The 51364-nt window shown below is 72.5% G+C and carries 37 protein-coding genes and 2 pseudogenes; 32 read left to right on the top strand and 7 right to left on the bottom strand.

All coding sequences use genetic code 11. The features are described 5' to 3' along the window. Positions 1 to 129: 129 nt before the first annotated feature. The 7 genes from ABZ714_RS11900 (at position 130) to gatB (ending at position 9990) form a co-directional block, all read left to right on the top strand. Positions 130 to 1128 (top strand): methionine synthase, encoded by a 999-nt coding sequence (locus ABZ714_RS11900; protein WP_358825051.1) that lies wholly within the window; start codon positions 130 to 132, stop codon positions 1126 to 1128. Positions 1129 to 1300: 172 nt separating this feature from the next. Then, a complete protein-coding gene (ligA, locus tag ABZ714_RS11905; RefSeq protein ID WP_358825176.1) occupies positions 1301 to 3484 on the top strand; it encodes an NAD-dependent DNA ligase LigA in 2184 nt (727 codons plus the stop codon). Positions 3485 to 3827: 343 nt separating this feature from the next. Continuing rightward, on the top strand, positions 3828 to 6074 hold the full coding sequence (locus ABZ714_RS11910) for an EAL domain-containing protein (RefSeq protein WP_358825052.1): 2247 nt from the start codon (positions 3828 to 3830) through the stop codon (positions 6072 to 6074). A 353-nt stretch (positions 6075 to 6427) separates the two neighbouring features. After that, on the top strand, positions 6428 to 6724 hold the full coding sequence (gene gatC, locus ABZ714_RS11915; RefSeq protein ID WP_358825053.1) for an Asp-tRNA(Asn)/Glu-tRNA(Gln) amidotransferase subunit GatC: 297 nt from the start codon (positions 6428 to 6430) through the stop codon (positions 6722 to 6724). A gap of 8 nt (positions 6725 to 6732) precedes the next feature. Beyond that, complete coding sequence (gene gatA, locus ABZ714_RS11920; protein ID WP_358825054.1) at positions 6733 to 8226, top strand: Asp-tRNA(Asn)/Glu-tRNA(Gln) amidotransferase subunit GatA; 1494 nt, start codon at positions 6733 to 6735, stop codon at positions 8224 to 8226. Beyond that, positions 8223 to 8462: a hypothetical protein gene (locus ABZ714_RS11925; RefSeq protein ID WP_358825055.1), complete on the top strand. Its 240-nt coding sequence runs from the start codon at positions 8223 to 8225 to the stop codon at positions 8460 to 8462. The genes gatA and ABZ714_RS11925 overlap by 4 nt, the downstream gene beginning before the upstream one ends. A gap of 16 nt (positions 8463 to 8478) precedes the next feature. Then, on the top strand, positions 8479 to 9990 hold the full coding sequence (gatB, locus tag ABZ714_RS11930; RefSeq protein ID WP_358825056.1) for an Asp-tRNA(Asn)/Glu-tRNA(Gln) amidotransferase subunit GatB: 1512 nt from the start codon (positions 8479 to 8481) through the stop codon (positions 9988 to 9990). A 248-nt stretch (positions 9991 to 10238) separates the two neighbouring features. Here the strand turns inward: gatB and ABZ714_RS11935 are convergent, their stop codons facing one another. Further along, entirely contained in the window at positions 10239 to 11138 is a 900-nt protein-coding gene (locus tag ABZ714_RS11935) for a hypothetical protein (protein ID WP_358825057.1), read from the bottom strand. A gap of 387 nt (positions 11139 to 11525) precedes the next feature. Here ABZ714_RS11935 and ABZ714_RS11940 point away from each other — a divergent pair, with 387 nt between their 5' ends. The 5 genes from ABZ714_RS11940 (at position 11526) to ABZ714_RS11960 (ending at position 19333) form a co-directional block, all read left to right on the top strand. Beyond that, the gene (locus ABZ714_RS11940) at positions 11526 to 13841 is read left to right on the top strand and encodes an MMPL family transporter (RefSeq protein WP_358825058.1); all 2316 of its coding nucleotides are present in this window, start codon (positions 11526 to 11528) and stop codon (positions 13839 to 13841) included. A 2-nt stretch (positions 13842 to 13843) separates the two neighbouring features. Beyond that, positions 13844 to 14446, top strand: coding sequence for a GNAT family protein (locus tag ABZ714_RS11945; protein WP_358825059.1), 603 nt, complete (start codon positions 13844 to 13846; stop codon positions 14444 to 14446). Positions 14447 to 14524: 78 nt separating this feature from the next. Then, on the top strand, positions 14525 to 15316 hold the full coding sequence (locus ABZ714_RS11950) for a GNAT family N-acetyltransferase (protein WP_358825060.1): 792 nt from the start codon (positions 14525 to 14527) through the stop codon (positions 15314 to 15316). 679 nt (positions 15317 to 15995) lie between these two features. After that, a complete protein-coding gene (locus tag ABZ714_RS11955; RefSeq protein WP_358825061.1) occupies positions 15996 to 16178 on the top strand; it encodes a hypothetical protein in 183 nt (60 codons plus the stop codon). A 92-nt stretch (positions 16179 to 16270) separates the two neighbouring features. Then, a complete protein-coding gene (locus tag ABZ714_RS11960) occupies positions 16271 to 19333 on the top strand; it encodes an AAA family ATPase (RefSeq protein ID WP_358825062.1) in 3063 nt (1020 codons plus the stop codon). A gap of 574 nt (positions 19334 to 19907) precedes the next feature. Here ABZ714_RS11960 and ABZ714_RS11965 read toward each other — a convergent pair. Together ABZ714_RS11965 and ABZ714_RS11970 are read right to left on the bottom strand one after the other, a co-directional pair. Next, positions 19908 to 21077 (bottom strand): PQQ-dependent sugar dehydrogenase, encoded by a 1170-nt coding sequence (locus tag ABZ714_RS11965; protein ID WP_358825063.1) that lies wholly within the window; start codon positions 21075 to 21077, stop codon positions 19908 to 19910. A 200-nt stretch (positions 21078 to 21277) separates the two neighbouring features. Further along, positions 21278 to 22306, bottom strand: coding sequence for an aldo/keto reductase (locus ABZ714_RS11970; RefSeq protein ID WP_358825064.1), 1029 nt, complete (start codon positions 22304 to 22306; stop codon positions 21278 to 21280). Positions 22307 to 22438: 132 nt separating this feature from the next. Here ABZ714_RS11970 and ABZ714_RS11975 point away from each other — a divergent pair. The 6 genes and pseudogenes from ABZ714_RS11975 to serA all read left to right on the top strand — a co-directional run bounded on the left by ABZ714_RS11975 (position 22439) and on the right by serA (position 32365). Then, positions 22439 to 23384: pseudogene (locus tag ABZ714_RS11975) on the top strand (2-hydroxyacid dehydrogenase). 429 nt (positions 23385 to 23813) lie between these two features. Continuing rightward, positions 23814 to 26636 carry an EAL domain-containing protein gene (locus tag ABZ714_RS11980; RefSeq protein WP_358825065.1) on the top strand — a complete coding sequence of 941 codons (2823 nt, stop codon included), beginning with the start codon at positions 23814 to 23816 and terminating at the stop codon, positions 26634 to 26636. Between the two features lie 288 nt (positions 26637 to 26924). Then, the gene (locus tag ABZ714_RS11985; RefSeq protein WP_358825066.1) at positions 26925 to 28784 is read left to right on the top strand and encodes an acetolactate synthase large subunit; all 1860 of its coding nucleotides are present in this window, start codon (positions 26925 to 26927) and stop codon (positions 28782 to 28784) included. A 29-nt stretch (positions 28785 to 28813) separates the two neighbouring features. Continuing rightward, positions 28814 to 29341 (top strand): acetolactate synthase small subunit, encoded by a 528-nt coding sequence (gene ilvN, locus ABZ714_RS11990; RefSeq protein ID WP_358825067.1) that lies wholly within the window; start codon positions 28814 to 28816, stop codon positions 29339 to 29341. Positions 29342 to 29471: 130 nt separating this feature from the next. Then, positions 29472 to 30473, top strand: coding sequence for a ketol-acid reductoisomerase (gene ilvC / locus ABZ714_RS11995; protein WP_358825068.1), 1002 nt, complete (start codon positions 29472 to 29474; stop codon positions 30471 to 30473). Between the two features lie 287 nt (positions 30474 to 30760). Continuing rightward, positions 30761 to 32365, top strand: coding sequence for a phosphoglycerate dehydrogenase (gene serA / locus ABZ714_RS12000; protein ID WP_358825069.1), 1605 nt, complete (start codon positions 30761 to 30763; stop codon positions 32363 to 32365). A 76-nt stretch (positions 32366 to 32441) separates the two neighbouring features. Here the strand turns inward: serA and ABZ714_RS12005 are convergent, their stop codons facing one another. After that, a complete protein-coding gene (locus tag ABZ714_RS12005) occupies positions 32442 to 34019 on the bottom strand; it encodes an MFS transporter (RefSeq protein WP_358825070.1) in 1578 nt (525 codons plus the stop codon). 138 nt (positions 34020 to 34157) lie between these two features. Here ABZ714_RS12005 and ABZ714_RS12010 point away from each other — a divergent pair, with 138 nt between their 5' ends. Further along, complete coding sequence (locus ABZ714_RS12010; RefSeq protein ID WP_358825071.1) at positions 34158 to 34730, top strand: TetR/AcrR family transcriptional regulator; 573 nt, start codon at positions 34158 to 34160, stop codon at positions 34728 to 34730. A 65-nt stretch (positions 34731 to 34795) separates the two neighbouring features. On the opposite strand, the gene ABZ714_RS12015 is transcribed toward ABZ714_RS12010, so the two are convergent. Next, positions 34796 to 36133: a helix-turn-helix domain-containing protein gene (locus ABZ714_RS12015; RefSeq protein WP_358825072.1), complete on the bottom strand. Its 1338-nt coding sequence runs from the start codon at positions 36131 to 36133 to the stop codon at positions 34796 to 34798. 190 nt (positions 36134 to 36323) lie between these two features. Between ABZ714_RS12015 and ABZ714_RS12020 the strand changes: the two genes are divergently transcribed. Both ABZ714_RS12020 and pruA read left to right on the top strand, forming a co-directional pair. Beyond that, complete coding sequence (locus tag ABZ714_RS12020) at positions 36324 to 37250, top strand: proline dehydrogenase family protein (RefSeq protein WP_358825073.1); 927 nt, start codon at positions 36324 to 36326, stop codon at positions 37248 to 37250. Positions 37251 to 37299: 49 nt separating this feature from the next. After that, entirely contained in the window at positions 37300 to 38940 is a 1641-nt protein-coding gene (pruA, locus tag ABZ714_RS12025) for an L-glutamate gamma-semialdehyde dehydrogenase (protein WP_358825074.1), read from the top strand. Positions 38941 to 39079: 139 nt separating this feature from the next. Here pruA and ABZ714_RS12030 read toward each other — a convergent pair whose 3' ends face one another. Both ABZ714_RS12030 and ABZ714_RS12035 read right to left on the bottom strand, forming a co-directional pair. Next, entirely contained in the window at positions 39080 to 39397 is a 318-nt protein-coding gene (locus ABZ714_RS12030; RefSeq protein WP_358825177.1) for a metalloregulator ArsR/SmtB family transcription factor, read from the bottom strand. 67 nt (positions 39398 to 39464) lie between these two features. After that, the gene (locus tag ABZ714_RS12035) at positions 39465 to 39989 is read right to left on the bottom strand and encodes an SRPBCC family protein (protein ID WP_358825075.1); all 525 of its coding nucleotides are present in this window, start codon (positions 39987 to 39989) and stop codon (positions 39465 to 39467) included. A gap of 184 nt (positions 39990 to 40173) precedes the next feature. Between ABZ714_RS12035 and ABZ714_RS12040 the strand changes: the two genes are divergently transcribed. The 11 genes and pseudogenes from ABZ714_RS12040 to cimA all read left to right on the top strand — a co-directional run bounded on the left by ABZ714_RS12040 (position 40174) and on the right by cimA (position 51063). Beyond that, complete coding sequence (locus tag ABZ714_RS12040) at positions 40174 to 40623, top strand: hypothetical protein (RefSeq protein WP_358825076.1); 450 nt, start codon at positions 40174 to 40176, stop codon at positions 40621 to 40623. Between the two features lie 211 nt (positions 40624 to 40834). After that, positions 40835 to 41419 (top strand): GNAT family N-acetyltransferase, encoded by a 585-nt coding sequence (locus ABZ714_RS12045; protein ID WP_358825077.1) that lies wholly within the window; start codon positions 40835 to 40837, stop codon positions 41417 to 41419. Between the two features lie 424 nt (positions 41420 to 41843). Further along, positions 41844 to 41993: a hypothetical protein gene (locus ABZ714_RS12050; RefSeq protein WP_358825078.1), complete on the top strand. Its 150-nt coding sequence runs from the start codon at positions 41844 to 41846 to the stop codon at positions 41991 to 41993. 112 nt (positions 41994 to 42105) lie between these two features. Further along, positions 42106 to 43149: a 3-isopropylmalate dehydrogenase gene (locus tag ABZ714_RS12055; protein ID WP_358825079.1), complete on the top strand. Its 1044-nt coding sequence runs from the start codon at positions 42106 to 42108 to the stop codon at positions 43147 to 43149. Positions 43150 to 43419: 270 nt separating this feature from the next. Further along, positions 43420 to 44508 carry a branched-chain amino acid aminotransferase gene (locus ABZ714_RS12060; protein ID WP_358825080.1) on the top strand — a complete coding sequence of 363 codons (1089 nt, stop codon included), beginning with the start codon at positions 43420 to 43422 and terminating at the stop codon, positions 44506 to 44508. 171 nt (positions 44509 to 44679) lie between these two features. Next, positions 44680 to 45339 carry a tetratricopeptide repeat protein gene (locus tag ABZ714_RS12065; RefSeq protein WP_358825081.1) on the top strand — a complete coding sequence of 220 codons (660 nt, stop codon included), beginning with the start codon at positions 44680 to 44682 and terminating at the stop codon, positions 45337 to 45339. A 187-nt stretch (positions 45340 to 45526) separates the two neighbouring features. Beyond that, positions 45527 to 45790: pseudogene (locus ABZ714_RS12070) on the top strand (agmatine deiminase family protein); the annotation flags it as partial. A gap of 58 nt (positions 45791 to 45848) precedes the next feature. Beyond that, positions 45849 to 46859: a hypothetical protein gene (locus tag ABZ714_RS12075; RefSeq protein WP_358825082.1), complete on the top strand. Its 1011-nt coding sequence runs from the start codon at positions 45849 to 45851 to the stop codon at positions 46857 to 46859. A 143-nt stretch (positions 46860 to 47002) separates the two neighbouring features. Then, on the top strand, positions 47003 to 47635 hold the full coding sequence (locus tag ABZ714_RS12080; protein ID WP_358825083.1) for a TetR/AcrR family transcriptional regulator: 633 nt from the start codon (positions 47003 to 47005) through the stop codon (positions 47633 to 47635). Positions 47636 to 47759: 124 nt separating this feature from the next. After that, the gene (locus tag ABZ714_RS12085; RefSeq protein ID WP_358825084.1) at positions 47760 to 49112 is read left to right on the top strand and encodes an MFS transporter; all 1353 of its coding nucleotides are present in this window, start codon (positions 47760 to 47762) and stop codon (positions 49110 to 49112) included. A 346-nt stretch (positions 49113 to 49458) separates the two neighbouring features. Beyond that, positions 49459 to 51063 (top strand): citramalate synthase, encoded by a 1605-nt coding sequence (cimA, locus tag ABZ714_RS12090; RefSeq protein WP_358825085.1) that lies wholly within the window; start codon positions 49459 to 49461, stop codon positions 51061 to 51063. The last annotated feature ends 301 nt before the right edge of the window (positions 51064 to 51364 follow it).

The raw sequence follows: 51364 nt of genomic DNA on the forward strand, positions 1-51364 counted from the left end.
AGCCGCTCGGTCACGAGATCGCTCATGTCTATGACGTAGCACGGCCGAGGCCGGGGGCGCGGCCGGGACCGGGGCGGCCGGGTACCCGCCCGGTCGGGGCCGGGGCGGCCGGGCACGTACCCTGCCGGGGTGACTGAGAAGACCAAGTTCAGCTGGGGTGCCGCCACCGGAGTGGGCTCCCTGCCCGGCGGCGACGCCCGTGAGGCGGCCAAGACCGTCACGGGGTCCTTCGAGGACTTCCCCCACCTGTTCGAGCTGCCCGCGCGCGGCCCCGGCGCCGACATGATCGGACGCGGCCTCGGTCTGCTCGTCGAGATGTACGCCCATGTCGAACCCAGCGGCTGGCGGATCAGCGACCGGCCCGGCCGCGACACCCGGCGGGCCCGGTCCCTCCTCCGCGAGGACCTCGACGCCCTGGAGGAGTTCACCCAGGACTACCGGGGACCGCTCAAGGTGCAGGCCGTCGGCCCCTGGACGCTCGCCGCGGCCCTGGAACTGCGCAACGGCGAGTCGGCGCTCCGCGACCCCGGCGCCTGCCGGGATCTCGCCGAGTCCCTAGCGGAAGGACTCCGTACGCATCTGGCGGACGTACGCCGCCGGATCCCCGGCGCCCGGATCGCGCTCCAGCTCGACGAGCCCTCCCTCACCGCCGTCCTGCGCGGCCGGGTCCGTACCGCCAGCGGCTACCGCACCTACCGCGCCGTGGACCGGCAGCTGGTCGAGGCCGCCCTGCGCGAGGTGATCGGCGACGAGACCGCCGTCGTCCACTCCTGCGCCCCCGACGTCCCGGTGGCCCTGCTCCGCCGGGCCGGGGCGGCGGCCGTCTCCCTGGACTTCGGCCTGCTCACCGAGCGTGACGAGGAGGCGATCGGGGAGGCCGTAGAAGGCGGTACGACACTCTTCGCGGGCGTCGTGCCGTCCACCGACACGGAATTGTCAGACCCGGCGGGTAGCGTCATGGGTGTCAGGACGCTGTGGCGCAGGCTGGGGCTGGATCCGGGGACGCTGAGCCGTTCCGTGGTCGTGACCCCGACCTGTGGTCTGGCGGGCGCCTCACCGGCGTACGCCCGGGCCGCGCTCGCCCACTGCGTCCGGGCCGCGCGATCGCTCGCGGAACACCCTGAGTGACTTTTCGGGGTGCCGGGCGGGCGATGAGCAGTGACGGGTGCCGGGAACGCTCCGGCGACGACGGGAGGACACGACGGTGACGGGCGAAGAGCGGACGGAACAGCCCGCGGACGGCGGCGAGGAGACCGCCCCGCGGGACGGTACGGCCCCGACGGCCGTGCGGGGCGAGGGCCTGCCCGCGCAGGACGACCCCGACCTGCCCCCGGAGGCCCGGGAGGAGCACGCCCGGCTGGCGGGGGACATCGACGAACACCGCTTCCGGTATTACGTGAAGGACCAGCCGGTCATCAGCGACGGCCAGTTCGACGCGCTGATGCGGTCCCTGGAGGCGCTGGAGGAGAAGTATCCGGCGCTGCGAACCCCCGACTCGCCGACCCAGAAGCCGTCCGGGGACTACGAGACGGACCTCGCGAAGGTCGAGCACCGGCAGAGAATGCTCTCCCTCGACAACGCCTTCGACGAGGAGGAGCTGGCGGCCTGGGCCGAGCGCATCGCCCGGGACGTCGGCACACCCGACTTCCACTTCCTGTGCGAACTGAAGGTCGACGGCCTCGCGGTCAATCTGACCTACGAGAAGGGGCGGCTGGTCCGCGCCGCCACCCGGGGCGACGGCCGGGTCGGCGAGGACATCACCCCGAACATCCGCACCATCGGCGACATCCCCGACCGGCTGAGCGGCGACCGGATCCCCGACCTCGTGGAGATCCGCGGCGAGGTCTACTTCCCCATGGAGGCGTTCCAGGAGCTGAACGCGCGCCGGGTCGCCGCCGGGGAGCAGCCGTACGCCAACCCCCGTAACTCCGCCTCCGGATCCCTGCGCCAGAAGGACCCCAGGGTCACGGCCACCCTCCCGCTGCACATGGTGGTCCACGGCATCGGCGCCCGCGACGGCTTCGACATCGACTGTCTCTCCCACGCCTACGAGCTGCTGCGCGAGTGGGGTCTGCCCACCGCCCGGTACAACCGCGTGGTCGACTCCCTCGACGGTGTGCGGGAGTTCATCGCCTACTACGGCAAGAACCGGCACTCGGTCGAGCACGAGATCGACGGCGTCGTCGTCAAGCTCGACGAGATCCCGCTCCAGGGGCGGCTCGGCTCCACCTCCCGCGCGCCCCGCTGGGCCATCGCCTGGAAGTACCCCCCGGAGGAGGTCAACACCAAGCTGGTCAATATCCGGGTCGGGGTCGGACGGACCGGCCGGGTCACGCCCTACGCCCAGGTCGAGCCGGTGAAGGTGGCCGGGTCCGAGGTCGAGTTCGCCACCCTGCACAACCAGGACGTGGTGAAGGCCAAGGGCGTTCTGATCGGCGACACCGTGGTCCTCCGCAAGGCCGGTGACGTCATTCCGGAGATCCTCGGGCCGGTGGTCGATCTGCGGGACGGCACGGAGCGGGAGTTCGTGATGCCCGCCGAATGCCCCGAGTGCGGCACCGCGCTGCGCCCGATGAAGGAGGGCGATATCGACCTCCGCTGTCCCAACGCCCGGTCCTGCCCCGCCCAGTTGCGGGAGCGGCTGTTCTATCTCGCGGGCCGCAAGGCGTTCGACATCGACCACTTCGGCTATGTGACCGCCGCCGCGCTCACCAGACCGCTGGAGCCGTCGGAGCCGCCGCTGAAGGACGAGGGCGACCTCTTCGGGCTCACCGTGGAGCAGTTGCTGCCGATCGTGGCGTACGTCCTGGACCAGGACAGCGGACTGCCGAAGCGGGACCCGGAGACCGGTGAGGAGAAGAAGGCCACCGTCTTCGCCAACAAGCAGGGCGAGGCGAGGAAGAACACCCTGGCCCTGCTGGAGAGCATCGAGGCGGTGAAGAGCCGTCCGCTGGCCCGGATCCTGACCGGGCTCTCCATCCGGCACGTGGGTCCGGTCGCGGCCGAGGCGCTCGCCCGGGAGTTCCGGTCGGTGGAGCGGATCGAGCAGGCCACCGAGGAGGAGCTGGCCGCCACCGAGGGCGTCGGGGCGATCATCGCCGCGTCCCTGAAGCAGTGGTTCGCCGAGGAGTGGCACCAGGAGATCCTGCGCAAGTGGCGGGCCGCGGGGGTACGGATGGAGGAGGAGGGCGGAGCCGAGGAGAGCGGTCCGAGACCGCTGGAGGGCCTGACCGTCGTCGTCACCGGGACCCTGGCCACCCACACCAGGGATGGCGCAAAAGAAGCCCTGCAGAGCCTCGGTGCGAAAGTGACCGGATCCGTATCGAAGAAAACCGGCTTCGTCGTGGTCGGGGAGAACCCCGGTTCCAAGTACGACAAGGCGATGCAGCTGAAGGTGCCGGTTCTGAACGAGGAGGGCTTCGCCGTCCTGCTGGAGCAGGGACCTGACGCGGCTCGTGAGGCGGCTGTGCCCGCAGAGGCGTGAAACGGGGGCGCGTCCGGGGCGCGGGACCGGCGCCCGCCCCCGGACGAACAGGCCGCGCAGGGTGGGAACAAGACGTCCGGCGCGGGGCGGGAACGGCCGGTAACAGTCACCCGTTCAGCGCATAGCAGATGGATAAGGGTGGCCGGGTCGCATTCGGGCAAGAGCTGTAGAGCGCTGCCCGTCGGAGCCCGTCCCGGCCTACTGTTGAGACGTGCGCCTGTCGTGCACGGCTGCGTGATGGGATTTCAGTCGTGATGGCATGACTGGGATGACCATGGGGATCGCGGGAATCACCGGAACCATCGCGAGACGATCGGCACCGCCGGCTGTGAGAGGGACGGGAATGGAACCGACCGAGAGCGCCGCCCCGGTCCCGAGGGTGCGGGGGATCGCCGCCCTGACCGGTGGAGTCGCGGGTGTGCCGGCCGCACTGCCCGTCGCCGCGGTGGCGGGTGCCGGACTCGTCGTCGTCACCGGAGTCGCCGCCGCCGTCCACGACGGCCGGGCCCTCTTCCCCGGCTCCACCACCGGCTGGTCCCTGGCCGTGCTCACCGGGGTCGTCGTCGGCCATCTCGTCGCCCTGGGCCGGGACCGCTGGTCGGGCGGCACGGGTTCTGGCGCGGCGCTGACCCTCGCGGTCCTGCTGCTGTACGGCTGGATCCCCGCGGTCCTGGTCAGCCTGGCCGTCGTCACCCTGGTCGGCTCGGCCCGCCGCCAGCGCAGGCGGCACGGCCTGCTGCACGGCGCCGTCGACGTCCTCGGTATCGGTGCCGCCGCCCTCGTCCTCATCCTCTTCGACCGGACACCCAGCGTCGAGGACCCCTGGTCGCCACTCGACTGGGGGATCGGGGCCGCGATGGAAGTCCTCATCGCGGCCTCCGCCTATCTCGCGGTCAGCCGACTGCTGTTGTGGTACATCCAGGCGCCCCAGGGCGGCGGACTGCCCACGGTCGCCCGGACGGCGCTGCTCCGGCAGGGCCTCGTCGCCGTCGCCCTGCTCGGGATCGCCCCCCTGATCTGCGTGGTCGCCGTCGCCCGGCCGCTGCTGCTGCCGCTGTTCGCGGTGCCGCTGATCGCCCTCGACTCCACCCTGTGGATCGCCCGGGCCCGCGCCGAGGAGCAGTTGCGGGACCCGCTGACCGGGCTGCCGAACCGCCAATGGCTGCTGGAGCGCACCTGGACGGCCCTGGAGGACGCCGAGGGCAGCGGCTCCCGGGCCGCCCTCGTCCTGATCGACCTCGACCGGTTCCGCTCCGTCAACGACACCCTCGGCCATCTCGCCGGTGACCGGCTGCTGCTCCAGATAGCGCAGCGACTGCGGCACGCCCTGCCGCGCGGCGCCGAGGCCGCCCGGCTCGGCGGCGACGAGTTCGCGGTCCTGCTGCCGGCCACGGACTCCATCACCAGCGCCCAGCGGGTCGCCCGCCGCCTCGCCGCCGAACTCTCCTCACCACTCGACCTCGACGGGCTGACCCTCGTCCTGGAGGCCAGCGCCGGAGTCGCCGTCTTCCCGGAGCACGCCCGGGACGCCGAAGGGCTGCTGCGCCGCGCCGACGTCGCCATGTACCAGGCGAAACGGGACCGTACGGGGGTCGAGGTCTACGAGTCCAAACGCGACAGCAACACCCCCGACCGGCTGGGACTCCTCGGCGACCTGCGCCGCGCCCTGGACGCCCGCGAGGTCGAGCTGCACTACCAGCCCAAGGTCCGCTTCGACGGCCATGTCGCCGGTCTCGAAGCGCTGGTCCGCTGGGTCCATCCGGACCGGGGCCGGGTCCCGCCGGACGAGTTCATCGCGATCGCCGAGTCCTCCGGGCTGATGCCGCTGCTCACCGAGTACGTCCTCGACACCGCCCTCGGCCAGGTCGCCAAATGGCGCGCCCAGGGGCTGAACGTGCCGGTGGCCGTCAATGTCTCGCCGCGCGATGTCCACACCCCCGGGTTCGCGGGTTCCGTCGCCGCCCGGCTCGCCCGGTACGGGGTGCCCGCCGGGGCGCTCCAACTGGAGATAACGGAGCACGTACTGCTGGAGGACCCGCAGCGCGCGGCGGACACCCTGGCCGGGCTCACCGACCACGGGGTCCGGATGTCCCTCGACGACTTCGGCACCGGCTACTCGTCCCTGGTCCATCTGCGCCGCCTGCCGGTGAGCGAGCTGAAGATCGACCGCTCCTTCGTGGCCCGGCTGGCCGTGGACACCCAGGACGCGGAGATCGTCCGCTGCACCGTCGACCTCGCCCACTCCCTCGGGCTGCTGGTCGTCGCGGAGGGCGTCGAGGACGACGAGACCTGGGAGCGGCTGCGCGATCTGGGGTGCGACGCCGTCCAGGGCTGGCTGGTGGCCGCCGCGATGCCGCCGCAGGAGACCACGGCCTGGCTGCGGGCCCGGGGCGAGCGCGGCTGGCACCGCCAGATCGACACCCCGGCCGCCCCCGCGCCGGTGACACCTCCCGCCCCCGCCCCCGCCCCCGATCCGGCCGCCGCCGTGCCGTCGGCCCCGACCGTCCAGCCGCCCGCCGCCGAGCCCGCCGCACCCCCGGCCGCCGCCGCGAACGCGGGCTCGGCCGGTCCCGGCGAACTGGGTACGTAACACCGCGCCGCGCCCGCCGCCGGACCCGGCGCACACCGTGCCCGCGGCCGGTTCCGGAGCCGTGGCGGACCAGGCCGTCTCTGATGGATCTTGCCGGGCTCGCGTGCCCCGGCACGCACTCCCCCTGGGCCTGGCGGCCCGGGGGACCCCATCCTCCGCCTTGCGATCCACGGCACCGGACTCCGCTCGCTCATCCGGCCCGGGCCACAGGAAACTCCCCGGCCGGACCGGTCCCGGAACCGGGCCGCGCGACGCCCCGGGGAGCGCTCCCCGGGAAACCGTTGCGTCACCACCTGCCGCCGCCCCATAGGATTGGGCCAAACACCCACACTCACCCTGATGAGGATCTCCGCATGCCTGGCATCACGCGCGAGGAGGTCGCCCACCTCGCCCGGCTGGCACGTCTGGAGTTGTCCGGCGAAGAACTCGATCACTTCGCAGGTCAGCTCGACGACATCATCGGCGCGGTAGCCCGTGTCGCCGAGGTCGCCGACCAGGACGTACCCCCGACCTCCCATCCGCTGCCGCTGACCAACGTCATGCGCGCGGACGAGGTCCGTCCGTCTCTCACGTCCGCGCAGGCGCTCTCCGGAGCCCCGGCCCAGGAGCAGCAGCGTTTCAAGGTCCCGCAGATCCTGGGGGAGGACTGAAAGTCGTCATGACGGACATCATCAAGCTCACAGCAGCCGAGATCGCGGCGAAGATCGCCACCGGCGAACTGACCGCCGTCGAGGTCACCGAGGCCCATCTGGCCCGGATCGACGCCATCGACGAGAAGGTCCATGCCTTCCTCCACGTGGACCGGGAGGGCGCGCTCGCCCAGGCCCGCGCGGTCGACGCCAAGCGGGCGGCGGGCGAGAAGCTCGGCCCCCTCGCGGGCGTCCCGCTGGCGCTCAAGGACATCTTCACCACCGAGGGCATCCCGACCACCGTCGGCTCCAAGATCCTCGAAGGCTGGATCCCGCCGTACGACGCCACCCTCACGCGCAAGCTGAAGGAGGCGGACGTCGTCATCCTCGGCAAGACGAACATGGACGAGTTCGCCATGGGCTCGTCCACCGAGAACAGCGCCTACGGCCCCACCGGCAACCCCTGGGACCTGACCCGGATCCCCGGCGGCTCCGGCGGCGGCTCCAGCGCCGCGCTCGCCGCCTACCAGGCGCCGCTGGCCATCGGTACGGACACCGGCGGTTCGATCCGCCAGCCCGCCGCCGTCACCGGCACCGTCGGCGTCAAGCCCACCTACGGCGGGGTCTCCCGCTACGGCATGGTCGCCTTCTCCTCCTCGCTCGACCAGGGCGGCCCCTGCGCCCGTACGGTGCTGGACGCGGCCCTGCTGCACGAGGTCATCGCCGGGCACGACCCGCTGGACTCCACCTCCATCGACGCCCCGGTCCCGCCGGTCGTCGAGGCAGCCCGCAACGGCAGCGTGGCGGGGATGCGGGTCGGTGTCGTCGCGCAGTTCCGCGGCGACGGCTACCAGGCCGGGGTCCTCCAGCGCTTCGACGAGTCCGTCGCCCTGCTCAAGGAGCTGGGTGCCGAGATCGTCGAGCTGGACTGCCCCTCCTTCGACCTGGCGCTCTCCGCGTACTACCTGATCGCGCCGTCCGAGTGCTCGTCCAACCTGGCCCGCTTCGACGCCATGCGCTACGGGCTGCGGGTCGGCGACGACGGCACCAAGTCGGCCGAGGAGGTCACCGCCCTCACCCGTGAGGCGGGCTTCGGCGACGAGGTCAAGCGCCGGATCATGCTCGGTACGTACGCCCTCAGCTCGGGCTACTACGACGCCTACTACGGCAGCGCGCAGAAGGTCCGGACCCTGATCACCCGGGACTTCGAGAAGGCGTTCGAGCAGGTCGACGTGATCGTCTCGCCGACCACGCCGACGACCGCGTTCCCGATCGGGGAGCGCGCGGACGACCCGATGGCCATGTACCTGGCGGACCTCTGCACCATTCCCACCAACCTGGCCGGGAACGCCGCGATGTCCCTGCCCTGCGGACTGGCCCCCGAGGACAACCTGCCGGTCGGACTCCAGATCATCGCCCCGGCGATGAAGGACGAGCGACTTTACAAGGTCGGCGCCGCCGTCGAGGCCGCGTTCGTGGAAAGGTGGGGACACCCACTGCTGGAGGAGGCACCGTCGCTGTGAGCGCATTCAGTAAGGCCAAGGGCTTCAAGAAGTCGAAGGCGGGCACGTACCTGTCGATCGGTACGACCGCGTTCGGCGCGCTCGCCGTCGCCAAGCAGGTACGGGCGGCCCGTGACGAGCACGACACGCTGCGGCTGGTCGACGCCGTCGTCACCGGTGCCGCCATCGTCACCGGCATCGCCCTGCTGCTGCGCGAACTGAAGCGCCTCGGCGACGACGACGTCCTGCTGGGCTGAGAGGGAAAGTTCTGCTGTGACCATCACTGAACTGGTGTCGTACGAGGCGGCGCTCGCCGCGTTCGACCCCGTCATGGGCCTGGAGGTCCATGTCGAACTCGGTACGAAGACCAAGATGTTCTGCGGCTGCTCCACCGAGCTGGGCGCCGAGCCCAATACGCAGACCTGCCCGACCTGTCTCGGTATGCCCGGCTCCCTCCCGGTCGTCAACGCGATCGGTATCGAGTCCGCCGTCAAGATCGGCCTCGCGCTCAACTGCGAGATCGCCGAATGGTGCCGCTTCGCCCGGAAGAACTACTTCTATCCGGACATGCCGAAGAACTTCCAGACCTCCCAGTACGACGAGCCGATCGCCTTCAACGGCTACCTGGACGTCCAGCTGGAGGACGGCGAGATCTTCCGCGTGGAGATCGAGCGCGCCCATATGGAGGAGGACACCGGCAAGTCGACGCACGTCGGCGGTGCCACCGGCCGTATCCACGGCGCCTCGCACTCCCTGCTCGACTACAACCGCGCCGGGATCCCGCTGATCGAGATCGTCACCAAGCCGATCACCGGAGCGGGCGAGCGGGCCCCCGAGGTCGCCCGGGCGTACGTCGCCGAGCTGCGCGAGCTGATCCGGGCCCTCGGGGTCTCCGAGGCCCGGATGGAGATGGGCCAGATGCGCTGCGACGTCAATCTGTCCCTGATGCCCAAGGACGCGACGGTCTTCGGTACCCGTTCGGAGACCAAGAACGTCAACTCCCTGCGCTCCGTCGAGCGGGCCGCGCGGTTCGAGATCCAGCGGCACGCCGCCGTACTGGAATCGGGCGGGAAGATCATCCAGGAGACCCGGCACTTCCACGAGGACGACGGCTCCACCACGTCCGGCCGGGTCAAGGAGGAGGCCGAGGACTACCGGTACTTCCCGGAGCCCGACCTCGTGCCCGTCGCCCCGGCCCGGGAGTGGGTCGAGGAGCTGCGGGCGGGCCTGCCCGAGCTGCCGAGGGTGCGGCGCAACCGGCTCCGTGAGGAGTGGGGTGTCTCCGAGCACGACATGCAGTCCATCCTGAACGCGGGCGCGGTCGATCTGATCGTGGCCACGACGGACGCGGGCGCCCCGGCCGACCAGGCACGCAAGTGGTGGATGGGCGAGCTGGCCCGTAACGCCAACGAGTCCGGCCGGTCCCTGGACGAGCTGCCGATCACCCCGGCGCAGGTCGCCCGGGTGGCCGCGCTGGTCGCCGCGGGCGACCTCAACGACAAGCTGGCCCGCCAGGTCATCGAGGGCGTGCTCGCGGGCGAGGGCGACCCGGACACCGTCGTCGAGAAGCGCGGCCTGAAGGTCGTCTCCGACGAGGGCGCGCTCGGCACCGCCGTGGACGACGCGATCGCCGGGAACGCGGCGATCGCGGAGAAGATCCGCGGCGGCAAGGTGGCGGCGGTGGGCGCGCTGGTCGGCGCGGTCATGAAGGCCACCCGAGGCCAGGCCGACGCGGCCCGGGTCAAGGAGCTGATCCTGGAGCGCCTCGGCGTCTCCGAGGGCTGACGGGGCGCCGTACGGCGCTGACGGAGGAGGGCGGTCACCCGATGACCGCCCTTCTCCTCTTTTCGCGGGGAAGGCCTGGTGCTTCCGGGGCTCCCGGCTCCCCGGGGCCTGGTGCCTGAGCCCGTGCCGCCGGCGCGTTCGGCCGCGGGCCGTCTGTGGTTTCTCGCGCAGTTCCTCGCGCCCCTGATCGGTCCCCTGCGCCTCGCGGCGTGAGGACCCCGGCTCCCCGGCGGGCCCGGGGGCTTGCGTCAGGCGCGGATGCCGAGGCCCGGGAGGAGGAGTTCGCCGCGGTCGCGGCAGGTGATGTCGCGGGCCCGCAGCTGGTCGGGGGAGACCGTGCCCCGGGCGCGCAGCTCGGTGAGGACCACCCGGGCGCCCTCGGCGGCGTCCGCCCGGTCCGGGTCCGGGAACTCCGCCTGCCACCAGCCCCGGTCGTGGCTGTGCCAGCCCCGGGAGCGCATCAGCAGCTCGCGCTCCGGGGAGCACGGCCCGTCGCGGTCGTCCACGGAGACGAGCAGGCCGTCCCCGATCCCGTACGACACCTGGAGGCGGCGGCCCCGGTCGGCCGCGCTGGTCAGGGTGAAATGCGCCCAGTCGTCGCCGACCTGCACCGGAAGCTGCTCTATCCAGGCGCTGAGCAGCAGGCCCAGGGCGCTCTCGAAATGGTCCAGGCCGGGCATCGGGCGGGCCGAGGGGTGTTCGGCGGGGCGCTCGCCGGGGCCGCCCCGGTCCAGCCGCCAGAGGTAGGGCAGCAGATCGACGTCGTGCGGCTCGGTGATGGTCCAGGCGCCGCCCCAGCTGAAAGAGCGCCGCTCGGCGGCCTCCAGCAGCGCCGTGTCGTGGACGGACAGCAGGGCCCATTGGCCCGTGCCGTTGAGCAGGACCGTACGCCCGCCGTCCCGCCAGCGGACATCGGGCCCGCAGGCCGAGCCCCCGTAGAGCGTCGGCTCGCCGAGTCTGGCCACGATCGCCCCGTAGACCTCGCCGAAGTACTCCCGCCGCTGTCTCAGCGGGGAACCCGGCTCGAAGGAGAGCACGGGCACCGGGGCGCGGCCGATGAACTCGCCGGGTGTGTCGAAAAGCGCCCGGGCGAGGTCGGCTGCGGCGTCCGGATCGAGGATCGGCCGGTTGGTCCCCGTGGTCTCCATGTCACCCATCGTGCCAGCCGCCACTGACAATCGGGCGGTCGCCCGATTCCGCCCCGGCAACCGGAACGGCCCGTACCGGAAAGGGAGTTGAGCGGCCGGGGCAGGACGAACACCTCGGAAGGGTGCGCTCCGGAGCAAAGCCACCGGCCGTGATCGCCCGAGTGCCCCCGGCACCCGCCCGGTGGTCCGGGCCGTCCGGGCCCTCCTGTCGGCTGTGAGGAAGCCCACGAAATGCCTCCAAAGGGGCAAACGATCACGATTGGCTGGCAGAGTGCCCCCAGAGGCAGGGGCTCTCCCCGCCTCCGACTTCTGTGAGTCTCCTCGCGTTCTTTGCGGGCTGTCCCGACTCCCCGGCCAAAGATCCACGAACCACCAGGGAGCACGTCGTTGGCAGCCATCGCCCGGTGGTGCATCGCGCACCGACTCGCCACCGTCCTCATCTGGCTGGCCGCCCTGGTGGGCACGGGCACGGCGGCGATGGTCGCCGGAACCGCCTACTCCACGGACTACGACGTCCCGGGCACCGAGTCGAGCCGGGCCGCCGCCCTCGTCGCCGAAGGCTTCCCCGAACTCGCCGGTGAGGGCGACACCGTCGTCTGGCACACCGAACGCGGCACCGTACGCGCCCCGGCCGTCCAGGAGCGGATGACCGCCGCCCTGGACGAGATCGCGGCCGTACCCGGAGTGGCCGCCGTCGCCGGCCCGTACGGTCCCGACGGGGCCGGGCGGATCAGCCCGGACAGCCGTACCGCCTATGCCGAACTCGTCTTCGACCGGCCCGTCGCGGAGCTGCCGGAATCCCGGATCGCCGAGATCACGGCCGTGGCCGAGGGCGCGCGCGACGACGGGCTCGGGGTGGAGCTGGGCGGACCGGCCGCCGGAGCCGCCGAGTCGTCGCCGGGGCATACGGCGGAGGCCGTCGGGGTCGCCGTCGCGGCCGTGGTGCTCTTCCTCGCCTTCGGCTCCCTCGCCGCCAGTCTGCTGCCGATCGCCACGGCCCTGGTCTCGGTCGGTACCGCCTACGCGGGCATCGTGCTCCTCGGCCGGGTGATGACGGTGGCCGACTTCGCCCCCATGCTGGGCATGCTGATCGGCCTCGGGGTCGGGATCGACTACGCCCTCTTCATCGTCACCCGCCACCGCAAGGGGCTACGGGCCGGTCTGCCGGTCGCCGAGGCCGCGCGGAACGCCGTCGCCACCACCGGCCGGGCCGTCGTCTTCGCCGGGGCCACCGTCTGTATCGCCCTCCTCGGCATGCTGATCCTGCGGCTGGACTTCCTCAACGGCGTCGCCGTGGCCGCCGCCCTGACCGTCGTACTGACGGTGGCCGCGTCCGTGACCCTGCTGCCCGCCCTGCTGTCGTACATCGGCCCCCGGGCGCTGGGCGGCCGGGAACGCAGACGGCTGGCCGAGCACGGGCCCCGGCCCGAGGTGCCGACCGGGTTCGCGGCCCGCTGGGCGGCCCTGGTGGAGCGCCGCCCGGTCCTGCTGGGGGCGATCGCCGTGGTCGTGATGGCGGTCCTGGCGCTGCCCGCGTTCTCCCTCCACCTCGGTACCTCCGACCAGGGCAACAACCCGGCGTCCTCGACCACCCGCAAGGCGTACGACCTGCTGGCGCACGGCGGCCCCGGGCAGGGGGAGGGTTCCGGCGGCGGATTCGGGCCGGGGGTCAACGGGCCGCTGACCCTGGTCGCCCGGATCGACGGCGCCGCCGACCGGGTCGCCGCCGACCGGCTCCCGGAGGCGCTGCGGGACGCGCGCGGGGTGGCCTCGGCGGGCCCGGTGACGTACAGCGGAAACGGCGATACGGCGCTGGTCGTCGTCGTCCCCGATTCGGCGCCGCAGTCGAAGGCGACCAGCGAGCTGGTCGACCGGCTCCGAGGCGAGCTGCTGCCCCGGGCGACCGCGGGTACGTCCCTGACCGTGCTGGTCGGCGGAGTGACCGCGGGGTACGACGACTTCGCCGAGGTGATAGTCGGCAAGCTGCCGCTCTTCGTCGGCGCGGTCGTCGCCTTCGGCTGCGTACTGCTGCTGCTCGCCTTCCGCTCCGTAGGCATTCCGCTGAAGGCCGCGGTGATGAACGTCGCCGCCGTCGCCTCGTCCTTCGGGGTGGTCGTGGCGATCTTCCAGTGGGGCTGGGGGAGCGAGCTGCTGGGGCTCGGCCGGGCGGGCCCGATCGAGCCCTTCCTGCCGGTGATCATGGTCTCGGTGCTCTTCGGGCTCTCCATGGACTACCAGGTCTTCCTGGTCAGCCGGATGTACGAGGAGTGGCTGGAGACCGGCGACAACCGCCGGGCGGTCCGGGTCGGCCTGGCCGAGACCAGCCGGGTGATCAACTCCGCCGCGGTGATCATGATCGCGGTCTTCCTCGCCTTCGTCCTCAGCGGCGACCGGGTGATCGCCATGTTCGGGATCGCGCTGGCGGCGGCCGTCGCCCTCGACGCCTTCGTCCTGCGGACCCTGCTGGTGCCGGCCCTGATGCATCTGCTCGGCGGGGCGAACTGGTGGCTGCCCGGCTGGCTGGAGCGGATCCTGCCCCGGATCTCCGTGGAGCGTCCCGACTGCCGCCGTGCGAAGATCCCCGAACAGCGGTACGCGCACGTCGGAGCCGGTGGCGGTGGCGGACCGGCCATCCCGGTGCCCGGACCGGATCGTGACGCCCCGCGCGACAGCCGGCGCTCCGGTACGACGAAGGACGGATGACGATGTTTGCGATACCCCTGCGGACCCGGGACGGCGAGCGGGCGGAGCTGCGGCCGCTGGAGCCGTGGCAGTCCGAGGAGTTCTACGCCCATGTCGAACGCGGCCGGGAGTTCATCGGCCGGTACATCGGCTTCGCCGACGCCGCCGCGGACCCGGCGGGCGCCCGGACCCTGCTCCAGAGGTACGCGGACCGGCAGGCCGCGGGCGGCGGCCGGATCTACGGCATCTGGCTGGACGGCACCCTCGTCGGCGGAGTCCTCTTCGTCTCCCTCGACGACGCGGCGGGCACCTGCGAGGTCGGCTGCTGGCTGGAGCCCGCGGCGGTCGGCCGGGGGCTGGTGACCCAGTCCGTACGCATCCTGATCGACTGGGCCGTGGACGTCCGGAACGTCCACCGCGTCGAGTGGGTCGCCGCCTCCGCCAACACGGCCAGCGTCAATGTGGCCCGGCGGCTGGGGCTGCGGCGGGACGGCGTACTGCGGGAGTCGTTCCCGCACCGGGGCGAGCGGTACGACATGGAGGTCTGGTCGGTACTCGCCCCCGAGTGGCGCGAGCTGCGGGAGGCGGCGGAGGCCGGGGGAGCCGGGGCATCGGCGGAGGGCTGACCCTTCCGGCCGGGCGGGTGCGGGGCTCCCGGGGAAACCCGGTGGTGGGCTCGGGGTCCCCGGTGCTCCCATGAGTCCATGACCTATACCGTGACGGACCCCGCGGCCGTGCTCGCCCTCTACGACCGGCGGATCCGCCGGGACGCCGTCGACCACGCCCCGGAGAATCTGATCGAACGCGTCGGGGACGTCGTGCGGTTCACCGGGCCCGACTGGAACGGCATCCTGTGGTCCGGCCTCGACGAGACCACCGCCGACGCGGCCATCGCCGCCGAGGCCGCCCACTTCGACGCGCTCGGTGTCGACGCCGAATGGAAGCTCTACTCCCACGACCGGCCGGCCGATCTCGCGGAGCGCCTGGTCGCGGCCGGGTTCGTGGCTGAGGACGAGGAGACCCTGATGGTCGGCGCCGCCGCCCCGCTCGCCGTGGAACCGGTCCTTCCGGAAGGGGTGCGGATCGTCGACGTGACCGACACCGAAGGCGTGGCCCTGATGGACGAGGCGCATCGGGCCGCCTTCGGACCCGGCTCAGCCGATACCCGCGAGCTGCTGCTGCGCTGTCTCGGCCAGGACACGGCCGCGCTGACCCTGGCGATGGCCGGGGACGTCCCCGTCTCGGCCGCCCGGCTGGAGCTCTACCCCGGTACGGGCTTCGCCGGCCTGTGGGGCGGCGGTACGGTCCCCGGATGGCGCGGGCGGGGCGTCTACCGGGCCCTGGTCGCCCACCGGGCCCGGATCGCGGCGGCCCACGGCTGTCAGTGGCTCCAGGTCGACGCGGGCGCCCAGAGCCGTCCCGTACTGGAACGGCTCGGCTTCCGGGCCCTCGCCACGACGACGCCGTACATCCGCCTTGCGGCGCGCCGCGACTGAGCCCGGTGCCCGGTGCCCGGTGCCCCGGGCGCGGCGGTGCGACCCGGGGCGCGCTGAGGTACGGCCCGGCGGCGGGGGCCTTCCGGCCCGGCCGGTGTCCGGGGCAGGCCCCGGGCCGTGTCCGGCAACGCAGCCCAGTCCGCCCGGAAGGAGGGGCCGGCGGCGTCCGGTGCCACGACGGCGGTGCGGATCCCCGGCGAAGCCAGGGGAGGCTTCCCTCGTACGGGACTTCCCGGGGGGAGATCCCCTCCAGCACCGGGGTACGTCCCGTGCCCGAAGGGCCACGGGGTCGCCCGTGCAGGTCGGGCGGGACTCTCCGGACACATGCGATCGCGAGGCGGAGAACGGGCCCGGGTGGCCGGGCCCAGGGGAGTGCGCACAAGGGCCGCGAGCCCGGCAGGATCCACACGAGACGGCCCGGGCGCGCCGCGCCGGAAATATCGCCCGGCACCGGGCCGGTCGGGGGCCGAAGAGCCTCGGGAGCGGGCGATGAGTCGTCTGAGGAGGGTGCCTTAGGGCATCCGGCCCGTCCGGCCGGGGCCGGACAGGGCCGCCTAAGGCAGTCGGGCGGCGAGGGATACCGCAGACGCCCGATGCGACCGGGCCTCCTGGGAGCGGAGATTGGTGACACGGCAGTCGCCGTGGAGACACCACCGTCCGAACCACCCGAGGAGTACCCGTGTCCGAGCAGTTCTTCCACACCCACCAGGCCCTTCAGGCGTCCGAGCTGTACCGGGCGGAGCTGATCCGCCGGGCCGAGCAGCACCGCCTCGCCCGGCGTGCCCGCCGCGCGGCGCAACGGGCCGCCACGGCCGGAGAGGGCCGGGTGACACCGGCCGACCGATACGTCCCGGCCGCCTGACGATGCTCCGGACGACCGGCGGCGGGACCGCGGCGGGCGAGTTGTCCACAGGACGGTCCGGCGGGGTTGCCGGGCCGTCGGACGACTGTGCGATGCTCGGCGACGTGGAGACCAGGTCCGTCAGTCCGGTGTTCGTGGGACGCGCCGGTGAGTTGTCCGTACTCACCGGCGTGCTGAGCCGTGCCGCGGGGGAGGGCGCCGCCCATCCGGCGGGCGAACCGCAGGCGGTGCTCATCGGCGGCGAGGCGGGGGTGGGCAAGACCCGGCTCGTGGAAGAGCTGTGGGAGCAGGCATGCCGCCGGGGCGCGGCGTTCGCCGTCGGCGGCTGTGTCGAGATCGGGGTCGACGGGCTGCCGTTCGCCCCCTTCTCCGCCGCGCTGCGCACCCTGCGGCAGCTGATGCCCGACGAGATGGCCGCCGCCGTCGCCGGACACGAACGCGAGCTGTCCCGGCTCCTGCCCGAGCTGGCCGAACAGCCGCGCGGCGAGTCCGGCGGCCACGACGACGAGGAGCTGGCCCGCCTCTTCGAACTGACCGCCCGGCTGCTGGAACGGGTCTCGGCGGACCGCCCGGTCGTCCTCGTCCTGGAAGACCTGCACTGGGCCGACGCGTCCACCCGGCATCTGATCACCTATCTCACCCGCGCCCTGCGCCGGGGCCGACTCCTCTTCCTGGCGACCTACCGCTCCGACGACGTACACCGCCGCCATCCGCTCCGGCCCTTCCTCGCCGAGCTGGAGCGGACCCGGGCCGTCCGCCGGATCGAACTGGGCCGGTTCAACCGGGGCGAGGTCCGGCGCCAGCTCACCGGCATCCTCGCCGCCGAACCCGACTCCGACCTGCTGGACCGGGTCTTCGAACGCTCCGACGGCAACGCCTTCTTCGTCGAGGAACTCGCCCGCAGCCTCGCCGAGGGCAATACCTGCGGACTCTCGGACTCCCTGCGGGACATACTCCTGGTCCGGGTCGAGGCCCTGCCGGAGAGCGCCCAGCGGGTGGTGCGGATCCTCGCCGAAGGCGGCTCCACGGTCGAACACGGACTGCTGCTCGCCGTCGCCGGGCTTCCCGAGGACGATCTGATCGAGGCGCTGCGGGCGGGCGTCGAGGCGCATATCGTCCAGCCCACGGCCGACGGCGGGGGCTACCGCTTCCGCCACGCCCTGGCCCGGGAGGCCGTCAGCGACGATCTGCTGCCGCCCGAGCGCTCCCGGCTCAACCGCGCCTACGCGGCGGCCGTGGAGGCCGATCCGGGGCTCGTGCCCGACGAGGAGCGGGCCATGCGGCTCGCCAGCTACTGGTACCACGCCAACGACGCGGCCAAGGCGCTGCCCGCCGTGCTCGGCGCCGCCGTGGAGGCCCGGCGCCGCCATGCCTACTCGGAGCAGCTGAGACTGCTGGAGCGGGCCATGAAGCTCTGGGACGCGGCCCCCGAGGGCGTACGGACCGAACTGCGGCCCGTGGACTACGCGGAGGCGTTCCCGCCGTGCGGCTGCGACCCCGAGACCACCCCGATGCGCTTTCTCGACCTGATAGCCGAGGCCACCGTGGCGGGCCGGTACAGCCGGGACCGCGAGCGCGCCCTGAAGATCGCCAAGCGGGGGCAGCGGCTGGCCGTCGGCGAGGGTGACGCGCTGCGTGCCGCCTGGTTCGGCGTCCAGCGGTCCAAGCTGGTCTGCGCCCTCGGCCGGGGCGACGGCTGGGCCGAACTCGCGGAGGCCCAGGAGCTGGTCCGCGGGTTGCCGCCGTCCGTGGTGCACGCCCAGGTCCTGTCCGAGATCGCCCACTGGTACCGGGTCCACTCCCCGGGGCCCGAGAGCCTGGCCACCGCCGAACGCGCCGTGGAGTACGCCCGGATGGTCGGCGACGAGGAGACCGAACTCACCGCCAGATTCTGTCTCGGCGGGCTGATGGCCGACGCCGGACACATCGAGGACGGACTCGCCGAGATGTACGCGGTCAAGGAACGCGCCCTGGAGTTGGGCATTCCGCACCTGATCTCCTCCGCTCTGGTGAATCTGCCCTTCAGCCTGGAGAGCGTCGGCCGCTCCCGGGAGGCCGCCGGGCTCCTCCGGGACGGACTGGAGACCGCCGCCCGGCACGGACTCGCCGGCTCCGAGGCGTGGATGCTCGGCAATCTCGCCGAGTCCTGCTACACCCTGGGCCGGTGGGACGAGGCCCGGACCGCCGCCGAACGGGCCAGGGAAGTCGGTTACGGACCCCAGCCCCGGGGCTGGGCCGTCGCCGTCCTCGGCACGCTGGAGCTGGGCCGGGGGGAGTACGAGGCCGCCGCGCGCCACCAGCGGGAGGCCCGGGGCCACTTCGGCACCGAAAGCCCCAGCCCGCAGAGCACCCTCTACATCGACACCATCGAGATCGGCCTGGCCGCGGCGGAGGCCCGGATCGCCGACGCCCGGGCGGCACTGCTGCGGACCGGCGCCGACGGCTTCCCGCCCGGTGCTTACCGCTACGCCTGGCCGCTGCTGAGAATCGCCGCCACCGCCGAGGCCGACATCCGCGGGCTGCCCGCCGCCGAAGAAGGCCGGGCGGAGATCCTCGACCGGATCGAGCGGCTGGCGAAGGGCCTCGCGGCGACCGTCCCCCTCTGGCAGGGACACGAACGGTGGGTCCGGGCCGAACTGCTCCGGGCCCGGGGCACGGACACCGCCGCGGACTGGGCGGAGGCCGTCGACGCGTTCGAGCGGGCGGACTTCCCCTACGGCCTGGCCGTGGTCCGCCACCGCTGGGCGGAGAGCCTGCTGACCACGGACCGGGCCCACGCCACCGAACTGCTCCGCGCCGCCGCCGAGAGCGCGGCGGAGCTGGGGGCGCGACCGCTCGCGGAGGACGTCGCCGTCCTCGCCCAGCGCGCCCGGATCAGCCTCGCCCCCGACGAACCCGAGCCGCCCGTCCCCCTGGAACAGGGCCCCGGCCCCGTACTCGGGCTGACACCCCGCGAGGAGGACGTCCTCCGGCTGGTCGCCGTGGGCCGCAGCAACCGCCAGATCGCCGAGGCGCTCTACATCTCGCCCAAGACGGCGAGCGTCCATGTCTCCAACATCCTGGCGAAGCTGGGCGTCTCGGGGCGGGGGGAGGCGGCGGCGATCGCCCACCGCTTCCGCCTCTTCCCTCCGGAACCGGTTCCCCCGGCGGCGTAGCACCCTGCCGGGCGGGGAGCCGCCGACTCTCCGGACGCCGTGCCGACTCGCGGCCCGGGCCGCCACGTTTTGGCCCTGGCGGGCCGGCGCTGTTCGGTGTCCGCGGACCGTCCGTGGTTGCTCGCGCAGTTCCGCCCCCTATGCCTTCGGCAATGGGGGACCCCCAGCGCCCCTGGTTGCCCTCGTCACCTCCCCTGGGAAGAGGCCGGGCCCTCTTCCCGTGAGCGGGTCCTTCTCCAGGGACGGTGCCAGGGAGAGCATTTAGGGGCGCGGGGAACTGCGCGACCAGCCACGGACGGCGCGCGGGCGAAACTCCTCCGGAGGGGGCACCTCCGGCCCGTAGCCCGTAAAGCGGCCCCATTCCCCCAGGGCGGTGGGAGGGCAACCCAGGTGGCACTGGGCCCACCGTGCCGAAGGCATTGGGGGCGCGGGGAACTGCGCGAGCGACCACGCACGGTCCGCAGACCGAGGCAGAGGCGCAGGCGCCGGACGGATCCGGTCGGGCGGGGCCGCGAGTGGGCCGCCCCGAATCCGGACGGGTTCGGCGGGGGCGCGGGCCGGACGAATCCCGGGGTCAGCGGATCGAGAGGCGGAGGATTCTGTCGTCGTCCACCGCGGGCGCCCCGCGGCCGTCTGTCTCGCTGGTGATCAGGAGGAGCTGGGAGCCGCCCGCCGCCAGTACGGTTCGCAGGCGGCCGTGCTCGCCTTCCAGGAATGCCTGGGGCTTCGCGGAGGGGGCCGGTCCGGCGAGCGGGATCCGCCAGAGGCGTTCGCCCCTCAGGCCGGCCATCCAGATGGAGCCCTCGGCGAAGGCGATCCCGCTGGGGGACGCCTCCTCCGTCTTCCACTGGGCCACCGGGTCCACGAACGCCGGATCGCCCTTCTTGCCCTCGGCCTTCGGCCAGCCGTAGTTCTTGCCGGGCTGGATGAGGTTCAGCTCGTCCCAGGTGTTCTGCCCGAACTCCGCCGCCCACAGGCGCTTGCCGTCGTCCCAGGCAAGGCCCTGCACATTGCGGTGCCCCAGGGAGTACACCAACGACCCGGGCGTCGGATTGTCCGGCGCGGGCCGCCCGTCGGGGGTCATCCGAAGGATCTTGCCCCCCAGGGACTCCGGATCCTGGGAGAGCCCGACCTCGCCGGCCTCGCCCGTTCCCGCGTAGAGCATCTTGTCCGGGCCGAAGGCGATCCGTCCGCCGTTGTGGACGACGCCCTTGGGGATGTCCCGCAGGACGGTGTCCGGGGCGCCCAGCTGCTGGCCCGCCGGGCGGCGTTCGTCGTACCGCAGCCGGGCCACGCGATTGTCGGACTCGGTGGTGAAGTACGCGTATACCTGGCGGTCAGCGGCGAAGGACGGCGAGAGCGCGAGCCCCAGCAGACCGCCCTCGCCGCTGGGGGCGACCCCCGGCACCGAGCCGATCTCCGTGACCTTCCCGGTCTCCGTGTCGACCCGGGAAACCGTCCCCTCGTCCCGCGAGGAGACCAGCAGATCGCCGTCCGGCAGGGCGACCGCGCCCCAGGGCGACTTGAGCCCCTTCGCGACCGTCGCGGTCACGGTCGCCGATCCCTTGGCCGGGGGGCCCGTCGGGGACGGGCTCGCGCCGGAGCCCGCCGAGGCGGAGGCGCCCGGGGACGCCGTGCGGTCCGCGGGGCCCGGTCCGCCGCCGGACGACGAGCACGCGGTGCCCGCCGTCAGCACGGCCGCGGCCAGCAGGGCCCTCACACCAGCTCGTCGCACGATTCCCATCCCTTCGACCGGCTCCCGAGGAGCGCGTGACTACCTTTCATACACCGCCCGGGCCGTTCGGGTTCCCTTTCCCCGGACCGGAGTTCACCGACCGGCGGCGGATCGCGCCCCGCCCCGCTCGCCCCCGGCCGCCCGCCGGACCGCCGCCCCCGCCGCCTGCCGGACCCGGCCGCTCGCCTGACGGACCGCTCCGCCGCCCGTCAGTCCCAGGCGTCCCAGGAGTCCCGGGCCGGTGGAAGCGCCGCGATCTCCGACTCGTCGCGCGCGGTGAGCCGTACGTCCGCCGCCGCCGCGTTCTCCAGCGCCCACTCCTCCCGCTTCGCGCCGGGTACGGGGACCACATGGCGGCCCTGGGCCAGTACCCACGCCAGCGCCACCTGCGCCGGGGTCGTCGCCGGGCCGTGCCGGGCCGCGATCCGGCGCAGCCCCGCCACCAGCGGCTGGTTCGCCGCCATCATCTCCGCCGTGAACCGGGGGTGACGGGCCCGCGGATCGTCCGGCTCGAACCCCCCGCCCGGTGTCAGGGTGCCGGTGAGGAAGCCGCTGCCCAGCGGCATCGCGGCCAGAAAGCCCACCCCGCGCGCCTCGCACCAGGGCACCAGCCGGGCCAGCGCCTGCGGCGACCAGACCGACAGCTCCGCCTGGACGGCGCTGACCGGGAAGACCTGCTGGAGCCCCTCCAGCCGCCGGATCGTTCCGTCATAAGGATCCCCGGGCGCGGCCCCGCCGCGCCGGAACGCCCGGACACCCGCGGCCGCCCCCACCGCGCACACCCCGAGCGCCCGCACCTTCCCCGCCGTGACCAGGTCGGCCATCGCGCCCCAGGTCTCCTCCACCGGCACCTCCGGGTCGGACCGGTGCAACTGGTAGAGGTCGATCACATCGGTCTGGAGCCGCCGCAGGGACGCGTCACAGGCCCGGCGGACATAGCCGGGGCGGCCGTTGGCCACCACATGCCCGTCGCCCACCAGCAGTCCCACCTTGGTCGATACGAAGGCGTCCGCGCGGCGCTCCCGCAGCACCCTGCCGATCAGCAGCTCATTGGTGAAAGGCCCGTACATATCGGCGGTGTCCAGCAGGGTGGTGCCCGTGTCCAGCGCCGTGTGCACCGTCCGCTGCGACCGGTCCCCACGTCGCTGCGACGCGGTGTATCCCCAGCTCATCGGCATACACCCCAGCCCCACCGCGCCCACCCGCAACGCCGCCGCGCCGATCGTCCTGCGCTCCACCCGCCCCTGCCCTCCGCTTCCCCTCGTCCGCCGCCGGACGCCACCAAACTAACCAACTCCCCGGTATCGTCCCCGCTCGCCGTGCCACCCGGCCGCGCGCGCCCGCCACCGGCACGTTCTAACCTCGTGACCATGACTGCGGATGTGTGGCTGCCCATACCGGCCGACGAGATCGACGGCCTGCCCCCGGCGGACGCGTCGGGGTTCGTCTACCGCCACTGGGACGGCGAGCCGGACTTCCCCGCGGACCCGGCCGACTGCGTCTTCTACACCGTGCCTTACCTGAAGGGGACGGAGATCGCGGTCCGTCCGTTGCCCGCGATGGCCTCCGTGCGGGTCGTACAAACACTCACCGCAGGCATCGACCATGTCGAACCCGGGCTCGGAACCCTGCCTTCCGGTGTACGCCTCTGCAACGCCAGGGGGGTCCACGAGGCGTCGACCGCCGAGCTGACCCTGGCGCTGATCCTCGCCTCCCTGCGCGGGATCCCCCGCTTCGTCCGGGGCCAGGACGCCGAGGAGTGGCACGCGGGCTTCTATCCGGCGCTCGCCGACAAGACCGTGCTGATCATCGGCTACGGATCGATCGGCGCCGCGATCGAGGACCGGCTCGCTCCCTTTGAGTGTGCGCGGGTCCTGCGCGTCGCGCGCTCCCCCCGCACCACCGCGCGCGGTCCGGTGCGTCCATTCACCGATGTCCCCCTTCTGCTCCCCGAAGCCGATGTGGTCGTTCTGGCCACCCCGTTGACCGAAGTGACGAAGGGTGGTGGACGCGGCGTTCCTGGCCCGGATGAAGGACGGGGCGCTGCTGGTGAACGTCGCCCGGGGCCCGGTGGTCGACACCGGCGCACTACTCGCCGAACTGACGAGCGGACGGCTGACGGCGGCGCTCGATGTCACCGATCCCGAGCCGCTGCCGCCCGGACATCCGCTGTGGCGGGCCCCCGGAGTGCTGATCAGCCCGCATGTCGGCGGCTCCACCTCGGCGTTCCCGCCCCGGGCCCGGCGGCTGCTGGCGACCCAGCTGACCCGGTTCGCGGCGGGCGAACCCCTGGCCAACGTCATCCTCACCACCTGACGCGCTCCCCGTTCACCACCCCGGACACTTCGGTACGCCCCCGGGGCCCGGAACGCCCCGACCGGTGAGAACCCGCCACCCCGATCCCTTCCACACCCACCGCACTTGACGTCACAGCCGGAAACACTGCGAAGTCATCCGATCGCCGGGCGCGCCGCGACGCCCTCATGCCGTCACTGTGTGTAGAGGTGCTATGTCCCTGAGTGACGGTGCTGGTGTAAAGTCCCGACTTGGGGGCCGCACCCGCATGGGGTGGTGCAGCGTGACGGCCCGACTGCCGATCGGATTTCGAGGGGGGCGACGGGCGATGTACGGCCAATGGCTACGGACCACGGATCCTGCGCGGCGGGGGCGCCACCGACGGCCTGGGTGGAATGTCCGGGCGCGCTGTTCGCACCCTCCGGGATCAACGATCAGGGGAGCGGTCCGGTGACCGCCGTCCAGGCGCGCCGCGCCGCGCCGTCGCCGGGTGGTGGAATCCTCACCCCGCTGCTGCTGGCGGTCGTCTGCTCGGGTTATGCCGTCGGCGCCACGCTCGGCTGGGGTTCGCGCGAACTCGCCCTGATCATGGGTGACTTCGGGCTGAGCGCGGCGGCGCTGGTCGCCGCCGTCTCCTGTCTCTGCTACGCGCGCCGGATGCCGGCCCGGCTCCGTCCGGCCTGGCTGCTGTTCGCGCTCTCGTCCCTGATGGCGGCGATCGGCAATGCCGTCTGGGGCTGGTACGAGGTGGTGCTGGACGAGCCCGTGCCGAGCCCGTCCGTCGCCGATGTGTTCTTCCTCTGCTTCGCGCCGCCCGCCATCGTCGGGCTCCTGGTGCTGGCGAAGCGGCCGGTGAGCCGGGCCGGATGGGTCTGTCTGGCCCTCGACTCCTGGCTGATCGGCGGATCCCTGCTGACGCTCTCCTGGAGTCTGGCGCTCGCCCACACGGCCAACGCCCAGGGCCGCAGCGTGGCGCCGGCGGCGCTCTCACTGGCCTATCCGATGCTGGACATCGTGCTGGTCAGCATGGTGCTGGCGCTGCATCTGAGGCGCTTCGGCGGACATCGCTCCGCGGTGAACACGGCCGTCGCCGCCCTGGCGCTCACGGTGGTCTCCGACGCGCTCTTCACCTCCCCGCTGCTGCGGGCGAACTACAGCTCGGGCCAGCTGCTGGACGCGGGCTGGTTCGCCGGGTCGCTGCTGCTGGCCTACGCCCCCTGGGGCGCCCGCAGGCATCCCGAACCCGCCCGCCCGCTCCGACAGCCCGGACGGCCGGTCGCGGGCTCCCTCCCCGCGCTCACGCCCTATCTGGCCGCCGCCGTCTGCACGCTGGGGATCCTCTTCCACGTCGTGGAGGGCCGCCGGGTCGACCTGTTCGTGGTCCTCACCGCCTGTACCGTCGTCCTGGCGCTGGTCGTCCGGCAGGGGATCATGCTCCAGGACAATATGGCTCTCACCGACGAACTGGCGGAGAAGGAGAACCACTTCCGCTCCCTCGTCCAGGGGTCCAGTGATGTGATCATGATCGCCGCGCCGACCGGGATACTGCGGTACGTCAGCCCCGCCGCTTCCGGTGTCTACGGCCGGGACGCCGAGGAGCTGACCGGCTCCGAACTGGCCTGTCTCGTCCATCCCCAGGACCTGGGGCGGGTCGTCCACGAGGTGCGGCGATTCCTGGCCGCCTCCCCGGCGGACGAGCCCACCACCCGGATCGAGTGCCGGTTCCGCTCCGGCGACGGCGAGTGGCTCAATGTGGAGTCCGTCGTCAACCGCCATCAGGGCGGGCTGATCTTCAACAGCCGGGACGTCACCGAACGGGTCAGACTCCAGGCCCAGCTGCAGCACAGCGCCGAACACGACCCGCTGACCGATCTGCCCAACCGGGCCCTCTTCACCGAGCGGGTCCACCGGGCCATCGGCGGCCGGCGGGCTTCCGACATCGGTACGGCCGTGCTCTTCATCGACCTCGACGGCTTCAAGGGCGTCAACGACCGGCTGGGCCACCAGGCGGGCGACGAACTGCTGATCGCCGCGGCCGGACGGCTCGCCGAGTCCGTCCGGTCCGGCGATACCGCGGCCCGGCTCGGGGGCGACGAGTTCGCCGCCCTCATCCTCGGCGACGGCACCCGCGACCGGGCGTCCCGCGAGGCCCAGGTGGTGGAGATCGCCGACCGGCTGCGGCTCACGCTCTCCCAGCCGTACCGGATCGACGGCCAGGACGTCCGGGTCGCGGCCTCCATCGGCGTCGCCTTCGCCGAGCCCGGGATCAGCCCCTCCGGGCTGATGCGCAACGCCGACCTCGCCATGTACCGGGCCAAGGCCGCGGGCAAGGACCGGGTCGAGCTGTACGCGCCCCAGATGCAGGCCGAGGTGGTCCGCCGGACGGAACTCGCCGCCCGGCTGCGTACGGCGCTCCACGAGGGCGAGTTCGCCCTGCTCCACCAGCCCGTGGTCAATCTCGCCAGCGGCCGGATCGACGCGGTCTCCGCCCAGGCCCGCTGGCGCTCCGCCCATGGCATCCTCTTCACCCCCGCCGAGTTCCTGCGGGTCTCCGGCGACGGCGACCGGGCGGACGAACTGGGCCGCTGGCTGCTGGACGAGGCCGTGGCCCAGGCCGCCGAGCGCGGCAGACGCGGCCACCACGTCCCGGTGACGGTCCGGGTCTCCACCCGCAGGCTGCTGGACCGGTCCCTGCCGCCCGGCAGCGTCGAGCGGCTGCTGGCCCGGCACGGACTGCCCTCCGGGGCGCTCACCATCGAACTGTCCGACCACGACCCCCGGATCCACCAGGACACCCGGGCGTCCCTGGACGAGTTGGAGCAGCGGCTGATGGCGCTGCGCAGAATCGGCGTCCGGATCGCCCTGGACGGCTTCGGCGGCGGCTATGCCGCCATGGGCGCGCTCCGGCGGCTTCCGCTGGACGTACTGAAGCTGGACCGGGGACTGGTGGACGGGATCGTGGAGTCCTCCCGTCAGTACAAGATCACCAGCGGGCTGCTGGCGATCGCGGGCGACCTCGGCATGGAGTCCGTCGCCGAGGGGGTGGACCTCCCCGAGCAGGTGCTCGCCCTGCGGGCGATGGGCTGCACCCACGGTCAGGGGGCCGCCTTCGCGGGCGCCCTGGACGAGTACCGGCTGCGCCGCGCCCTGGTCAGGGACGACTATCCGGTGACGGGAGAGATCGCCCTGCCCGCCCTGACGGGGGGCGCGTCGGGTGGCTCGTTCCGGATGCGCAACGGCTCACATACTGAGACGCGCGTCCCACCGGCTTGACAGTGACGGCGCGTCGGGGGGAGGGTCAATGCCATGCGCACCCGAATTCTCGTACTTGGACAGCGCGTCGGCTGAGCGGGTTTCCCACCAGGATCCCGCGGACTCCTCCCGACGCGCTCCCCTCGCCTGCCTCACGGCACGAGGGGTTTTTTGTTGCACCGGCACCGGGCGGCGAACCGGAGCCAAGCGGCAGGAAACCGTTCGAACCCCCCAGAAGACTTCCCAGCCTTCCGCAGCACCAGCAGCACCCGCAGTCCCCCTCCGCGAACCCTCTGCTTCGAGAAGAGAATGCCGATGACCGAGCAGGCCACCGGGGCCCATCATCCCCAGCCGCGCGCCCGTACGGGCGGAGCGCCGACCGTCGCGGTCGAGCACGTCACAGGTGCGCAGTCCCTCATCCGCTCGCTCGAGGAAGTCGGCGCCGACACCGTGTTCGGCATCCCCGGCGGGGCCATCCTCCCGGCCTACGACCCGATGATGGACTCCACCAAGGTGCGCCATGTCCTGGTCCGCCACGAGCAGGGCGCGGGCCACGCGGCTACCGGATACGCCCAGGCCACCGGCAAGGTCGGGGTCTGCATGGCCACCTCGGGGCCGGGTGCCACCAATCTGGTCACCCCGATCGCGGACGCGCATATGGACTCGGTGCCGCTGGTCGCGATCACCGGTCAGGTCGCCTCCCACGCCATCGGTACGGACGCCTTCCAGGAGGCGGACATCGTCGGCATCACCATGCCGATCACCAAGCACAACTTCCTGGTCACCAAGGCCGAGGACATCCCGCGGACGATCGCCGAGGCGTTCCACATCGCCGCCACCGGCCGTCCGGGACCCGTCCTGGTCGACATCGCCAAGGACGCCCTCCAGGCCCGGACCACCTTCAGCTGGCCGCCCGCCCAGGACCTGCCCGGCTACCGCCCGGTCACCAAGCCGCACGCCAAGCAGATCCGGGAGGCCGCCCGGCTGATCACCGAGGCCAAGCGGCCGGTGCTCTATGTCGGCGGCGGAGTCATCAAGGCCCGGGCCACCGCCGAGCTGAAGGTCCTCGCCGAACTGACCGGGGCCCCGGTCACGACCACCCTGATGGCCCTCGGCTCCTTCCCCGACAGCCATCCGCTCCATGTCGGCATGCCGGGCATGCACGGCTCGGTCACCGCCGTCACGGCGCTCCAGAAGTCCGATCTGATCATCGCCCTCGGCGCCCGCTTCGACGACCGGGTCACCGGCAAGCTGGACAGCTTCGCCCCGTACGCCAAGATCGTCCACGCGGATATCGACCCGGCCGAGATCGGCAAGAACCGGACCGCCGACGTCCCGATCGTCGGCGACGCCCGGGAGGTCATCGCCGATCTGGTCCAGGCGGTGCAGGCGGAGCACAGCGAGGGCCGCCGCGGCGACTACTCCGCCTGGTGGAAGGACCTCAACCGCTGGCGGGACACGTACCCCCTCGGCTACGAGCAGCCCGGCAACGGCACCCTCGCCCCGCAGCAGGTGATCGAGCGGATCGGCCGGCTGGCCCCGGCGGACACCATCTACGCGGCCGGAGTCGGCCAGCACCAGATGTGGGCCGCCCACTTCATCCAGTACGAGCAGCCCGCGACCTGGCTCAACTCCGGCGGCGCCGGAACCATGGGCTACGCCGTCCCGGCCGCCATGGGCGCCAAGGCCGGGGCCCCGGACCGCACGGTCTGGGCGATCGACGGCGACGGCTGCTTCCAGATGACCAATCAGGAACTGACCACCTGCGCGCTGAACAACATCCCGATCAAGGTCGCCATCATCAACAACGGCGCCCTCGGCATGGTCCGGCAGTGGCAGACCCTCTTCTACAACCAGCGCTACTCCAACACCGTGCTGCACTCCGGCCCCGACGCCGCCGGTGACGCGCCGAGCGCCGGTACCCGCGTCCCGGACTTCGTCAAGCTCTCCGAGGCCATGGGCTGCTACGCCCTGCGCTGCGAGTCCCCCGAGGACCTGGACCGGGTGATCGCCGAGGCCAACTCCATCAACGACCGGCCGGTCGTGGTCGACTTCATCGTCCACGAGGACGCCATGGTCTGGCCGATGGTCGCGGCAGGCACCTCCAACGACGAAGTCATGGCCGCCCGCGGGGTCCGCCCCGACTTCGGCGACGGCGAAGACGACTGAGCGCGCAGAGAGAGACGGAAGACCCACCCATGTCAACCAAGCACACGCTCTCCGTCCTGGTGGAGAACACCCCGGGCATCCTCGCCCGGATCGCCGCCCTTTTCTCCCGCCGCGGCTTCAATATCGACTCGCTCGCCGTCGGTGTCACCGAGCACCCCGACATCTCCCGGATCACCATCGTGGTCAATGTCGACGAGCTTCCGCTGGAGCAGGTCACCAAGCAGCTCAACAAGCTGGTCAATGTGCTGAAGATCGTCGAGCTGGAACCCAGCGCCGCGATCCAGCGCGAACTGGTCCTGGTGAAGGTCCGGGCGGACAACGAGACCCGGTCCCAGATCGTCGAGATCGTCCAGCTCTTCCGCGCCAAGACCGTGGACGTCGCACCCGAGGCCGTGACCATCGAGGCCACCGGGTCCAGCGACAAGCTGGAGGCGATGCTCCGGATGCTGGAGCCCTTCGGCATCAAGGAGCTGGTCCAGTCCGGCACGATCGCCATAGGGCGCGGCGCCCGGTCCATCACGGACCGGTCCCTGCGGGCCCTGGACCGCTCGGCCTGATCCCCGGGCCGGGGCCCCGCCCCCGGCCCGTACCACCCCGGTCCGCGCCCGTATCGCGAGACCCCCCGTCAGCCCTTCCCCTCCCCGCCGTACGGTGGGACGCACCATCAGCACTCAAGGAGATATCCCAGTGGCCGAGCTGTTCTACGACGACGATGCCGACCTCTCCATCATCCAGAACCGCAAGGTCGCGGTCATCGGCTACGGCAGCCAGGGCCACGCCCACGCGCTGTCGCTCCGGGACTCCGGTGTCGACGTCCGCGTCGGTCTGCACGAGGGCTCCAAGTCCAAGGCCAAGGCCGAGGAGCAGGGCCTGCGCGTGGTGACGCCGGCCGAGGCCGCCGCCGAGGCCGACGTCATCATGATCCTGGTGCCGGACCCGATCCAGGCCCAGGTCTACGAGGAGTCGATCGCCCCGAACCTGAAGGACGGCGACGCCCTCTTCTTCGGCCACGGCCTGAACATCCGCTTCGGCTTCATCAAGCCCCCGGCCGGCGTCGACGTCGCCATGGTCGCCCCGAAGGGCCCGGGCCACCTGGTCCGCCGCCAGTACGAGGAGGGCCGCGGCGTCCCGTGTATCGCCGCGGTCGAGCAGGACGCCTCCGGCAAGGCGTTCGGCCTGGCGCTCTCGTACGCCAAGGGCATCGGCGGCACCCGGGCCGGGGTCATCAAGACCACCTTCACCGAGGAGACCGAGACCGACCTCTTCGGCGAGCAGGCCGTCCTCTGCGGCGGTACGGCTGCCCTGGTCAAGGCGGGCTTCGAGACCCTGGTCGAGGCCGGTTACCAGCCGGAGATCGCCTACTTCGAGTGCCTCCACGAGCTGAAGCTGATCGTCGACCTCATGTACGAGGGCGGCCTGGAGAAGATGCGCTGGTCGGTCTCCGAGACCGCCGAGTGGGGCGACTACGTCACCGGCCCGCGGATCATCACCGACCAGACCAAGGCGGAGATGAAGAAGGTCCTCACCGAGATCCAGGACGGCACGTTCGCCAAGAACTGGATGGACGAGTACCACGGCGGTCTGAAGAAGTACCAGGAGTACAAGACGCAGGACGAGAACCACCTGCTGGAGACCACGGGCAAGGAGCTGCGGAAGCTCATGAGCTGGGTCGACAACGACGACGCGTGAGCCGCGGGCGGAGGGCCGGAGGCCACCGGGAGGACATCCCGGGGGCTCCGGCCCTCCGTCGTCGCCGGTACCCGCCGGTTCGGCGGCCTCGGACGGGTGATCCTGCCGCGAAGGCGCATGACTCCCCCCGGGGCGGCACTACACTTCTCAACAACACGCGTCAGGCCCACAACGTCGTGCGTCTTCCACGCGGCTAGCCCCTCCACCGCCTGCGGCCGTCGGGACGGCCGACTCCCGCGGGGCCCTTCGGGCACCGCCGGGGACCTCTTGGACTTGTGAGGACTCACGTGAGCGCTGAGCTTGCCCGTAAACCCGTCGTACTCATCGCCGAAGAGCTGTCGCCCGCCACCGTGGACGCGCTCGGTCCGGACTTCGAGATCCGGCACTGCAACGGCGCGGACCGCGCGGCCCTGCTGCCCGCGATCGCCGATGTGGACGCGATCCTGGTCCGTTCGGCGACCAAGGTCGACGCCGAGGCCGTCGCCGCCGCGAAGAAGCTGAGGGTGGTCGCCCGCGCCGGGGTCGGTCTGGACAATGTCGACGTCTCCGCCGCCACCAAGGCCGGTGTGATGGTGGTCAACGCGCCCACCTCGAACATCGTCACCGCCGCCGAGCTGGCCTGCGGTCTGCTGATCGCCACCGCCCGCAATATCCCGCAGGCCAATACGGCGCTGAAGAACGGCGAGTGGAAGCGCTCCAAGTACACCGGTGTCGAGCTGGCCGAGAAGACCCTGGGCGTCGTGGGCCTGGGCCGGATCGGGGTGCTGGTCGCCCAGCGGATGTCCGCGTTCGGGATGAAGATCGTGGCGTACGACCCCTATGTGCAGCCGGCCCGGGCCGCGCAGATGGGGGTGAAGCTGCTCTCTCTGGACGAGCTGCTGGAGGTCGCCGACTTCATCACCGTCCATCTGCCGAAGACCCCGGAGACCCTGGGGCTGATCGGCGACGAGGCGCTGCACAAGGTGAAGCCGACCGTCCGGATCGTCAACGCCGCGCGCGGCGGGATCGTCGACGAGGAGGCGCTGGCCTCGGCGCTCAAGGAGGGCCGGGTCGCGGGCGCGGGCCTCGACGTCTACGCCAAGGAGCCGTGCACGGACTCCCCGCTGTTCCAGTTCGACCAGGTGGTCTGTACCCCGCATCTGGGCGCCTCCACGGACGAGGCGCAGGAGAAGGCCGGGATCGCGGTGGCCCGTTCGGTCCGGCTGGCGCTCGCCGGTGAGCTGGTGCCGGACGCGGTCAACGTCCAGGGCGGAGTGATCGCCGAGGACGTCAAGCCGGGGCTGCCGCTGGCCGAGCGGCTCGGCCGGATCTTCACCGCCCTGGCGGGCGAGGTCGCGGTCCGGCTCGATGTCGAGGTGTACGGCGAGATCACCCAGCACGATGTCAAGGTGCTGGAACTCTCCGCGCTCAAGGGCGTGTTCGAGGACGTCGTCGACGAGACCGTGTCGTATGTCAACGCCCCGCTGTTCGCCCAGGAGCGGGGGGTCGAGGTCCGGCTGACGACCAGCTCGGAGTCGCCGGACCACCGCAATGTGGTCACCGTCCGCGGCACGCTCGGCGGCGGTGAGGAGATCGCGGTCTCCGGCACGCTGGCCGGTCCGAAGAACGTCCAGAAGATCGTCGGCATCGGCGACCACGACGTGGATCTGGCCCTCGCCGACCACATGCTGGTCCTGCGGTACGAGGACCGGCCCGGCGTGGTCGGTACGGTCGGCCGGATCCTGGGCGAGGCCGGGCTGAACATCGCCGGGATGCAGGTCTCGCGGGCCGAGGAGGGCGGCGAGGCGCTGGTCGTGCTCACCGTCGACGGTTCGGTGCCGCAGCCCGTGGTCACCGAGATCGCGGAGGAGATCGGCGCGGCCTCGGCCCGTTCGGTCGACCTGTCCGACTGACCGGCGCGACCTGTCCGGCCTCCGGGCCCGGCTCACGCCAAGTGGGCCGGGCCCGGAGGCGTTTCGTCGTCCGGACTCAGTGGTGTTCGGCCGGTTCGGGTACGGCGGCCGGGACCCCGCCCCCGTGCCGGGGAGTCCGCTCCCGGCCCGGCAGCGCCACGGCGAGTACGGCGGCGCAGACCATCAGCCCGGCCGTGCTCAGGGCCGCCAGCCGCATCCCGTCCACGAAGGCGTCCCGGGCGGCGGTCAGCAGCGGCCCGCCCAGTTCGGCGGGGAGCCGCCCGGCGACGGCCACCGCGCCGCCGAGGGTCTCCCGGGCGGTCTCCTCCGCTCCCGGGGGCAGCCCGTCAGGGGCGGTTTTGTCGACACCGGCGCGATAGGCCGCCGTACCGATCGAACCCAGGACGGCCATTCCGAGGGCGCCGCCGAACTCGGTCGCGGTCTCCAGCAGCGACGCCGCGGCCCCCGCCTTGTCCGGCGGCGCGGCCGACAGCGCCCGGTCGTTCATCAGCGCCAGTACGGAGACCAGACCGGACCCGGTGACCGAGGTACTGACCAGGACCAGGGCCAACTGGTCCGTACCGGCGAGGGAGAGGACGGCGAACCCGGCCGCCGCGAGCAGGAAGGCGCCGGAGACGACGGTCCGCCGGGGGAGACGCCGGGCGAGCGCCCCGGCGGCGGGGGCGGCGGCCCCGACGGGCACCGCCGGCGCGACGCTCCACAGCGCCGCCTCCAAAGGGCCCAGACCGAGCACCGACTGGAGATACTGGGTGGTGAAGTAGGCCGTTCCCATCAGGGCGAAGACGCCGATCAGCAGCAGGGCGGCGCTCCGTCCGAAGAGCCGGTCCGCGAAGAGGTCCCGGCTGATCATGGCGTCCCGGCGGGTGCGCTGCCGGTGGACGAAGAGCGCGCCGACGGCCGTACCGGCGAACAGGCAGAGCACGGCGGCCGGTTCGGGTCCCTCGGCGGCGATCTCCTTGAGCCCGTAGACGGCCGGGAGGACCGCGCCCGCCGACAGCAGCACGCTCGGCAGGTCGAAGGGGCCGGGCGCGGGGTCCTTCGACTCCGGTACGAGGACGGGCGCGAGGACCAGCAGCAGCGCCATCGCCGGGACGTTCACCAGGAAGACGGAGCCCCACCAGAAGCGCTCCAGCAGCACCCCGCCCATTACGGAGCCGAGCGCGACGCCGGTGGCCAGGGTGCTGGACCAGATGCCGATCGCGAGGGTGCGCTGCCGGGCGTCCCGGAAGAGGGTGCGGACCAGGGCCATGGTGCTGGGCATCAGGGTGGCGCCGCCGATGCCGAGCAGGACCCGGGCCGCGATCAGGGTCTCGGCGGTGTCGGCGTAGGCGGCCAGTACTGAGGCGGCGCCGAACGCGGCGGCCCCGCCCATCAGCAGTCCGCGGCGGCCGATCCGGTCGCCGAGCGAGCCCATGGTGAGCAGCAGTCCGGCGAGGGCGAAGGCGTAGCTGTCGAGGATCCACAGCTGCTGGGCGCCGCTGGGGTCCAGTTCGCGGTTGATCGCGGGGATCGCGAAGTAGAGGACGGAGACGTCCATCGAGACCAGGAGCAGGGGGAGGAGCAGGACGACGAAGGCGGTCCATTCGCGTCGACCGGCGCGCGGGTCCCCCGGGGCGGCGGTTGAGTTCGGCATGCAGGGGACCATACAAGCGTCTTAAACATCTGTCTATGACGCTCGTATAGATTCTGTACGACCGTCTGAGACGATCGTCTGGGACGCTTGTCCCAACGCGGTCCCGTGGGCCGTTCGGGCGGCGGTACCCTGCCGGGCATGGGACATCGTGAGGATCTGCTCGAAGGTGCCAAGCGCTGCCTGCTGGAGAAGGGGTACGCGCGGACCACCGCACGCGACGTCGTCGCCGCGTCCGGGACGAATCTCGCCTCCATCGGCTACCACTACGGCTCCAAGGAAGCCCTGCTCCAGGCCGCGTTCCTCGCGCTGATGGAAGCCTGGGGCGACTCGGTGGACCGGCCCGCCGACGCGGCCGGACTGCCCGGGACCGGACCCGAGCGGTTCGAAGCGGTCTGGGAGCGGGTCGTCGCCGGGTTCCCCGCCCATCGCGCGCTGTGGAAGCTCCAGATCGAGGTGGTGGCCCGGCTCGACGAGGACGAGAAGCTGGCCGAGGCGGTGCGCGGCTGGCAGGTACGCGGCCGGGACGAGCTGGCCCGGCTCTTCGGCGGGATCGACCCGAAGGGCGACCCCGACCGTGCCCGGGGCGCCGGGCTCCTCGCCCAGGCGCTGGTGGCGGGTGTGATGACCCAGTGGCTGGTGGACCCGGACACGGCCCCCACGGCGGACGATCTGGCGGAGGGGCTGAAGGCCCTGGCGGGGATCGGGACGTAGCCGCCGTGCCCGGGGTCGTACGGCCCCGATCGGAGACGTCCCGCCAGGCGTACCGGCCCTCGCGGCTACAGGCGGGCCGTCTTCAGCGCCATGTGCAGCAGCAGCCGGTCCTCGCCGTCCGCCAGGTCGAGGCCGGTGAGCTGTTCCACCCGGGACAGCCGGTAGTAGAGCGTCTGCCGGTGGATCCCGAGCGCGGCGGCCGTCCGGCTCGCCTGGCCCGCGTGGTCGAGGAAGACCTCGGCGGTCCTGGCCAGCTCCCGGTGGGCGGGGGCGAGCAGCGGCCGGACCGCCGGATCGTCGGCGGCCGGACCGTCCGCGAGTGCCGTGAGCATCCGGTACGGGCCGATCTCCCGCCACTCGGTGATCTTCGGCGCCCCGGGCTCGGCGTGGGCCGCGCGGGCCGCCGAGGTCGCCTCGTACCAGGCGGCGCCCAGTCCGGCCAGCCCGGCACGCGGGGCCGCGACCCCCGCCGCCGGGGCGGGCGCGGCGGCCCGGGAGGATCCGCCGGAACCGCGACCGGGGGCGGGTCCCGGGCCCGTTCCGGTGCCGCCCGCTGCCGCCGGTACCGGCCCCGCCGCCCCCGTACCGCCCGTCAGCTGCTCCGCGACGGCCAGCGCCGGTCCCGTGGCGTCGCCGGAGCGGAGCCGTACCAGCGCCGCGAGGACCAGGGACGACGGCCCTTCGGCGGTCCCGTCGGAGTCGCCGGGACCCGGTTCGCCGGCGGCGGGGGCCGTACGGGAGGCGGACGCCGGGGCCCAGGGCACGGTCAGGGTGCAGAGGGCGGCGACCGACGGCAGCGACCGGGCCGACGGCACGTCCGGCGACGGCCAGGGCGCCACACAGACCACCGCGTGCGGCCCGTCCGCGGACCGGCCCACCCCGCCCAGGGCCGTCCGCAGCGCCGCCACCGCCATGTCGTACTGCCAGCCGCGTTCCGCCGTCAGCGCCGCCCGCAGCTCCCGGGCCACATCCGTATCTGCCCGCTCCTCGTCCGCCAGCAGGGTGCCGATCCGGGCGGCCACCTCCATCGCCGCCGCCAACTGCTCGTCGGTCGGGCCGGGGGTGCTGTCCAGCAGCCAGACATAGCCGAGGACGACACCCCGATGGCGTACCGGCAGACAGAGCCGGTCCCGGTAGACGCCCGCGTCCGGCGCGGCCGGGATCCGGACCGGGCCGGTCGCCCGGGTGATCCCGAACCCCTCGAACCAGGCACGGACCGCGGGAGTGGAGCGCCGGGTCAGGATCGAGCGGGTACGGACCGGGTCGAGCTGGGTCTCGTCGAAGGCGCTGTCGTCGTCCTGGGCCCCGAAGGCGATCAGGCCGAAGTCGCGGTTCTCCAGCGTCGCCGGGGCCGCCAGCAGTGCCGAGATCTCGTCGACGAGGTCCTGGTAATCGCCCTTCACCCGGACATTCTGGCACGCCACGGCCCGGCCTTCAGACAAATGTCTGAGATCCCGGCCACGGATGCGTGACAGCTGTCGATGGCCGAGGATCGGAGCGATCCCTAGATTTCACGGTGGTTCCTCGTGCCGTTCCGGATCGACTTCCCCGCGATCCGGGCGGCCTGCTCGTACATCATCCGTGGAGGTCCCCGTGCTGGGTCCCGTGATTCTCGCCGCGTCGCGCAGCGACAAGATGCGCCGCGTCATCTCGGCCGCTCCGGTCACCAAGCCGGTGGTCAATCGCTTCATCGCAGGCGAGAATGTGGACGAGACGGTCCCCGTCGTCGTCGACACGGCCGCCAGCGGCCTGGAGGTCACCCTCGACGTCCTCGGTGAGGACATCACCGACCCGGCGGAGGCGCTCCGCGCCCGGGACGCCTACCTGGAACTGATCGAGGCGCTGAAGCCGCTCGGTCTCGGCGAGCGCGCCGAGATGTCGGTGAAGCTGTCGTCCTTCGGACAGGCGCTGCCCGGCGGCCACGACCTGGCGCTGCGGAACGTCACCCCCGTCGTCGAGGCGGCCACCGAGATCGGCACCACGGTCACCCTGGACATGGAGGACCACACCACGGTCGACTCCACCCTGGCGATCCACGCCGATCTGCGCGAGCGCTTCCCCCGGACCGGCGCCGTCGTCCAGTCGTACCTCTTCCGCACCGAGGACGACTGCCGGATGCTCGCCGAGGCCGGATCCCGGGTCCGGCTGGTCAAGGGCGCCTACAAGGAGCCCGCGTCCGTCGCGTACCAGGACAAGGCCGAGGTCGACAAGGCGTACATCCGCTGCCTGCGGATTTTGATGGAGGGCGAGGGGTACCCGATGATCGGGTCCCACGACCCGCGCATCATCTCCATCACCCAGGAGCTGGCCCGCCGGGCGGGCCGCAAGCTCGACGACTACGAGTTCCAGATGCTGTACGGCATCCGGGAGGCCGAGCAGGCGCGGCTGGCCGCCGAGGGCCACCGGATGCGGGTCTACATCGCCTACGGCACCGACTGGTACGGCTACTTCATGCGCCGGCTCGCCGAGCGCCCCGCCAACCTGGCGTTCTTCCTCCGCTCCCTCGCCACCCGCGGCTGACCGAGCCCCCCGAACCACGTACGCCCCGAACGAAGGAGAGTCGGCACTCATGGACGCTGTCACCCAGGTCCCCGCGCCGGTCAACGAGCCGGTCCACTCCTACGCGCCCGGCAGCCCCGAGCGCGCCCGCCTGGAGGCGAAGCTCAAGGAGCTGGCCGAGAACCCGATCGAGCTGCCGATGACCATCGGCGGCGAGCGCCGGATGGGCGGCGGCGAGCGGGTCGACGTCGTCCAGCCGCACAACCACCGGGCCGTCATCGGCACCTTCGCCGGGGCCACCGAGCAGGACGCGCGGGACGCAGTCGACGCGGCCCTGGCCGCCGCCCCGGCCTGGCGCGCGATGTCCTTCGACGACCGTGCCGCGATCATTCTGCGGGCCGCCGAACTGCTGGCCGGACCGTGGCGCGAGACGCTGGCCGCCTCCACCATGCTGGGCCAGTCCAAGACCGCCCAGCAGGCCGAGATCGACACGCCGTGCGAGCTGATCGACTTCTGGCGGTTCAATGTCGCCTACGCCCGCGACCTGCTGGCCGAGCAGCCCCCGGCGAACTCCCCGGGCGTGTGGAACCGGCTGGACCACCGGCCGCTGGAGGGCTTCGTCTACGCGATCACGCCCTTCAACTTCACCGCCATCGCGGGCAACCTGCCCACCGCCCCCGCCCTGATGGGCAATGTGGTGGTCTGGAAGCCGTCCCCGACCCAGACCCACGCCGCCGTGCTGCTGATGCGGCTGCTGGAGGAGGCCGGGCTGCCCAAGGGCGTCATCAACCTGGTCACCGGTGACGGCATCGCCGTCTCCGAGGTCGCGCTGAACCACCCCGAGCTGGCCGGTATCCACTTCACCGGCTCGACCCGCACCTTCCAGCACCTGTGGAAGACGGTCGGCAACAACATCGAGAAGTACCGCTCCTACCCGCGGATCGTCGGCGAGACCGGCGGCAAGGACTTCGTCGTCGCGCACCCGAGCGCCGACCGCGCGATCCTGAAGACGGCGCTGACCCGCGGTTCCTTCGAGTTCCAGGGCCAGAAGTGCTCGGCCACCTCCCGGGCGTACATCCCCGCCTCGATCTGGAACTCCGGCTTCAAGGAGGAGTTCGCGGCCGAGGTCGACGGGATCGCCATGGGCGACGTCACCGAGCTGTCGCACTTCATCGGTGCCGTGATCGACGACCGCGCCTTCGCCAAGAACAAGGCCGCGATCGACCGCGCCGCCGCCGACCCGACCTGCGAGATCATCGCCGGTGGCAGCTACGACGACTCGGTCGGCTACTTCGTCCGCCCGACGGTCATCCGCTGCACCGACCCGGGCAACGAGGTCTTCACGGACGAGTACTTCGGCCCGATCCTCGCGGTCTACGTCTACGACGACGAGTCGGCCGAGGGCTACGACGCCATGCTGGACCAGATGGAGTCGGTGTCCGCGTACGCCCTGACGGGCTCGGTGATCGCGGGCGACCGTGCCGCCGCCGCGCACACGATGGCGAAGCTGCGGTACGCCGCGGGCAACTTCTACATCAACGACAAGTCGACCGGTGCCGTCGTCGGCCAGCAGCCCTTCGGCGGCGGCCGCGCCTCGGGCACCAACGACAAGGCGGGCGCGCCGCAGAACCTGATGCGCTGGACGCTGACCCGCGCCATCAAGGAGACGCTGGTACCGCCGACCGAGTACGGCTACCCGCACATGGGCTGATCCCGTACGGGCCCGACCGGGCCCCGGGACGCCCCCGCAGACACCGCCCCCGCTCCGGCCCCCACGCCGGAACGGGGGCGGTTTCCATGTCCGGGGCGGCGTACGGGCGTACAGGGGCGTACGCGCGGGCCCGGGCCGGTCAGCGGTCCGTACGGGGGGACTCCGCGAGGCGCTTGATCGTGCCCAGCCGGGTGTCCCAGTCCGAGGCGACCCGGGCCATCCAGCGGGCCGCCTCCTCCAGCCGGGCGGGCAGCACCGTGTAGCGGGTCTCCCGCCCGGCCCGCCGCCCGCCGACCAGACCGGCCCGGGCCAGGATCCCCAGATGCTTGACGATCGCCTGCCTGCTGACCGGGAGTTCGGCCGCGAGGACGGTGGCCGTCGCGCTGCCGTGGTCGGCCAGACCGTCGAGGATCCGGCGGCGGGTGGGGTCCGCCAGCGCCGACAGCACCTCGGACATGGCGTCCGCCGTCTCCGTGGCACCCGCCCCGTCGGGCGCGCCGCTGCCTCCAGTCATACGATGATTCTCACCCGTCCGTCCCGGCGCCGGGACGGTCGCCCCCGGGAACGCCCTCGGTGCTCCCGGTCTCCGCGTAGTTCTTGATGTTGACGACCTGTCCGGCCCAGCCGCCGTCATGGCTCTCGTACGACGCCGTGTCCCGCCGACGCGCCGGGATCGAAAGCGCCGCGAACCCGGTCTCCACGACCCGTAGCAGCGTGCCGTTCCCGGCCGGGGCGAGGGTGAACTCGACCAGGGTCGAATTCCCCTCGGTGGCGGGCTCGCCCGGATAGGCGGCGGCCCAGCGGTAGGCGAACCGGCGCGGCGGTTCGACGGTCACGATGGTGGTCGGGAACTGCCCGAACTCCCCGTGGTCGAGGAACATCGTCCCGCCCGGCCGCAGATCCACCGGCGTCGGATCGCCCTGCCCGAACCACTTCCCGACGTGCACGGGCTCGGTGAGCACCGCCCAGACGCGCTCCGGCGACGCTTCGATCACGATCTCCTTCTCGATCCGGTCCCGCTCGGTGCCGGTGGCGGATGTCTCGGTCATGGCGATGCCTCCTGTCGGACAGTCTCTCTGACGTGCTACCTCATGGTTGCACTTCCCGTACGGCGGTGCAACCGATCGGTTGCGCGTGGAGAGGGTGTGTGTCGCGGTCCGGCCCGGCTGTGACGTACCGGACAACGTGTCGCTTTCCCCGGAGCCGGGCGGGGGGCGGTGGTTGACTTGGAGGGTGTTCGTCCTCCTGCCCGGAACCGGACTGGTGCTCCCGCATCACGCGGGCACCCTGCGGTTCGGCATGAGCGGCTATGCGGCGCAGTGGGCCGTCTCGATGCTCTGCGAGGTCCGGATCGGCGCCGTCGCCGGGACCGCGTGGGCCTTCACCGGCGAATACCTGGGGCTGACCCTCAGCGTCTGGGGCGCGGCGGACGGGCCGCACGCCGGGGGAGTCGGCTATGTCCAGCTCGCCCGGGGCACGGACGCGGCGGGCGGGGAGCCCATCGGGCCCGCCCTGGTTCCGGTGGTGCATCAGGGCGTCGACCTCTTCGGGCGGCCGAGGGCCCAGGTGGTGCCGTATCTGCCGGGCGTGGCCCGGGTGGACCACGGTCTGGGGCGTTCCGGCGGCTATGTCCAGGCCATCGGGCTCCGCTGCGCGGGCTGGTGCGTCCCGGACGGCGGCTGAGCCGCGCGGGCCCGCGGATCCGGTACGTCGCGGACACGGGCTCGCGGGTCCGGTACGTCGCGGGCGGAGGCCGCACCCCGCGAGGCCGGGGCGCTCCGGGGGCGTACCCCCGGGTGCCGCACCGCTCCGGACGGGCGGGATTCCGCCGGACGGCGCGCGGCCGGAGTGGAAAATCTCGGCCGGATCGCGGGTTTCTTGCCAGGCTGCTGTCATGCCGATCACTCCTGACGCCCTGTCCGCCGCCGGTCCGGAGGCGCCCGCGCCCGCCGAGCCGCTCTCCGTGCTCCATACCTTCCAGCTCGCCCCCGGTGAACTGGCCGCGATCCGCGCCCTCATGGACGAGGCGTTCGAGGGGGACTTCTCCGACGAGGACCTCGAACACGGCCTCGGCGGGATGCACGCCGTGATCCACGATGCCGACGGGCGGCTGATCGCCCACGGCTCCCTGATCATGCGCCGGGTGCTGCACGGCGGCCGCTGGCTCCGGATCGGCTATGTGGAGGCCCTCGCCGTCCGGGTCGACCGGCAGCGGCAGGGGCTGGGCGGCCGGGTGATGGCCGCTCTCGAACAGATCGTGGCCCGCGCCTACGACTTCGGCGCGCTCTCGGCCTCCGAGGAGGGCGCCGGACTCTACCGTTCACGCGGCTGGTGGCCGTGGACCGGGCGGATCGAGGGCGTCTCGCCCGACGGGCTCGTCCGGCTCGCCGACGAGGAGGGCACCACCTATGTCTGGGGCGGCGTCCCGGCCCCCGAGGACTCCCTCGCCTTCGACTGGCGGGACGGCGACGTGCTGTGAACCGACGGGCCGGGTGAAGCCCGGCCGTCACGCGGAGACGCGGGGGTGCGCCCGCCGGGGCCCGCCGGTCGTCACGACCGGCGGGCCCCGCCGCGTTCGCCGATCGCCGTCCTGTCCCCCTCACCCTCCCGGGTGAACCTCGCCATGATCGGAATTCGGCGCTGACCTGCGGGTTCCATGATCTCCGTCTCAGATAGTAGGAAGTCCGACTACTTGTAGAGACAGGAGCGCGTCGCTGCCCTAGCTTTGTAGAAGCCGAACGTCCCGCTCGATCGAGCGAATGGCGGTTCCGGGTACGCGCCCCTTCGGCAGGTGACCCCTGTCCGGCGCGCTCGCCGCCCCATCCGGCGCCTGCCGCATCCCTGTGATCTCCCGTGATCTCCCGCGATCCCGTGATCCTGTGATCTCCAAGGAGTCGATCGCCATGTCCGCCACCCTGTCCGCCGAGACCGTCCGCCCCGGCCGCGTTCGGGTCCGCCGCTCCCGTGCCGCCGAATCCGACCGCCGCAACGCCGCCGCGGCGCTCCAGCGCGCGCTCGACCGCCGTGACAACGGCGGAGCCTCGGGGCACTGATCCGCGAGCCGATTCCGCGCACCGAATCCGCCGCCGCCGTCGGCCACCCGCCGGGTTGTCCAGTAAATGGACGGCCTGTGTCATGGGGTGGGATGGCGAGTAGGGTGCCCACATGCCCCGCAGCCTCAATATCGCAGTCATCCCCGGCGACGGCATCGGCAAGGAAGTCGTCGCCCAGGGACTGAAGGTCCTGACCGCCGTCCTCCCGCAGGACGTCAAGCTGGAGACCAAGGAGTACGACCTCGGCGCCCAGCGCTGGCACCGCACCGGTGAGACCCTTCCGGACGCGGAGCTGGAGGCGCTCAAGGGGCACGACGCGATTCTGCTCGGCGCCATCGGCGACCCCTCCGTGCCTTCCGGCGTCCTGGAGCGGGGGCTGCTGCTCAAGCTGCGGTTCGCCTTCGACCACTTCGTCAATCTGCGGCCGTCCAAGCTCTTCCCGAACACCTCGACCCCGCTGGCGGGCCGTCCCGAGATCGACTTCGTCGTCGTCCGCGAGGGCACCGAGGGTCCGTACACCGGCAACGGCGGCTCCCTGCGCACCGGTACGCCCGCCGAGGTGGCCACCGAGGTCAGCCTGAACACCGCCTACGGTGTGGAGCGGGTCGTCCGCGACGCGTACGAGCGGGCCAACGCCCGCCCCCGCAAGAAGCTGACGCTGGTCCACAAGAACAACGTCCTGGTGTACGCGGGCCACCTCTGGAAGAACATCTTCGACCGGGTCGGCCAGGAGTACCCCGAGGTCACCACCGACTATCTGCATGTCGACGCGGCGACGATCTTCTTCGTCACCCAGCCGGAGCGGTTCGACGTCATCGTCACCGACAACCTCTTCGGTGACATCCTCACCGACCTCGCCGCCGCCGTCACCGGTGGAATCGGCCTGGCCGCCTCCGGCAACATCAACCCGACGGGCTCCTTCCCGTCGATGTTCGAACCCGTCCACGGCTCCGCCCCCGACATCGCGGGGACCGGCAAGGCCGACCCGACGGCCACGATCCTCTCCGTCGCCCTCCTCCTGCGCCACCTCGGCTTCGACTCCGAGGCCGCCCGGATCGAGGAGGCCGTCTCCGCCGACCTGGCCGAGCGCGACAGCACCTTCCGTACGACGGACGAGATCGGCGACGCCCTCGCGGTACGCGTAGTAGCGGACTGACCCGACGACGCCCTCACGAAGCCGCCGGGTCGCAGACAGCGCCCGGCGGCTTCTCCCTGCGGTCTCCGGGCGGCCCCGGCCCGTCGATCCGACCGGCCGGTCACCGGACCGCACATTCGTCCCGTACCACCCGTTTCGAGCGGCCGCCTCCGGGGGCGATAATCGAACCGGGCCGTGGCCCACGGGAATGCTCGGACGTCCTAGCACCAGCTGCCGGCGCCGAAGCGGACGTGCGCGGTCCACCACATCAAGGTGAAGGACACTGCACTCATGACGACGCCCACGATCGAGCTGAAGCCCTCCGCCCGTCCGCTGCCCGCGGCGGAGCGGGAGGCGATCCTGAAGGACCCGGGATTCGGCCGCCACTTCACCGACCACATGGTGACGATCAAGTGGACCGAGGGCCGGGGCTGGCACGACGCCCAGCTCGCGCCGTACGCCCCGCTCTCGATCGACCCGGCCAATATGACCCTGCACTACGCGCAGGAGATCTTCGAGGGGCTGAAGGCGTTCCGCCGTCCCGACGGGACCGTCGCCACCTTCCGCCCGGAGAAGAACGCCGAGCGGTTCCGGGTCTCCGCCCGCCGGCTGGCGATGCCCGAACTGCCGGACGACCTCTTCATCGCCGCCTGCGACGCCCTGGTCCGGCAGGACGAGGCATGGGTCCCGCCGCACGGCGGCGAGGAGTCCCTCTACCTCCGGCCGTTCATGATCGCCAACGAGAACGGGCTCGGGGTCCGCCCCGCCAACGAGTACCTCTTCGTCGTGATCGCCTCCCCGGCCGGTGCCTACTTCACCGGCGGGATCAAGCCCGTCTCCGTCTGGCTCTCCGAGAACTACGTCCGCGCCGTCCCCGGCGGTATGGGCTTCGCCAAGACCGGCGGCAACTACGCGGCGTCCCTGCTCGCCCAGGCCGAGGCCGCCCGCGAGGGCTGCGACCAGGTCGTCTGGCTGGACGCGCTGGAGCACCGGTGGGTCGAGGAGATGGGCGGGATGAATCTGTACTTCGTGTACGGGGACCGCATCGTCACCCCCGAACTGACCGGCTCCCTGCTCGCCGGGATCACCCGCGACTCGGTGCTCACCCTCGCCGCCGACCTCGGCCGGACCGCCGAGGAGGGCCGGATCTCCACCGAGCAGTGGCGGCGCGACACCGAGAACGGCAGCCTCACCGAGGTCTTCGCCTGCGGCACCGCGGCCGTCATCACCCCGATCGGCCGGGTCAAGTCCGCGTCCGGCGAATGGCTCCAGAGCGGCGGCGAGCCCGGTGAGCTGACCCTGAAGCTCCGCAAGGCGCTGCTGGACATCCAGACCGGCGCCGCGCCCGACCCGCACGGCTGGACCCACCAGCTGGGCTGATCCCCCGGTCCGGCCCCCACGGGCTCCCCGGTCCGGGCCTTACGGGATCCGCGGTCCGGGCCGTACGGGCCCGGCCCCGCGCCCCGGCCCCGTGCCCGTGGAGCCGGAGCCGTACCGGAACATCACCTTCGAGGGTCGTGCCCCCGTCCCCGCTCCGGCGAGGATGGGGGCATGATCGCATCGGGGCAGGACGGAAGCGGTACGGACGGCGGCAGGGACGAGGGGCGGACGGCGGGGGAGCGGGCACCGGACCGGGTGGGGACGCCGGACCGGGACGGCGAACTGGCCGCCGCGATCAGGCTGCGCGACGGCGGCGACCCGGCGGAGCGGGAGCGGGCCCGGCTGCTGCTGGTGGAGCTGGCCGGGCGGCTGCCCGACGACGCCGAGGTGGCGTACCACACGGCCTGGGCGCACGACGTCCTCGAACGCGAGGCGGCGGCCGTGCCCTACTACGAACGCGCCCTCGCCCTCGGCGGCGCATCCGGCCCCGGCGGCGACCAGCCGGGTTCCGGCGGCTCCGGCCCCGGGCTCGGGGCGGCCGACCAAGCCGAGGCGTATCTCGGTCTCGGCAGTACCTATCGGGTCCTGGGCCGGTACGAGGACGCCGAGCGGACCCTGCGCGCCGGTGTCGCCGCCTTCCCCGGCCACGGCGGGCTGCGGGCCTTCCTCGGTCTGGCGCTCTACAACACCGGCCGCCACCGGGAGTCCGTCCGACTGCTCCTCGAACTGCTCGCCCGGACCAGCGACGATCCGTCCGTCCGCGGCTACGAACGGGCCCTGGCCTTCTACGCGGCGGACCCGGACCACACCCTTCCGCCGGATCCCTCGTAGCCATTCCTTTTGAGCGTCGCTCGAAAACTGCTTCGCCGAGCCTGCTCTTCGCCGCGCCCGATCATTAGAGTGATGCTCAAAAGGGCTTGCGGCTCGATATCCCCGAGGCGATCTGGGCCACGCCCGGAACGTCGAACTCCCGCGCGGGAGGGACCGATGCCGGGAGACGGCCGATCGAGGTCGTCGAGTCCAGGCGCCCACCGTGATCCGCGACGGGGACGGCCGCTGGACCGACTACTCCTGCATCAACCACTACGTCCGCAACGGCGCCGTCGTCCTCTGCGCCTTCGGCGTTCCGCGCGACGAACAGGCCGCCGCGATCCTCCGGCGGCTCTACCCGGACCGGGAGATCGTCCTCGTCGACGCCCGGACGGTCTTCGCGGCGGGTGGCGGGATTCACTGCGTCACCCAGCAACAGCCCGCGATCGGGCGGGACTCCGGGGGAGAATGAGACGACGGACGGCCCACGGGGTGCTGAGGGGCCGTTCTTCCCGTGGAGGTGAGTGAGTATGTCCCCGACCGCAGACGACTCCGGGCCGACGGCCCCCGGCGGTACCCGGATCGCCGAGTTCGAGGCGGACACCCGGGTCCACCGCCGGCTGTACTGGACCACGGAACCCGCCGAACTGGCCGCGACCGTACGGGAACACACCGAGACGGGCCGGGCGCTGCTCACCGAAGCCGAGTCCGAAGCGGCGGCGGCGGCCGGAGCCGGAGCCGTACGGCTCGCACTCGCCGAGAGCCTGCTGCTCATGGGCCGGGTCGAACTCCTCGGACTGCACGACCCCGCCACCGCCCGCGACAGCCTCGACCGGGCCCGGGAGACCGCGGCCGCCGCCGGTGACCCGCTGCTGGAGGCCGCGGCCCTGGCCCACTCGGCGCTGCTCGCGCCCGACCGGGCCGTCGGCGGCACCGAGACCGAGGGCGACGGCGAGCCCGCGGCGGCGCTCACCGGCGCCCGCGCCCTGCTGGCCGCCGCCGGGACCCGGGCCGCCGGAGTGCGCGACTGGCTGGACGCCGTCGAGGCCGAACGCGCCGTACGCGACGGGGAGTACGCCCGCGCGCTCCGCCTGGTCGGCCGGGTCGCCGAGGCCCGCGGCCGGGGCGAGGCGAACCCCGTGCCCGACTGGCTCGACTGGTGCACCACGGCCCGGATCGGCATGCTGAAGGGCCGGGTCCAGCTCGCGGCGGGCCTGGTGTCGCAGGCCCGCCGTACCCTGCTGTACGCGATGGGCGGCGTCGCCGCCGACGACCACGGCCAGCGGGCCCTGTTCTACGCGGGCCTGGCCGCCGTCGAGGCCGCCGACGGCCAGGCGTACGAGTCCTGCGGCTACGCCTGCCGGGCCATGGAGCACATCGAGGCGGGCGGCGATGTGATGGGCGTCCGCCGCGGCCTGACGCAGTATCTCCACGACTCCTGTGTGGAGGACCTCTACGAGAGCCTGGCGCTCTCCCCGGCCGAGCCCGCGACCCCGTCCGACATCACCGACGTCCGGGGCCCCGGCGACAAGACGGCGTAGATACCGGCAAGAGACCGAGAACGAGGGAACGGACGGGTGAGTCGATTGCCGGAGACGGCACGGGGGAAGCGGCGCGGGAACGGGGCGTACGCGCCGTCCGCGACGGGGGCACGGCGCCACGGCGCGTACGGGGGAGGCGCCCGGTGAGCCCGCCGGTCCGGCGGCGCAATGTCGCCCCGCCCCGCGAAGCCGTACTCGCCGCCGCCATGGCGACCATCGCCGAACGCGGCCTGGACGCCCTGACCATGGCCGGACTCGGCCGTGAGGTCGGGATGAGCAGCGGCCATCTCCTCTACTACTTCGGCACCAAGGACGAGCTGCTGCTGCGGACGCTGGAGTGGAGCGAGGGCCGGCTCTGCGCCGAACGGGCCGCGCTGCTCTCCGGGCCGGCCCCCGCCGCCGAGCGGCTCACCGGCTATGTCGGCCTCTACGTCCCCGACGGGCCGCGAGACCCCCAGTGGACCCTCTGGCTGGAGGTCTGGAACCGCTCGGCGGGGATGGGCGAGGAGGCCAGGGCCCGGCAGGCGGCGGTCGAGAGCGCCTGGCACCGGGATCTGGTCGCCCTGCTCGCCGAAGGGATCTCGTACGGCGAGTTCCGCCCGGTCGACCCCGACCGGTTCGCCGTCCGGCTGCGGGCCCTGCTCGACGGGCTCAGCGTCCATGTGGCGGTGGGCCTGCCCGGTACGGGCCGCGAACGCGCGCTCGTACACATTGGCGAATTTCTGGCCGAAACGCTGCTCGCCACCGAACCCCCGGATCCCCCGGGCGGGCGGTAAGTCGCCACCGGCCGGGCCGTTTTACCGGCCTGGCCGGGCCGGGAACGCAATGTACGCAAGTACTCCCGATCGTTGCCGGTGCAACCCTTGTCGGCCGGGACGGCGCTCCGGCACGGTTCCGGCCATGGGACGAGAGCACTGGAAGAAGATCTGGGTCGGCTCCGCGGGCAATATGGTCGAGTGGTTCGACTGGTTCGTCTACGCCAGCTTCGCCACCTACTTCGCGGGCGCGTTCTTCCCCGAGGGGAACGACACCGCCAAGCTGATGAACACCGCGGGCATCTTCGCCGTCGGCTTCTTCATGCGCCCCGTCGGCGGCTGGCTGCTCGGCCGGGTCGGCGACCGCAAGGGGCGCAAGGCGGCCCTCACCCTCACCGTCACCCTGATGTCCGCGTCCGCCCTGCTGATCGCCGTCGCCCCCACCTACTCGGTCGCCGGATACGGCGGCGCGGCGGTACTGCTGATCGCCCGGCTGCTCCAGGGGCTCTCCGTCGGCGGGGAGTACGCGGCCAGCGCCACCTATCTCACCGAGGCGTCCGCACCCCGCCACCGGGGCCTCGCCTCCAGCTTCCAGTACGTCTCCATGACCGTCGGCCAGATCCTCGGCCTGGGACTCCAGATCGTCCTCCAGCGCACCATGTCCGACGAGGCACTGCACAGCTGGGGCTGGCGGGTCCCGTTCATCATCGGCGCCCTCGGCGCGGCCGTCGTCTTCTATCTGCGGCGGAACATGCTGGAGACCGAGGTGTACGAGGAGCTGGCCGAGGGCGGCCCGGACGGCGTCCCGGCCGCCGAGAAGGGCACCATCCGGGCCCTGCTCGCCCACAAGCGGGAGGCGTTCCTGGTGATCGCCCTGACCATGGGCGGGACCGTGGCGTACTACACGTACACCACCTATCTGACGAAGTACCTCTCCAACTCGGCGGGCCTGCCCAAGGAGACCGCGACCCTGGTCTCCTTCTGCGCACTGATCGTCTTCGCCGCGCTCCAGCCGCTGGCGGGAGCCCTCTCCGACCGGATCGGCCGCCGTCCCCTGCTGATCACCTTCGCCCTCGGCTCCACCTTCCTGACCGTGCCGATCATGACGCTGCTGAGCCGCGCGGGCTCCTTCTGGCCCGCCTTCGGCCTCTCCCTGCTGGCCCTGGTGGTGATCACCGGCTACACCTCGATCAACGCCTGCGTGAAGGCCGAACTCTTCCCGACCGGGGTCCGGGCCCTGGGCGTCGCCCTGCCGTACGCCGTCGCCAACGCCCTCTTCGGCGGTACGGCGGAGTACGTCGCCCTCTGGTTCAAGCGGTCCGGCGCCGAGTCCGGCTTCTACTGGTACGTGGCCGGCTGTGCGGCGGTCTCCCTGATCGTCTATCTGACCATGCGGGAGACCCGGGACATCGACCTGAAGACCGTGGGCACCCGACGCGGCGCCCCCGAGCCGGTCGGCGGCGGGGAGAGCGACGCCGACCCGGTCCCCGCCCGCTGACGCCCGCCACCACCTCGGGGGTTTCGCATCGTGAGACCCCCGGGACCGGTCCGGGCGGTTTGTGGCAGGATGCGGGCGTGCCCGTTCTCGCCATGATTATCGGCTGCAGGCGCGCCGGTCCGCAGTGACGGTCGGCCGTACGACGACCCCGTACGACACCGTCACCGTGTCCCAGACCCGCGCGCAGACCTCTCGCATCCGCGAGGGGTTTTTTCGTTCTCAGGAGACCAGAAGTCTCCCCCGACTCCGGCCCCCACCCCGGCCGAGGCCGACGGGCGCGAGAGGATAGGGACAAGTGGATTCAGCCATTCCGGGAGCCACTGATCCGACAGGAGCAACACCAGCCATGACGACGAAGCCCACCACGGACGACAGCTTCCACGTCTTCGACACCACCCTCCGCGACGGAGCCCAGCGCGAGGGCATCAATCTCACCGTCGCGGACAAGCTGACCATCGCCCGGCATCTGGACGACTTCGGGGTGGGGTTCATCGAGGGCGGCTGGCCGGGCGCCAACCCCCGGGACACCGAGTTCTTCGCCCGCGCCCAGCAGGAGATCGAGTTCAAGAACGCCCAGCTGGTGGCGTTCGGCGCGACCTGCCGGGCCGGCACGGCCGCCGCCGACGACCCCCAGGTCCAGGCGCTGCTGGCCTCCGGCGCGCCCGTGATCACCCTGGTCGCCAAGGCCCATGACCGCCATGTCGAGCTGGCCCTGCGCACCACCCTCGACGAGAACCTGCGGATGGTCCGCGACACCGTCGCCCACCTCCGCGAGCAGGGCCGCCGGGTCTTCGTCGACTGCGAGCACTTCTTCGACGGCTACCGGGCCAACCCCGCCTACGCCAAGTCCGTCGTCCGGGCCGCCGCCGAGGCGGGCGCCGACGTCGTCGTCCTCTGCGACACCAACGGCGGCATGCTCCCCGCCCAGATCCAGGCCGTCGTCGCCACCGTCGCCGCCGACACCGGCGCCCGGCTCGGCATCCACGCCCAGGACGACACCGGGTGCGCCGTCGCCAACACCCTGGCCGCCGTCGACGCGGGCGCCACCCATGTCCAGTGCACCGCCAACGGCTACGGCGAGCGGGTCGGCAACGCCAACCTCTTCCCCGTCGTCGCGGCCCTGGAGATCAAGTACGGCAAGCGGGTACTGCCCGAGGGCGCGCTCGCCGAGATGACCCGGATCTCGCACGCCATCGCCGAGGTCGTCAACCTCACCCCCTCCACCCACCAGCCCTACGTCGGCGTCTCCGCCTTCGCCCACAAGGCCGGACTGCACGCCTCCGCGATCAAGGTCGACCCCGACCTCTACCAGCACATCGACCCCGAGCGGGTCGGCAACACCATGCGGATGCTCGTCTCCGACATGGCCGGACGGGCCTCCGTCGAACTCAAGGGCAAAGAACTCGGCATCGACCTCGGCGGCGATCGCGAACTCGTCGGCCGGGTCGTCGAACGCGTCAAGGAACGCGAGCTCCAGGGCTACACCTACGAGGCCGCCGACGCGTCGTTCGAACTGCTGCTGCGGGCCGAGGCGGAGGGGCGCGCGCCCAAGTACTTCCGGACCGAGTCCTGGCGGGCCATCACCGAGGACCGGCCCGACGGCACCCACGCCAACGAGGCCACCGTCAAGCTCTGGGCCAAGGGCGAGCGGATCGTCGCCACGGCCGAGGGCAACGGGCCGGTCAACGCGCTCGACCGGGCGATGCGGGTGGGCCTGGAGCGGATCTACCCCCAGCTCGCCAAGTTCGAACTGGTCGACTACAAGGTCCGCATCCTCGAAGGCCGGCACGGCACCGAGTCCACCACCAGGGTCCTCATCACCACGGGCGACGGCACGGGGGAGTGGGCGACGGTGGGGGTCGCGGACAATGTGATCGCGGCGTCCTGGCAGGCGCTGGAGGACGCGTACACCTACGGCCTCCTCCGCGCGGGCGTCACCCCCGCGGAGTAGCCTCCGGCCGGGTTCCGTGGGGACCGGTCCCGCCGCGAGGCCGGACGCCCGTCCCGGCCCGCAGCCCGCCTGTGACTGTTCGCGCGGTCCCGCCCGGCGTGGCGGGTGTGGTCGGGCGACCGCGCGCCGTCGTGGGCTGGTCGCGCAGTTCCCCGCGCCCCTAAACGCTCTCCCCGGCACCGGCCCGGAGAGGGCCCCGCTCCCCGGTAAGGAGGGGTCGATCTCTTTCCGAGGGCGGTCGGGAGGGCAACCCAGGGGCGCGGGGAACTGCGCGACCAGCCACAGGCGGGCGGCAGGCCGC

Source organism: Streptomyces sp. NPDC006798 (assembly GCF_040635975.1).
GTDB lineage: Bacteria > Actinomycetota > Actinomycetes > Streptomycetales > Streptomycetaceae > Streptomyces.

What these genes read in the sequence shown, in the direction of transcription:
- ABZ714_RS11910 (WP_358825052.1), top strand. Translation starts at nt 3,828, where the DNA reads ATGGAACCGACCGAGAGCGCCGCCCCGGTCCCGAGGGTGCGGGGGATC.
- gatC (WP_358825053.1), top strand. Translation starts at nt 6,428, where the DNA reads ATGCCTGGCATCACGCGCGAGGAGGTCGCCCACCTCGCCCGGCTGGCA.
- gatA (WP_358825054.1), top strand. Translation starts at nt 6,733, where the DNA reads ATGACGGACATCATCAAGCTCACAGCAGCCGAGATCGCGGCGAAGATC.
- ABZ714_RS11935 (WP_358825057.1), bottom strand. Translation starts at nt 11,138, where the DNA reads ATGGAGACCACGGGGACCAACCGGCCGATCCTCGATCCGGACGCCGCA.
- ABZ714_RS11945 (WP_358825059.1), top strand. Translation starts at nt 13,844, where the DNA reads ATGTTTGCGATACCCCTGCGGACCCGGGACGGCGAGCGGGCGGAGCTG.
- ABZ714_RS11950 (WP_358825060.1), top strand. Translation starts at nt 14,525, where the DNA reads ATGACCTATACCGTGACGGACCCCGCGGCCGTGCTCGCCCTCTACGAC.
- ABZ714_RS11960 (WP_358825062.1), top strand. Translation starts at nt 16,271, where the DNA reads ATGCTCGGCGACGTGGAGACCAGGTCCGTCAGTCCGGTGTTCGTGGGA.
- ABZ714_RS11965 (WP_358825063.1), bottom strand. Translation starts at nt 21,077, where the DNA reads ATGGGAATCGTGCGACGAGCTGGTGTGAGGGCCCTGCTGGCCGCGGCC.
- ABZ714_RS11985 (WP_358825066.1), top strand. Translation starts at nt 26,925, where the DNA reads ATGCCGATGACCGAGCAGGCCACCGGGGCCCATCATCCCCAGCCGCGC.
- ilvN (WP_358825067.1), top strand. Translation starts at nt 28,814, where the DNA reads ATGTCAACCAAGCACACGCTCTCCGTCCTGGTGGAGAACACCCCGGGC.
- ABZ714_RS12005 (WP_358825070.1), bottom strand. Translation starts at nt 34,019, where the DNA reads ATGCCGAACTCAACCGCCGCCCCGGGGGACCCGCGCGCCGGTCGACGC.
- ABZ714_RS12010 (WP_358825071.1), top strand. Translation starts at nt 34,158, where the DNA reads ATGGGACATCGTGAGGATCTGCTCGAAGGTGCCAAGCGCTGCCTGCTG.
- pruA (WP_358825074.1), top strand. Translation starts at nt 37,300, where the DNA reads ATGGACGCTGTCACCCAGGTCCCCGCGCCGGTCAACGAGCCGGTCCAC.
- ABZ714_RS12030 (WP_358825177.1), bottom strand. Translation starts at nt 39,397, where the DNA reads ATGTCCGAGGTGCTGTCGGCGCTGGCGGACCCCACCCGCCGCCGGATC.
- ABZ714_RS12035 (WP_358825075.1), bottom strand. Translation starts at nt 39,989, where the DNA reads ATGACCGAGACATCCGCCACCGGCACCGAGCGGGACCGGATCGAGAAG.
- ABZ714_RS12045 (WP_358825077.1), top strand. Translation starts at nt 40,835, where the DNA reads ATGCCGATCACTCCTGACGCCCTGTCCGCCGCCGGTCCGGAGGCGCCC.
- ABZ714_RS12050 (WP_358825078.1), top strand. Translation starts at nt 41,844, where the DNA reads ATGTCCGCCACCCTGTCCGCCGAGACCGTCCGCCCCGGCCGCGTTCGG.
- ABZ714_RS12055 (WP_358825079.1), top strand. Translation starts at nt 42,106, where the DNA reads ATGCCCCGCAGCCTCAATATCGCAGTCATCCCCGGCGACGGCATCGGC.
- ABZ714_RS12060 (WP_358825080.1), top strand. Translation starts at nt 43,420, where the DNA reads ATGACGACGCCCACGATCGAGCTGAAGCCCTCCGCCCGTCCGCTGCCC.
- ABZ714_RS12065 (WP_358825081.1), top strand. Translation starts at nt 44,680, where the DNA reads ATGATCGCATCGGGGCAGGACGGAAGCGGTACGGACGGCGGCAGGGAC.
- ABZ714_RS12075 (WP_358825082.1), top strand. Translation starts at nt 45,849, where the DNA reads ATGTCCCCGACCGCAGACGACTCCGGGCCGACGGCCCCCGGCGGTACC.
- ABZ714_RS12085 (WP_358825084.1), top strand. Translation starts at nt 47,760, where the DNA reads ATGGGACGAGAGCACTGGAAGAAGATCTGGGTCGGCTCCGCGGGCAAT.
- cimA (WP_358825085.1), top strand. Translation starts at nt 49,459, where the DNA reads ATGACGACGAAGCCCACCACGGACGACAGCTTCCACGTCTTCGACACC.